The organism is Stenotrophomonas sp. IS26 (assembly GCF_054188265.1).
Window position 1 is genome coordinate 115,344 of the sequence record NZ_JBSZJV010000001.1, and the last position, 56,544, is coordinate 171,887.

Here is a 56,544-nt window from a genome sequence, read left to right on the forward strand (position 1 = left end):
GGCCAACAAGAGCGACGCCGAAGCCTGCCGCTGGGTGGCCCTGTCGGCGCTGCGCGCGCTGCAGGACGGCGCCAAGTCGCGCGGCGCCAACGCCGTGGTCGACATCGTCAGCTACTACAAGAAGAACGAGTTCAAGAGCACCACCAACTACGAATGCTATGCGGGCACGATCCTGGCCGGCGTGGCGCTGAAGGGCACCTACGCCAAGGTGAAGTAAGCCGAAAGACCACCGCCTTGTGGGCGGTGGTCTGCGGAATGGGACGACCGTGGGCACCGACAGACCCGCCGCGGCCACGCATTCATCACGGCGGTATGGGCAGACTGCAGCGGCGCCCAGCTGAACGACATCGCGACATTGATGAACCTGATGCTGTCGCGCGACGGAAAACCGACAGGGGACAGTGCACGCAGCTTTCACCTGTGCCAGCTTTCCTCCACAATCAATGTCATTCACTACCCTGGGCAAAGCCCTGCGGCATGCAAGCCTACGTCTATAAAAGCCAACGCAAGCAGGACAGCTTCGTCTATCTCGCCGTTCGTGATGACTTCTCGGTCATCCCTGACGCGGTGAAGGCCTCGCTGGCGCCGTTCCAGTTCGTTCTCGAAGTGGCCCTGACTCCCGACCGTCGCCTCGCCCAGGCCGATGCCGCACAAGTGCGCCAGAACCTGACCGAGCGTGGATTCCACCTGCAGTTGCCGCCGCCCCCGTTGGCGCCGGTCCGGTTCGCGCGACGCAATGACTGAATCCCAACGCCCCCGCGCTGTTGCCTCTGCGGCCGCGCTTGGTGTGCTGCTGGCCCTGGCCGCGGCCGTCGGTGGGGTGCCCGGTGCGGTGTGCGCCGCGCTGGCCCAGCCGGCGTTCGCGCTGGCGGTATCGTGGTGGCGCCGGACGCGCCCGCTGCAGCCATTGCCCCAGGTGGCCCGCCATGACGCGCCCGCGCTGCTGGCGCTGTGGTCGCTTGGCCCGCTGCTGCTGACCCTGCTGGTGGCCTGGCCGCTGAGCGCACTGCACGACAGCGGCAGCCTGGCCGCCGTGCTTGGCCTGAGCGTGGCGGTCAGTGCCGCGCTGCTCGGGGTCTGGCGGACCTGGCCGTTGTGGAATGACGTGGAACGCAGCGAAGGTAGCCTGGCCCGCCATTGGCAGACCCTGGCCGGGCGCGACCTGACCGCCTGGCGCGGGTTGGCCGTGGCCGCACTGGTGGTGCTGGTGTGCGCGCTGGTCGTGCTGCCGGCGTGGCCGGGCCTGGTGTCGGACGCGCTGCATTGGCCGATCGCCGCCGCGGTCGTGCTGCTGTCGCCCTTGGCGCACCTGCTGCTGCAGGCGATCGCACCGGCGACGACCCTGGGCGCGCCGATGCCGGCCGAGACGCGCGGTGACCGCGACGAGCCCTTTGCCGAGCCCTACGCCGAGCCCAAGCCGCTCGAATCGATCGGCCTGCATGAACAACAGCCGGCGCTGTATGACGCCGCGCGCAGCGGCCGGGTCGATCGCGCCCTGCAGCTGCTGCAGGCCGGCGCCGATCCGCACGGGCTGCCCGATCCGGCCTGGCGCGACCAGCGCAGCCTTGCCGTGCTCGCCGCGGTGCTGCCCGACCTGCGTCTGCTGCGTGAACTGATCGCCCGCGGCGTCGGCGTCAACGCCCCGCACCGCGGTATGACCCCGCTGCTGGCCGCCACCCGCGACAGCTGGCACGGCCGCCCCGAGGCGGTGATGACCCTGCTCGCCAACGGCGCCGACCCGCGTGCGGTGGACAGCGAAGGCAACACCCCCCTGCATCACGCCGCGCGCAGTTCCGATCCCGGCGTCGCCGCATTGCTGCGCGATGCCGCCGCCGAAGTGGATGCGCTGAACGACGATGGCTGGTCACCGTTGGCCGTGGCCTGCCAGGTCGGCAACTGGCGCCTGGCCAAGTTCCTGCTGGAACGCGGGGCCAAGACCGAGCCGGCCGAGGGCACGCCCGTGTTGCTTGCCGCTGCGGGCACCGAAGAAGACGATCCGGCCGGTGTGCAGCTGCTGCTCAAGCACAAGGCCCGCGCCGATGCGCGCGACCGCCAGCGCCGCAGCGCGCTGCACGAAGCCGCGCTGGCTGGCCATGTCGACATCATCGACGTGCTGCTTGCTGCCGGTGCCAACCTGGAAGCCCGCGACGCACTGGCGCGTACCCCGTGGCTGGAAGCCGCGCGGGGTGGCCGTGCCGGCGTGGTCGAACACCTGCTGCCGCACCACCCCGATCTCAATGCGGTCGATGGCGAAGGCCGCAACGCGGTGCTGCTGGCCTGCATGGCCGAGAACGTCTCGCCGCTGCTGATCCGTCGCCTGCGTGACCTGGGCATCGCCGTCGATGTGGCCGATCCGCAGGGCCGTCGTGCGGTGGATATCGCTGCTGGCGCCGGGCGCTGGGCGATCGTCTCGCTGCTGGATCCCGCCTATCCGCTGCCTTCCGCGGTCAGCGACGGGCTGGTGATGTCCGGCGACAGCGATGCGGCCTCGCCCTCGCTGCCGGATCGCCCACCGCTGGAGCTCCTGCGCGAAGCGCTGAGCTTCGGCAACCTGGAGGGCATGGCCGCGCTGGCCCGCCTGTGTGCGCCGGAGGAACTGGGTGCGCTGCTGCACGACGCCGAACTGGCGCTGGATCCGCAGGCGCTGGACTGGCTGCTCGCGCACGGCGCGGCGCCGGAAGTCCTGGATGCCTGCGGTGATACCCCGATGTTCGCGCTGCTGGCGCGGGGCATCGACGCGGTGCCGGCGCTGCAGGTGCTGCTGCGCCGTGGCCTGTCCCCGGCCGGTCGCGGTGGCCTGGCACGCCTGCTGAGCGCCTGCGCCCAGCACGACCACGCCTCGCGCGGGCTGGAACAGCTTGCGCTTGAACTGCTCGAGCGCGGCGCGGATCCGTTCGCGCCATCGCCGGCCGGCGATCCGCCGCTGTCGCTGGCCGTGCGGCTGGGCTGGCTGCGGCTGCAGCAGGCCCTGCTCACTCAAGGCGTGGACCGTGAAGCACGCGACAGCCATGGCATGACCGCCCTGCATCTGGCCACCGCGCTCGCGCGCGAAGGCTCGATCAAGCTGCTGGTGCAGCAGGGCGCCTCACCCGAAGCCCGCGCCGCCGACGGCCAGACCCCGCTGGGCGTGGCGCTGTCGATCGGCCGCCGCGATCTGGCCGACTGGCTGGACTGGCGGGTGTGGCCGCTGCCGCGCCGCGCGCTGCGCGACGGCGACCTGCCGGCGGCCGCGATGGCCGGTGACGCCGATGCCGTACGTCGCCTGATCGATCTCGGTTTCGCCGTTGATGTGGTCGACGCCCAAGGCTGCACCGCGCTGCTGCGTGCCGCCGGGGGCGGGCACCTGGCCGTGGTCGACCTGCTGCTCACCCGTGGCGCGAATCCGCAGCACGCCGCGGCCAGCGGTGCGACGCCCCTGTCGGCGGCGGTCAGCATGCGCCAGATCGATATCGTCTCGGCCCTGCTCGATGCCGGTGCCGAACTGGAATACCGCCTGCCGGGCGGCGTCACCGTGCTGATGCTTGCCTCGGCGCTGGGCCTGCCCGACATCGTCTCGCGCCTGCTCACCGCCGGTGCCAACGTGCACGCGGGCGATGCGCAGCAGCTTGGCCCGTTGCACTGCGCTGCGCTGTACGGTTTCAGTGCGCGCGACCGGGCGCGACTGCTGGCGCTGCTCGACACCCTGCTGCTGGCCGGTGCCGAACCGGACCTGGCCGCCGCCGGCTCGGTCACGCCGCTGCTGCTGCTGCTTGGCGCACGCGCCGAACCGGGTACCGCCTGCGATGAGCAGATCGTGCTCGCCGCGGTGGAACGCCTGCTCGACGAAGACGTTTCGCTGGAGGTGCGCGATCCGCGCGGTTTCGGTCCGCTGCATCTGGCGGCGCTGCACGGCCTGCCGCTGCTGGTACAGCGCCTGCTGCGTGCCGGCGCCGACCCGGACGTGCGCGATGCGCTCAACCGCAGCCCGCGCGAGATCGCGGTGATGCGCGGCTTCATCGACGTCGCCGGGGAGTTCGAACCGCTGGTACCGGGCGTGTCTTCGATGGCCCGGTTCCTGCGCGATAACGGCTGAGCCCCGCCTGGTAGTGCCGGCCGCTGGCCGGCAGCGCTCAATGAGGCACGGGCAGGTGCACCTGCAGGTTCATCAACGCGGTGGGTTGCCGTCCACACCCTTCCCCTCACTCTCCGCATCCGCCTCGAACAGATGCATCAGGTCCGCGCGCGCATCGCGCGAGGTCTGGATCACCGCCGCCTCGTCGTCGTAGACCAGGTACTGATCGCGCAGCAGCTTCTCGTCGTGCTCGCGGAAGCGCTGCACATGGCTGCGTGCGGTTTCCACCGACATGCCCAGCGCGATCAGCATCCGTTCGCTCAGTTCCAGGCTCGTCCCGAACACCTCGCGGAACGGCTCGGCGGACATGTCCATCAGGCGCCACGCATGCTGGCGGTTACGCGCGCGCACCAGCACCACCGCATCGGGATACATGCGCCGGATCAGCCGCGTGGCCCGCATGTTGGCGTCTGGATCATCCAGCGTGACCACGTAGACGCGGATGTGCTCGCCGCCGGCGGCGCGCAGCATTTCCGGCCGGGTCGGGTCGCCGTAATAGAGCTTGTTGCCGAAGCGGCGCAGGTCCGAGACCGTATCCGGATTGGATTCCAGCGCCACGAACGGGATCTTCTGCGCGGTCAGCAGGCGCGCGACCACCTGGCCGAAGCGGCCCATGCCGGCGATCATCACCTGTGGCTGCACATCGGTGATGTCGACCTTGTCGGCGGGCTGGGCAGGCGTCTTGGGGCCCTCGTCGCGGCCCAGCAGGCGGATCAGGCCGATCATCAGCAGCGGCGTGATCGCCATCGACAGGCCGACAATCGCCACCAGCCGATCATGGTTGGCGTTGCCAAGCAGGTGCGCGCGCTGGGCCTCGTTGAACACCACGAACGCGAACTCGCCGCCCAGCCACAGCACGCTGCCCAGCAGCACCGCGTGGCGGGTCCGCAGCTTGGCCAGCTTGCCGATGCCGAACAGCAGGCCGAACTTGACCACCAGCAGGATCGCCACGCCTGCCGCGATCATCATCGGCTCGGCGACGATGCGGTCCAGGTCGATGCCCATGCCCACGGCGATGAAGAACAGGCCGAGCAGCAGGCCCTTGAACGGCTCGATCTGCGATTCCAGCTCATGGCGGAATTCCGAATCGGACAACAGCACACCGGCCAGGAACGCACCCAGGCTCGGGCTCAGTCCGGCCTCCTGCATGAACCATGCGGTGCCCAGCACCACCAGCAGCGCAGTGGCGGTGAACACCTCCGGGCTGCGGGTGCGCGCAATGATGTTGAACAGCCGGCGCAGCACCGGGCGGCCGCACAGGATCACCACCGCCAGTGCGCCGATGGCGATGGCCACGTCGTTCCACTGCAGGGTGTCGTTGCGCGCACCGCCGAGCAGTGGAATCGCGGCCAGCAACGGGATCGCGATCAGGTCCTGGAACAACAGGATGGCAAAACCCAGGCGCCCGTAATCGCTGTTGATCGCTTTATGCTCGGACAGCAGCTGCAGCCCGACCGCGGTGGAGGACAGTGCCAGAGCGATGCCGACGATCAACGCGCTCTTCCACTGGAAGTGATCCAGCATCAACAGGCTGCCCAGCACCAGCGCGCTCAGCGCGACCTGCAGCGCGCCAGCGCCGAACACCGAGCGGCGCATCACCTTCAGGCGGGCGGGCGACAGCTCCAGGCCGATCACGAACAGCAGCATCACCACGCCGATCTCGGCGGCGCTGAGGATGCGGTCGGCATCCTGCACGAAACCCAGGCCATCCGGGCCGAGCACCACGCCGGCCGCCAGATACCCCAGCACGGCGCCCAGGCCGAGCTTCTTGAACACCGGTACCGCGATCACTGCAGCCAGCAGCAGCACCAGGGCCAGCTCGAGCGCGCCGCTATGCATGGGGGAACCTGCTCATGGGGGTGTGTGCCGTGCGGGTGGAAAGCCTCCCCGGGGCGGCCGGGGCCTGTGGCCAGGGCCACGCAGTATTATGCGGCCGCCATGGGCGCCCAAGGCGACTGCCACCGGAACGGCATCCCGGACAAGGGTTGACCTGCGTCACACCCGGGTCCAGACTGCCCGCCGCTGCTGGCGTCCGCCGTCGGCAGTAAACCCTTCCGGAGTCCCCAACCCATGTCCAGCGACAGTAGAAGTCGACCTTGCTCGACGCCAGCGATGGCCACCGCCTGACACGGGTCGGTTCGCCAGCGTTGGCGTCGCGCAATGCGATACCCACAGGCGAATACGATGAACCAGAAAGACCTGCTGCGCCCGGTGGCCGATGCCGCCTCGTTGAGCGCACCCCTCGACAATTTCAACACCGCCGACGCGGTGGAATTCCTCAACACGCTGAGCCTGTCGCGCGCCGCCGACACGCTGGCCGCGTTGCCGTTGCCGCGCGCGGTGAAGATGCTCGAGCAGCCCGAGCTCAACCGCGGCGGCGATCTGGTAGCGGCCATGCCGGTGGCCCGCGCCGCAGCCCTTCTCGGGCTGATGGCCGATGACCGCGCCACCGATATCGTCCACGAGCTGGACGAGGACGAGCGCGCACGCCTGATCCCGCTGCTCAGCCCGGAGGCGCGCAAGGCGATCCAGCAGCTGCTGAGCTACCCGGCGCACACCGCCGGCGCGCTGATGACCACCGAGTTCGTCAGCGTGCCCTCGGACTGGACGGTTGGCCGCACCCTGCAGCACATCCGCGAAGTGGAGCGCACCCGCGAGACCGTCTACGCAATCTATGTGCTGGACCCGCACACCCGCGCGCTGGTGCAGGTGGTCACCATGCGCCGGCTGATCACCGGGCTGCCCGAGGAGCCCATCCTCGACGTCGCCCAGGTCAACCCGCCGGTGACGGTGGATGTGCAGCTGGATCAGGAAGAGGTGGCGCAGCTGATCCGCCGCCACGACCTGCTCGCGATCCCGGTGGTGGACGCGCAGCACCATGTGCTGGGCATCGTCACGGTGGATGACATCCTGGATGCGCTGATCGAAGAATCCACCGAGGACGTGCACAAGTTCGGCGGCATGGAGGCGCTGGAAAAGCCGTACATGCAGATCGGCTTCTTCGAGATGCTGCGCAAGCGGGCCGGCTGGCTGAGCGTGCTGTTCCTCGGCGAAATGCTGACCGCCAGCGCGATGCAGCATTACGAAGACGAGCTGGCGCGCGCGGTGGTGCTGACGCTGTTCATCCCGCTGATCATGAGTTCGGGCGGCAACTCCGGCTCGCAGGCGACCTCGCTGCTGATCCGCAGCCTGGCCCTGCGTGAGCTGCGCCTGCGCGACTGGTGGAAGGTGGCGCTGCGCGAGGTGCCGACCGGCATCACCCTGGGGGCGATCCTGGGCGTGCTGGCGATCATCCGCATCGTGTCCTGGCAGCTGCTGGGCCTGCACGACTACGGCGAGCACTGGCAGCTGCTGGCACTGACCATCGGCGCGGCACTGGTCGGCATCGTCACGTTCGGCTCGCTGTCCGGCTCGATGCTGCCCTTCATCCTCAAGCGCCTGGGCTTCGACCCGGCCAGCGCCTCGGCCCCGTTCGTGGCCACGCTGGTGGACGTCACCGGTCTGGTCATCTACTTCAGCATCGCCGCGATGATCCTGCGCGGCACCCTCCTTTAACAGGGACGGAGGTCGTTAATAACAGGGACGGGGGTGATTATTAATCACCCCCGTCCCTGTTACTGTCTGGTCGCATGAGCACCTACCACCTGCAAGCCGTCTTCCGCCCGCAGTCGGTCGCCGTGATCGGCGGCAGCCCGCGTGAACGCTCCGCCGGCCGCGCGGTAATGCGCAATCTGCGCGACACCGGCTTCCCCGGCAACGTGGCCTGGATCAATCCGCGTTACAGCGAGATAGACGGCATCCGCACGGTGAAGCGGCTCAAGGATCTGGACTGGGTGCCGGAGCTGGTGGTCATCACCGCCCCGGCCAGCATCGTGCCGCAGGTGGTGGCCACCGCCGCCGAGCGCGGTGTCAGCGCGGCGATCATCCTCACTGCCAACCTGGGCGAAGGCCCGGGCTCGCTGGCCGCGCAGGTGGAGGCGGCAGCACGGCCCAAGGGCCTGCGCATTCTGGGCCCGCACTGCCTGGGCGTGATCGCCCCGCATGCGCGCTTGAACGCCAGCATCGCCGCGCACTTCCCGCAGGCCGGTGACCTGGCCTTGATCTCCGAATCCAGCGCGATTGCCGCGGCCCTGGTGGAGTGGGGCGTGGCGCGCTCGGTCGGTTTCTCCGCCGTGGTTTCGCTCGGCGACACCCTGGATGTCGACTTCGGCGACCTGCTGGATTACTTCGCCACCGATTACCGCACCCGCGCGATCCTGCTGTACGTCGAGCACATCCGCGATGCGCGCAAGTTCATGTCGGCCGCGCGTGCCGCTGCGCGCGCCAAGCCGGTGGTGGTGGTCAAATCCGGCCGCCACATCCGCATCAATCCCGATGCCGATACCCACGTGCAGGCGCTGGCCAGCGCCGATGCGGTCTACGGGGCGGCATTCAACCGCGCGGGCCTGCTGCGCGTCAGCGCGCTGGATGAGCTGTTCACCGCGGCCGAAACACTGGGCCGGCTCGGCACCTTCCCCGGGCGTCGCCTGGCGATCCTGAGCAACGGCGGCGGGGTGGGGCGGCTGGCGGTGGACCAGCTGCTGGCCCTGCGCGGCAGCCTGGCCGAGCTGTCGCCGGCCACCGTCGCACAACTCGATGCGGTGCTGCCGCAGGGCTGGTCGCGCAGCAATCCGGTCGACATCGTGGTCGATGCCGACGGCGACCGTTACGCCGCGGCGATCGAAGCGCTGATGTCCGATACCGAGAACGACGCGGTATTGGTGGTCAACGTGCCGACCGCGTTCACCTCCTCGGCCGATGCCGCGCAGGCGCTGACCCGCACGCTCGGCCTGCGCCCGCGCCACCATCGCGACAAGCCGGTGTTCGCGGTGTGGCTGGGCAACGACGATCGTGCCACGGCCACGCTCAATGCCGCGCGCGTGCCGACCTACCCGACCGAAGCCGAGGCGGTCCGCGGCTTCCAGCATCTGGTGCGCTACCGCGACGCGCAGGCCGCGTTGATGGAAACCCCGCCCAGCCTGCCCGAGGATTTCGTGGTCGATACCGCCGGCGCCCGCGCGCTGGTGGAGGCTGCGCTCGCCGCCGGCCAGCAATGGCTGGACCCGATCGCCACCCACCAGCTGCTCAGCGCCTACGGCATTCCGTCCGCGCCGGTGATGCAGGCCCGTGATGCCCACGAGGCGATGGACCTGGCCCAGCCGCTGCTGGAGCAGGGCGCCACCGTCGCGATCAAAGTGTTCTCGGCCGATATCCCGCACAAGTCCGATGTGGATGGCGTGCGCTTGAATCTCAGTACCCTGCAATCCGTGCATGCGGCGGCCACCTCGATCATCGCGCGCGCGCACGAAAAGCGACCCGATGCGCGCATCGATGGCGTGCTGGTGCAGCCGACCATCGTGCGGCCCAAGGCGCGCGAGTTGATCGCGGGTATCGCCGACGACCCGACCTTCGGCCCGGTGATCGTGTTCGGCCGTGGCGGCACCGCGGTCGAAGTCATCGACGACAAGGCGATCGCCCTGCCACCGCTGGACCTGCGCCTGTCGCACGAACTGATCGGGCGCACGCGCGTGTCGCGCATCCTGAAGGCCTACCGCGATGTCCCGGCCGCCGACGAACGCGCGGTCGCGCTGATCCTGGTCAAGCTGGCCCAGCTCGCCGCCGACATTCCCGAGATCCGCACGCTCGACATCAATCCGCTGCTCGCCGACCGCGACGGGGTGATCGCACTCGATGCGCGCGTGGCGATCGAACCCTCGCGCAAGCTGCACAAGGGCCGCGGCCATCCGCGCTTCGCGGTGTTCCCGTATCCCAAGGAATGGGAGCGCACCATTACCCTGTCCGACGGCGCCCCCGCCTTCGTGCGACCGGTCCGCCCCGAGGACGACGCGCTGTTCCGCGCCTTCTTTGCGCGCGTTACCGATGACGACCTGCGCCTGCGCTTCTTCCAGTCGGTGAAGCATTTCAGCCACGAGTTCATCGCGCGCCTGACCCAGCTCGACTACGCGCGCTCCATCGCGCTGGTGGCGATCGATCCGCGCAGCGGCGACATGCTCGGTGCGGTGCGGCTGCATGCCGATGCAGACTACGACCGTGGCGAGTACGGCATCCTGATCCGCTCCGACCTCAAGGGCCACGGCATCGGCTGGCGGTTGATGGCGATCATGATCGAGTACGCGCAGTGGCTCGGCCTGAACATCATCGAAGGCCAGGTGCTGCGCGAGAACAGCACCATGCTGGCGATGTGCCAGAGCCTGGGCTTCAAGACCCGGCTCGACCCGGACGATTCGACGGTGATGGTGGTGACCCTGCCGGTGCAGGATGTGCAGGTGCCGCAGGCGCCCGATCCTGCAACGCACTGAGCCGATCGCGGTACGGCGCGGGCACGTGGGCGGGGCGACAATACGGCATGACTGATCGTATCCCCCTGCTGCTGCTCCCCGGCCTGCTCAACGACGCTGAACTCTGGCGCGCGCAGATCGCCGACCTGTCCGATATCGCCGCGTGCATCGTCGGCGACCAGACCCGCGGCGAGACGATGCAGGCGGTGGTCGAGGACGTGCTGGCGCAGGCACCGGCGCGTTTCGCCCTGGCCGGTTTTTCACTGGGCGGCTTCGTGGCGCAGGCGATCCTGCGCACCGCGCCGGAGCGGGTGCTGCGGCTGGCCCTGGTCGATACCTCGATCCATGCCGACTCGCCCGAGCGCGCCAAGCAACGCCAGACCCAGCGGGCCAGCGTACGCCTGCCCGGGAAATTCCACGGCTTCGGTGACACGTTGATGCGCAGCTACATCGATGCCTCGCGGCTGGATGATGACGTGCTGGTACAGCGCGTACGCGACATGACCGCACGGCTGGGTGCGGACGTATTCCTGCGCCAGAGCGCATTGGACCGGGAGGATGGCCATGACGTGCTGACCGGGTACCGCGATCCCCTGTTGATCGTGTGCGGTGCGAACGACCGCATCACCCCGCTGGCGATCAGCGAGGCGATGCACGCGCTGGTGCCGGATTCAACCCTGGTGGTGCTGCCCGATTGCGGCCATCTGGCCCCGATGGAGAAGCCCGACGAAGTCAGCGCGGCAATGCGGGACTGGTTGCTCCGGTAGGTGCCGGCCGGCGGCCGGCACGCACCATCCCGCGCCCGACCAGCGGTCGGGCGCTGTCCATCAATCCCAGGCCGGCGCGATCCCCTCCGGATTGGCCAGGCGATGTCCGCGGTCCAGCGTGGCGATCTGCGCCATGTCCTCATCGCTCAAGCGCAGTTCCGCAGCCAGCAGATTGCCGGCGAGGTTGTCGCGCTTGGTCGAGGACGGAATCACCGCGAAGCCCTGCTGCAACGCCCACGCCAGCGCGACCTGGGCCGGGGTGGCCCGGTGGTGCGCGGCGATGGCCTGGATCACCGGGTCCTTGAGCACTTCGCCGTAGGCCAGGCTCATGTACGCGGTGACATGGATGCCCTGTTCCTTCAGGAACGCGATCAACGCGCGGTTCTGCAGGTAAGGGTGGACTTCGATCTGGTTGGTGGCGATCGCATCGGCACCGAGGATCGCGATGGCCTGGCGGGTCTGGGCGATGGTGAAGTTGGAGATGCCGATCTGGCGGGTCAGGCCCTGCGACTTGGCCTCGGCCAGTGCACCGAGATACTCGGCCATCGGCACCGCGTCCTTCGGCGACGGCCAGTGGATCAGGGTCAGCTCGACATGGTCGGTGCGCAGCTTGCGCAGGCTCTCGCGCAGGCTCTCCAGCAGCGCGTCGTGGTGGAAGTTGGCGATCCAGATCTTGGTGGTGAGAAACAGATCATCGCGCGCCACGCCGGACTCGGCGATGGCCTGACCGACCTCGGCTTCGTTCTCGTAGATCTGCGCGGTATCGATGGCGCGGTAGCCGACGTCCAGTGCGTTGCGCACCGAGTCGATCACGGTCTGGCCCTTCAGGCGGAAGGTGCCGAGGCCGAAGGCGGGAATGCTCATGGAAACTCCTTCATGGGGGTGAGGTGCAGGCTACGCCGTGCACCGTAAAGCGACGTAGAGCCGACCGTGGGTCGGCTGCGGTTGCGTGAAACGAATCGTGGGTCGGCTGTTGTCGCGTACTGCCGACCGTCGGTCCGCTGCCGGGAGCGATCAATGCGCACTCACGGCGATGCCTTCGGCGCGGTCGGCAACCCCATCGCGGCGGTCCAGGCGGCCACTCCATGCGGTCAGGCCGAAGGCGCCCATCACCACCAGAGCGCCCAGCCACGGGGTGTGCATCAGGCCGAAGTGATCGACCACCAGGCCACCCAGCGAAGCACCGAGCGCGATGCCGACGTTGAACGCGGCGATGTTCAGGCCCGAGGCCACATCGGCGGCCTGCGGGGCGAACCGCTGTGCCTGCTTGACCACGTATACCTGCAGCCCGGGCACGTTGCCGAACGCCACCGCGCCCAGCGCGAGCACGGTCAGCAGCACCAGCCAGGTGTTGTAAGCGGTGAAGGTGAGCGCGAACAGCACCGCGGCCAGCAACGCGAAGATCAGCTTCAGCGCCGGGATCGGGCCGCGGCGGTCGGCCAGGCGGCCGCCCCACAGGTTGCCGATCGCCACCGACACGCCATAGACCAGCAGCACGCCACTGACCGCATTGGCCGAGAAACCGGTCACGTCCTGCAGGATCGAGGCCAGGTAGGTGAAGGACAGGAAGGTGCCGCCGTAACCGAGCGCGGTGATCGCATACACCAGCAGCAGGCGCGGCTGCGCGAGCACGGCGAGCTGCTGGCCGAACGTGGCCGGTGCGCTGCGCTGCAGGTTGCGCGGGACGAAGAGCAGGCTGCCGATCAGCGCGATCACACCGAGCCCGGCCACGGCCAGGAAGGTGGCGCGCCAGCCCAGGTGCTGGCCGATGAAGGTACCCAGCGGCACGCCGGTGACCAGCGCCACGGTGAGGCCGGTGAACATGATCGCGATCGCGCTGGCGGCCTTTTCCTTGGGCACCACCGAGGTGGCGATGATCGAGCCGATCGAGAAGAACACACCATGCGCCAGGCCGGTCAGCACGCGCGCCACGATCAGCGAGCCATAGCCCGGGGCCATCCAGGCGATCACGTTGCCCAGGGTGAACAGCAGCATCAGCGCGACCAGCAGGGTCTTGCGCGGCACTCGCCCGGTCAGCGCGGTAAGCACCGGTGCACCGACCGCCACGCCCAGCGCATACAGCGAAACCAGCAGGCCGGCCGAGGGCAGGGTGACGCCGAGGTCGGCGGCGATGGTCGGGATCAGCCCGACGATGACGAATTCAGTCGTGCCGATGGCGTACGCACCCAGCGTCAACGCCAACAAGGCCAAGGGGATACCACGGGACATGGACGGATACCGGTGGGGAGCAAGGCTGCGCAGTCTGCGCGCCGTACTCTTGCGGAAAAAGCGGCCTTCACGCCAATCACTGTTGCCCCATGGTCAATAATGGGCCCCTTCCGCCCGGCCGCCGCCATGAAAACCACCCTCGATGAGATGCAGGCCTTCATCGCGGTGATCGACAGCGGGTCGATCACCGCCGCCGCCGAACAGCTTGGCCAGACCACGTCCGGTGTCAGCCGGGCACTGGGCCGGCTGGAGGAGAAACTCGGCACCACGCTGTTGACCCGCACCACCCGTCGCCTGCAGCTGACCGAGGAAGGCGACGCCTTCCTGGCCCAGGCCCGCGCGATCGTGGCCTCGGTGGAAGCGGCCGAGGAGCAGATCGCCGCCCGGCGTCAACGCCCGGCCGGGCGCCTGCGTGTGGATGCGGCGATGCCGTTCGTGCTGCACGTGATCGCCCCGCTGGTGGCGAGCTACCGCGCGCGCTATCCCGAGGTGGCGCTGGAACTCAACAGCAGCGAGCGCTACATCGATCTGCTGGAGCGGCGCACCGATGTGGCCATCCGGATCGGGCCACTGGCCGATTCCACCCTGCATGCACGGCCGCTGGCGCACAGCCGCCTGCGCGTGATGGCCAGCCCAGCCTACCTGCAGCAGCACGGCACCCCGCGCGATGTCGCGGCACTGGGCACGCACACCCTGCTGGGTTTCAACGAGCCCGATTCACTCAATCACTGGCCGCTGCCCGGCGCGACCGACGCGCTGCTGCACGTGCGCCCGGCGGTGGCGGTCTCCAGCGGCGAAACGCTGCGCCGGCTCGCGCTGGAAGGGGTGGGCATCGTCTGCCTGTCCGACTTCATGACCCACCGCGACCGCGAAGCCGGCACCCTGGTGCAGCTGTTGCCGGACCTCACCGTGGAGGTCCGCCAGCCGATCCACGCCGTGTACTACCGCAACACGGCAGTCTCGGCGCGGATCAGCTCGTTCCTGGATCACCTGGCGCAGGCCATGGTGGGCACCCCCTACGCCCGGTAGTGCCGGCCGCTGGCCGGCACTACGGCTGCATCACGCCGCGCGCGCCAATCCGCTCACCGCCCCGCGCCCGGCATCCAGCACGAACACATCCACCGCGGCATTCAAGGCCACGGCCTGCTCTTCCATGCTGCGCGCCGCCGCGGAGGCTTCCTCCACCAGGGCCGCGTTTTGTTGCGTGGTTTCGTCCATCTGCACCACGGTCTGGTTGACCTGTTCGATGCCGGCCGACTGCTCCTGCGACGCGGCGGCGATGTCGGCCATGATGTCGGTGACGCGCTGCACGCTGCCGACGATCTCGCCCATGGTCTGCCCGGCCTGCCGCACCAGTGCTGCGCCACTGTCGACATCGGCGACGGACTGATCGATCAGCGCCTTGATCTCCTTGGCCGCACCGGCCGAACGCTGCGCCAGCGTGCGCACTTCGCTGGCGACCACCGCAAAGCCGCGGCCCTGTTCACCGGCACGTGCCGCTTCGACGGCTGCGTTCAACGCGAGGATGTTGGTCTGGAAGGCGATGCCGTCGATGACGCTGATGATCTCGGCGATCTGCCGCGACGAGGACTGGATCGCGCCCATCGTGGTGACCACCCGGCCGACCACCTCGCCGCCCTGCGAGGCGACGGAGGCGGCACTGATCGAGAGCTGGTTGGCCTGGCGTGCGTGTTCGGCGTTCTGGCGCACCGTGGAGGTCAGCTCTTCCATCGAGGCGGCGGTCTCCTCCAGATTCGCTGCCTGCTGCTCGGTACGGCGCGACAGGTCGCTGTTGCCTGCAGCGATCTCGCCCGCGGCGGTCTGGATCGACTGCGCGGCCTGCTTGATGTCGCCGACGATGGTGGTCAGCTGACCGGTGGTACGCGCCATGTCATCGCGCATGCGGGCGAACACGCCGTGGAAATCGCCCCGCATGCGCGCGCTGAGATCACCGCCGGCGATCGCCTGCAGCACGCGTGAGACCTCGCCCAGATCCTGCTCGGTGGTCTGCATCAGGCGGTTGAGGCCGCCCACCATCTCGCCGAAGTCGTGCTGGTAGCGCGCTTCATCGCCGCGCTGGCTGAAATCGCCTACGGCAGCCGCTGCGGCCAACCGCTTGATCTCGGCATTGATCGCACCGAGGTTGGCCTTGGCCGTATCCAGCGCCTGGGTGATCACCGCCTTTTCGCCGGGCAGGCGCTCCATGTCCACCGACAGATCACCGACCGCGTAATGGCCCATGATCTCGATCGCGCGCAGCTTCACCTGGATATGGTTGGCGACCAGCGTGTTGGTGTCGCGCACCATCTGGCCGTAGCCGCCGGGGAACACGCTCGCGTCCATGCGGTAGCTGATCTCACCGGCATCGTGGCGCTGCGCCATCGTCGCCTGTGCGGCCAGCACGTCCTTCAGGGTCTGGGTGACCTCGCGCATCGCGGTGCCGAGGCGACCGATCTCGTCGCCGCTGCGCACCACCACGGCATGCTCCAGATCACCGCGTGCCACCGCGCGCGCGGCCGCTTCCACCGCAACCACGGGCGCGATCACCGCGCGGCGCAGCCACAGGGTGAGCACCGCCAACAGCATCAGCGCCGCCAGCGCCGTGACCATGGCCGAGGCGACCAGCGCGGCGCGTGCGCGTTCGGAGGTGGCGTTGGTTTCGTACTCGGCACGTTCGCTGGCACGCGCGGCCAGCGCATCCAGCGTAGTGCCCACGGCCCGGTCGGCGCCGAGCACCAGTGCATCGCCGGCCTGGGTGTCATAACCACTGGCCGCGAACGCCTCGAGCGCGCCGCGGTAGCGAGCGTCCAGTGCGCGGTGCTCGGCCAGGAACTGGTTGGCCAGCGTGCGGGTCTGTTCGTCGCGGCTGGTGGCGAGCGTACCGGCCAACGCTTCGATGCGGCGTCCTTCCGCATCAAAGGCTGCCAGGTGGCGTTCGCGTTGTGCGTCGTCCGCACCGCGGATCAACACGTTCTTCCACTCCTGCACCTGCAGGCGGAACTCGCGCTGCAACAGCTCGGCCTGTGCCTTGCGAGCCACCTCGACCGGCACCTCGGCCGAGAGGTTGCGCCAGGCCGAACCCAGGCCGGCCAAGGCGGCCAGCACGATGATGACCAAGCCGAGCGACAGCGCGCCCAGCAGTTTGAATTGAAGACTCAGGGCGCGTGGACGCGCCGGTGCGGAGGACGTCATGAGAGATCAAAAGTGAGGAAGGGCGATGCGGTATCGGTCTGTCAGGAACAGGCTGAAGTGCGACGCCAATCACGGTTACCGTTCCATTAAATGTTGTGATGATGGCGTGTAGATGAAATATGGTCATGCATGGAACAAAACAGGACTGGACAGGCAACTGATATGTAACTATCGTTGTTACATGAAAGCCAGCAACCAGTTCTCCGACGCGCTGCACGTGATGGCCCATCTGGTCGGCCAGCACGGCCCGCGCACCTCCGAGCAGCTCGCCACCTGCCTGCCCACCCATCCGGTGGTGATCCGGCGCCTGCTGTCCGCCCTGCACAAGGGTGGGCTGGTCACCAGCGTGCGTGGCCATGGCGGCGGCAGCCAGCTGGCCCGGGAACCGGCGCAGATCACGCTGTATGACGTGTACGTGGCCATCGGTGCGCCTGCCCTGCTGCACACCGGCGCCCGCGAGACCGGCCGCGGCTGCCCGGTGCAGCGCGTGGTCAACGACGCGCTCGATGACAGTTACCGCCAGGCCCAGGCCCTGCTCGAGGCCCGCCTGCGCGACACCACCCTGGCCACCCTGGGCGAGGCCTTCGCCCGCCATCTGGCCCACCACGCTGCAGGAGTTCCCCATGACCTTTGATGCGATTGTCGTCGGCGGCAGTTTCGCCGGCCTGTCCGCCGCGCTGATCCTGGCGCGGGCCCGCCGTGAGGTGCTGGTGATCGACAGCGGCCTGCCGCGCAACCGCTTCGCCGCGCATTCGCACGGCGTGCTCGGCCAGGACGGCATCGCCGGCGCCGAGCTGCTGCGCAACGCCAAGACCCAGCTGCTGGACTACCCCACGGTGCGGTGGATCAGTGACACGGTCACCACCGCCCAACCGACCGTGGATGGCTTCGTGGTCGGCACCGCGAACGGTGACACCTGGGCCACGCGCAAGCTGCTGCTGGCGACCGGCATCCGCGACGAACTGCCCGAGCTGCCGGGACTGGCCGAGCGCTGGGGGCACAGCGTGGTGCACTGCCCGTACTGCCATGGCTACGAAATCGGCGGCGGCGCGATCGGGCTGCTGGGCGGGCATGAGAAATCCGCCACGATGGCCGCGCTTCTCGCCGACTGGGGCGACGTCACCCTGTTCGCACACGGCATGACGCTGGAGACCGACGACCTGGCCGCGCTGCAGCGCCGCGGGGTCAACATCGAGCATGCGGCGGTGGTTGGCCTGGAAGGCGAGGCGCCAGCCCTGAGTGCCGCCGTGCTCGCCGATGGCCGCCGGGTTGAACTGCGCGCGCTGTTCGTCACCGCGCGGCAGCACATGGCGGCACCGCTGGTCGAGCAGCTCGGCTGTGCGCTGGAGGACAGCCCGATCGGCGTGCTCATCCAGGTCGACGCGGGCAAGCAGACCAGCGTGCCCGGCATCTACGCGGCGGGCGATGCCACGCTGGTGGGCAATATCAGCCTGGCCAGCGCCGAAGGCTTGCGCGCCGGGGTGAGCCTGCACCATGCGCTCGTCGCCGAGGACAGCCGGGCCAGCCGATAAGACCCGGGGCCCGGCCGGTCCGGGAGCGGAATGCCCAGCCCAAACGGACACAGCCGCCCTGCGGCGGCTGTCCTCCGTCAGACCTGCCGGTGGGCTCAGGCCTGTTCGGCGCTCGCCGCATCAAGCTGCTGCACATCCTGCGCGGACAGCGCGACGTTCGCGGCCGCCAGCACATCCTTCAACTGCTCGACACTGGTGGCGCTGACGATCGGCGCGGTGATGCCCGGGCGCGCGATCAACCACGCAATCGCCACCTGCGAGGGGCTCACGCCATGCGCGCTGGCTACATCGTCCAGCGCGGTGAGGATGCGCAGCCCGCGCGGATTGACGTACTTGTCGACCACGCTCTGGCCGCGCGCGCTGCTCTTGCCCGCATCGGCCGCACTGCGGTACTTGCCGCTGAGGAAGCCACTGGCCAGCGAGTAGTAGCTGATCACGCCCAACTGCGCTTCGCGCACCACCGCTTCCAGCCCGGATTCGTAGCCGGCACGGTCGTACAGGTTGTACTCCGGCTGCAGCGTTTCATAGCGCGGCAGTTTGTAGTCGGCCGATACCCTCAAGGCATCGCGCAGACGCTCGGCGCTGTAATTGGAGGCACCGATCGCGCGCACCTTGCCCTGTTCGATCAGGCGACCGAAGGCGGCCAGCGTGGACTCCAGCGGCGTGGATTCATCATCTTCGTGCGCCTGGTACAGATCGATCACGTCGGTCTGCAGGCGGCGCAGCGAATCCTCCACCGCAGCGGTGATGTTGTCGGCCGACAGGCCGGGGTGTTCGGACCACTTGGCCACCTTGGTCGCCAGCACCACCTTGTCGCGCTTGCCGCTGTGCTTGAACCAGCGGCCCAGGATGGTTTCCGATTCGCCGCCCTGGTTGCCGGGCACCCAGGCGGAATAGACGTCGGCGGTATCGACCAGGTTGAAGCCGGCATCGACGAAGGCATCGAGCAGGGCGAAGGAGGTCTTCTCGTCCGCACTCCAGCCGAAGACATTGCCGCCGAAGGCGATGGGGGCGACATGGAGGCCGGAACGACCGAGTTCGCGCGTAGCAGTCATGGGTGATGTTCTCCCTGGGAATCGTTTCCACAGCATACGGCCGGGGTGGTGACAGCGTTGCGGCAGCAGGCACAAAACAGTGTTCCGGAATGCTGCGTCGCACTAACGTTTTGTGAACACCTGTACACGCTTCGCTGCTAGGCTCGCGGCATCCCGCTACCGGAAGCTCGCCGATGAAAGCCCGTTCGTTGACCTGTGCCTGCCTGTTCACTGTTTCCACCCTGATGCTTGCCGCCCCCGCGATGGCGATCAAGCCCGCCGGTCCGAACGCGCAGGTCGCGATCACCCCGGCCGTGCAGAAGGCCGTGCAGGACAGCCGCCGCGATCCGGCCAACGTCAAGCGCGATGCTTACCGCCATCCGGCGCAGACGTTGTCGTTCTTCGGTGTCGCGCCGGGCCAGACGGTCATCGAGATCACCCCGGGCAACGGCTGGTATTCGGAGATCCTCGCGCCGCTGCTGCACGACAAGGGCCAGTACGTCGCCGCCGTGGTCGATCCGATGGCCGTGGCGGAGGGACGTGGCCGCGACTACCAGCAGCGCAGCCGCGACGGGCTGGACAAGAAATTTGCCGGCGACGCCGCGGTGTTCGGCAAGAGCCGTGTGGTCGCCTATGACCCGAAGGCGCCAGTGTTCGGCCCGGCCAACTCGGCCGATGTGGTGCTGACCTTCCGCAACGTGCACAACTGGCGCAGCAGCGGCCAGGCCGAAGGCATGTTCAAGGGCTTCTTCTCGGTGCTCAAGCCGGGCGGCGTGCTCGGCGTGGTGGAGCATCGTGCCAAGGCCGATGTGCCGGCAGACGACAAAACCGGTTACGTGGGCCAGCAGCAGGTGATCGCGATGGCCAAAGCCGCCGGCTTCGAACTGGCCGGCAGCAGCGAGATCAACACCAATCCGCGCGACACCAAGGATTACCCGAACGGCGTGTGGACGCTGCCACCGACCAACCAGCATGACGCGGCCGATGAGGCCAAGTACCAGGCGATCGGCGAAAGCGACCGCATGACGCTGCGCTTCGTGAAGCCGGGCAAGTAAGCGACCCGCGCAGGCCATGGCCCGCGCGTCCTGCTCAAGATGAACGTCATCGGCTGACGTTCGCGCGGATCGCGGCAGCGGCACGGGGATGGGACAATGGGCCATCCCACCGCCGCTGTTGCCCCGATGCTGATCGCCTTCAACAAACCGTTCAACGTGCTGTGCCAGTTTACCGACCGCAGCCAGCCGCCGCGCGCGACCCTGGCCGGTTTCGGGCTGCCACCGGCGGTGTACGCGGCTGGCCGGCTGGATTACGACAGCGAAGGCCTGCTGCTGCTCACCGATGACGGCGGCCTGGCACACCAGTTGACCGATCCGCGGCACAAGGCCGACAAAACCTATTGGGTGCAGGTCGAAGGCACGGTGACCGATGAGCAGGTCCAGGCGCTGCGCCGTGGCGTGCTGCTCAACGACGGGCCAACGCTGCCGGCCGGTGTCGAACGGCTGGAACCGTCGCCTGAGCTGTGGCCGCGCACGCCGCCGGTGCGTTTCCGCAAGACGGTGCCCGATGCGTGGCTGGCGATCACGCTGCGCGAAGGCCGCAACCGCCAGGTGCGACGCATGACCGCGGCGGTCGGACTGCCCACGTTGCGCCTGGTGCGTGTCTCGATGGGCGCACATGCGATCGGCGATCTTCAACCCGGCCAATGGCGCGAGGTCGGATAATAAAAAACCGCCGGTAGCGACCGGCGGTTTCGATGCACATGCGGTAACGCGTCAGCGGATCAGGCGTCGCTGCCGATATCGCTGGTTTCGTCCACCACGGTCTCGTTGCGGCGGTTGCGTGCGCTGATGCGCTGCGCCTGGCCGTTCACCACGCCGCCGTTGGCAAGCTTCTTCTTCTGCTGCTTGCGGTACAGCGCGTAGCCCAGCAGCCCCACGCCGACAGCGGCAGCGGCGATGGTCACGGCCGGATTGCGGCGCACCACCTTGGCGGCGACCTTGCTGCCGGTCTTGACCGCACCGAGTGCGGCGCCAGTCTTGATCCAGTCGGTCGCCTGCGGCCCGAAGTGACGCAGGTTGCTGCCGGCATGCTTGAGGCCGTCACCGGCGGTGCTGGCGATGTCCAGGGCACGCTCGAGGGCGCGGTCGGTAATCACAGTCAATCTGCTCATGGGGGGGCCTTGCCTAAAGGTTCTGATCCAGTGTCGCGCGGTGGCCGTGTAGGGCGTGTTATCCATTTGCCACGGCCGGATCACGACTGTAGCCGGTTCCCCGCGCTGCGCGAGCCACGTGCCGGGCGATGGTCAGGTGACAGCCATGAATGCGCGCATCGGGTGAGGAAGGGGGCGGCGTGCTCACGTGCCGCGCGGCTTGGCGCGGTGTGTCGCGTTCGCCGTCCACGGATCGTCCGGCCACGGATGCCGGGGATACCGCCCCTTCATTTCCTTCTTCACCTCGGCGTAGGTGTTCGCCCAGAAGTTGCGCAGGTCCTGGGTGACCTGCAGCGGGCGGCCGCCGGGGGACAGCAGGTGCAGCGTCAATGGAATGCGGCCATCGGCGATGCGCGGGGTATCGCTCAGGCCGAACAGCTCCTGCAGTTTGACCGCCAGCACCGGCGCCTGCGGGGTGATGCCATCGGCATCCACTGCGTAGTGGATCGGGCGCTCCATGCCGGAGGGGACGATGATGCGGACCGGGGCATGACGATCGATCAGCTGGCGTTGCGCCCACGGCAGCGGTGACCTCAGCGCTTCGCCGAGGCTGGATTCGTCGAGGGCATCCAGGCGTGTCTTGCCATTGAACGCGGGCGTCAGCCAGGTCGGCAGCGTCGCCATCAGCGCTGCATCGGAGACGTCCGGCAACGCCAGTTCCGGCATCCACGCGCGCACCGCCAGCGCACGCGCCTGCCATTGGCGCAGGCCCTCCGTCCACGGCAAGGCATCCAGGCCGAGTTCGGCGACGGCCTCGGTCAGGGCTTTCGCGGCGTGGGCGGGGTCCACGCGGCCGGCCGAGCGGCTGTCCAGTACGATGCGATCGAAGCGGGTCTCACGGCGGGCGACCAGTGCGCGCTTTTCGCCGTCCCAACGCACCACGTCGTCCTGCGTGAAGCGCGCCGGGAAGTCACGGCGCAGGCGGTTCTCGTCCACCGGCGCGGCGCGCAGCAGCAATGCGTCGCGTGCCTCATAGCGCAGTTCAACGGCAACCAGCCACGGCTCACCACGCAGGTCGCTGGGATCGAACAAGCGCGCGCTGCGGCCGTTGGCCAGCAGGTAGCGCAGCGGATCGGTGGGATGGCGGGCAGCGATCCGGTCCGGGAACGCATGTGCGAGCAGGTCGCCGAGCTGATGCGCTTCGACTGAGGAAGGGGGCGCGGCATCACAGCGCAGGCGTCGCCGCCACTGTTTGCTGGCGGCATCGATCGTGGCCAGGCCGCCGCGGTTGGCGTCGTGGGGTGCCCGCCCTTGGCGGAACGCCGCCAGCGCCCGCCACCGCGCGGCGAGCGCATCACCGCCCTGGCGCAGCGGATCGCGCGCTTCCACCAGCGCGGCCAGATCGCAGGCCAGGGCCTGCTCGACACCACTGCCTGCCGCCATCAGCATCGCCGCCAGGCGCGGATGCGTGCCGAGGGTCAGCATGCGCCGGCCCAGCGGGGTCAGTGTGCCGCTGTCGCTGAGCGCGCCCAGGCGCTGCAGCAGTTCACGCGCGGCGGCCAGTGCACCGGCCGGCGGTGTATCGACGAAGCGCAGGTCGTCACTGCCCCAGGCGGCCAGCTCCAGTGCCAGCGAGGCCAGTTCCACCTGCGCGATCTCGGGCCGACGCTGTGCCTCCAACCGCTGCGACTGCGGCCACAAGCGCCACGCCCAGCCCTCGGCGACACGGCCGGCACGGCCGGCACGCTGATCGGCCGAGGCCTGCGCGATGTTCACCACGTCCAGGCGCGCGAAACCGCTGTTGGGGTCGTAACGCGGCTCGCGTGCCAGACCCGCGTCGATCACCACCCGCACGCCGGGCAGGGTCACCGATGACTCCGCTACGTTGGTGGCCAGCACCACGCGGCGGCGACCGCCGGGATCGGGCTGCAGCACCTGCGACTGCTGGTCCACCGGCAGTTCGCCGTGCAGCGGCAGCACCTGTACGGCCGGGTCGAGCACGGACTGCAGCGCCGTCTGCACGCGCGCGATCTCGCGCTGGCCGGGCAGGAACACCAGCACGTCGCCGGGATGCTCGGCCAGCGCCTGCTCCACCGCACGCCGCGCCTGCGGTTCCAGTGCCTCGTCGCGGCGGGCGGGGAAGTGCGCGATCGTGACCGGGAAGCTACGGCCCTCACTGCTCAGGCGCGGCGCATCGAGAAACTGCGCCAGTCGCTCGCCGTCCAGCGTGGCCGACATCACCACGATGCGCAGGTCCTCGCGCAGCTGGGACTGCACGTCCAGCGCCAGGGCCAAGCCCAGGTCAGCGGCCAGATGCCGTTCGTGGAATTCGTCGAACAGCAGCGCGCCCACGCCTTCCAGCAGCGGGTCGTCCTGCAGCATCCGGGTCAGGATGCCCTCGGTCACCACCTCGATGCGGGTTCGGGCCGAGATCCTGTTCTCGAAGCGGATGCGGTAACCGACGGTGTCACCGATGTTCTCGCCCAGCTGCCGCGCCATGAACTGCGCGGCGCTGCGGGCGGCCACGCGGCGTGGCTCCAGCATGATGATCCTGCGGCCTTCCAGCCACGGCGCATCCAGCAAAGCCAGCGGCACCTGGGTGGTCTTGCCGGCGCCCGGTGACGCTTCCAGCACCAGGCGCGTGTGGCCAACCAGGTGGTCGAGAATCTGTGGCAGCAGCGGGGAGATCGGAAAAATCGGCGCATTCATGGCGCAAGGATACGGTGTCTGCAGGGCGCGCTGATTGCCAGCCACGGGCAGGCATGCTTCCCTGTGCCGCCCCGCTGTACCCGGACGTGTAGATGTCGCGCTTGGCTCCCCTGTTGTTGTCGCTCCTTCTCATCTTTCCGTTGGCGACGGTCGGCGCTGCCAGCCCCACCGCGGTACCTGCCGAAGACCTGGGCGAGGGATTGCACATGCCCTACGACGGCCACCCGCTGGCGATGCTGCTGCGCCCTACGCTGGATGCCCGCTACCTGCCTGCCGGGTTGGACAGCGAGGCGGCGATCCGGCGCGCAGTGGCCGATGGCACGTTGCGCGAGCCGCTCTACCCCAGCCTGCAGCTGGCCAACGATCGCGCCTTTGTCTGGCTCTCGCAGTTCGGCCGCAGCACATTGGGCATGCACAGCAACACGCTGGTGCGCTGCGCCGGCACCACGGGCTTTCGCCTGCTGCTCGGCAGCGAAGACTGCGCCGACGCCCAAGCGCCCAGCCTGCACTTCGAGGGCCCGACCGACACCGAGCTGGTATGCCGCGAATGCGCGGGGGTGGGGATTCCCGAGCGCTGGCAGCGCCAGGCACCTGGCGCGCAATGCGCGCTGCCACACTGGAACCTAGACGCGGCGCGCCTGCAGTACCGCGCGTGGCTGAAGCGTTTCGACCACGACCTGCAGCCGTTCCTGCACGGCGCCAGCGAGGCGCTCTGGAAGGGGCAAGGCCTGTCGCTTCGGACAAGCGTGGTGCCGCGCTCGCGTGCCACCGCGACCTTGTTCGCCATGAGCACCGCCCCCGAGGCCGTCAGCGCATCGATCGGCATGGAGGACGCTGAGCTCCATGGCGACCTGCTGCCGCGTCTGCTGGCCCTGTTGAAGACCGCCGAGGTGGCGGGCCGGGGCGGTACCTACCCGGAACCGCTGCCGGCGTATTCTGCGTTGTGCGCGGAAGTCTGGTATCTGCGCAATCCCACAGGTGGCATGGTCGATGCCAGCCTGGTACCAGGCGACATCCTCGAACGCGATGGGTACCCGTTCATCACCGTGATGCGCGACGGCGACCGGATCGTGCTGACTGGTCTGTCGCGTGAACTGGTGCAACGGCTGCTCACCGGGCCTGATCCGGAGTGAGCTTGGACGGGGGCAGCTACAATGTGCGGGTTACCTGCCTCGTAGCTCCCCATGCAACTGATCGATATCGGCGCCAACCTCACCCACGATTCCTTTGATCGCGACCGCGACGCCGTGCTGGCGCGTGCGCGCGAGGCGGGGGTGGTGCAGATGGTGATCACCGGCGCCAGCCGCGAGCATTCGCCGATGGCGCTGGATCTGGCCCGCCAGCATCCGGGGTTCCTGTACGCGACCGCTGGCGTGCACCCGCACCATGCGGTGGAATACACCGACGAATGCGACGCGGAAATGCGCGCGCTGCACGCCCATGCCGAGGTGGTGGCGGTAGGTGAGTGCGGGCTGGATTACTTCCGAGATTTCTCGCCGCGCCCGGCGCAGCACCGTGCCTTCGAGCGCCAACTGCAGCTCGCCGCCGAGAACGGCAAGCCGCTGTTCCTGCACCAGCGCGACGCGCATGCCGATTTCATGGCGCAGATGAAGAATTTCGACGGCAAGCTCGGCCCGGCGGTGGTGCATTGCTTCACCGGCGAGCGCCAGGAACTGTTCGACTACCTGGACCAGGACTGGTACATCGGTATCACCGGCTGGTTGTGCGATGAGCGCCGCGGCGCCCATCTGCGTGAGCTGGTCAAGCACATCCCGGCCAACCGCCTGATGATCGAGACCGACGCACCGTACCTGCTGCCGCGCACGCTCAAGCCGCTGCCAAAGGACCGTCGCAACGAGCCGATGTTCCTGTCGCACATCGTTGAAGAGCTGGCCCGCGATCGTGGGGAAGACGTGGCGACCACGGCCGCCAATGCGACGGCGGCTACGCGCGCGTTCTTCCGCTTGCCTGGCGCGGCCTGAGAGGGTAGGTACCGACCGTGGGTCGGTACGCGTGTCGGGCTGCGCATTGGTGCACCGCACCCACGACCAACGGTTGTGGGCTACCGTAGCGCGGGGCGTCCGTCGCCGTGGGCCCACGCGTCGTCCAGCCCTTCGCGGTAGGTCGTGAAGCGTGGCTGCCACTGCAATGCGGCGCGCGTGACGCGGCCATCGATGCGCTTGTTGCTGGTGTAGAAGCGGCGCAGTGAGGCGGCCACCTCGGGTGCGTCCCACGCCTGCACGACGGGCAGCGGCAGCCCACTCAGCGCCGCCGCGTAGGCCACCACGTCCTGCGGCGGCGCCGGTTCGTCATCGCTGAGCAGATGGAGCGCATGGCCTTCGGCCTGCTGCATTGCCGCCAGCACCGCGCTGGCCAGATCCTCCACATGCAGCCGGTTGAATACCAGCCCCGGCCGCACGACATGCCTCGCCTTGCCCTGCGCCAGCTGGACCAGTGCATTGCGCCCGCGCCCGTACAGGCCCGGCAGCCGGAACACCGCCGAGGCGATGCCGCGGGCCTGCGCGACGGCCTGCCACTGCTGTTCCGCGTGCAGGCGTTTCAAGGCGGTCTCATCGGTCGCATCGGCGGTGGATGTCTCGTTGACCCAGCCGCCAGCGCGGTCGGCATACACCGCAGTCGAGGAGAGATAGCCGACCCAGCGCAGGGCAGGGCTGTCACTCAGCGCATCAGTGAGCAGGCGCAAGGCCGGGTCGCCCTCCGCATCGGGTGGCACGGCGCAGACGATGGCCTCGGCCGTGCGGATTGCCTCGCACAGGCCCGCGCTGATCGGTTCGCCTGCCACCAGACGGTGGCGGAGCAGCCCATCCTCCGGCGCACTCGCCGGATCACGCACCGTGCCACTGCAGGCCACGCCATGCGCGTGCAGCAGCGCGGCCAGATGCCGGCCGCTGTAGCCCAGGCCCAGCACCAGCACGCGGGCGGGCAGCGCGGTAGGCATCGTGCTCAGGCGCTGCGCAGCTGCTGGTAGGCCTGCAGGTGCGCATAGGCCACCGCCAGCAGCGGCGCGGCCTGCCCGGCTGCGCGTGCACGCACCAGCATGTCGCCGACGATGTGCTCAGCCTCCACCTGCTGGCCGGCCTCCAGATCGCGCAGCATCGAGGCCTTCAAGGCAGAGTCGGCCTGGGTGGTCGCGGTCAGCGCGATCCCGCGTGCCTTGGCCGGGATCGGCTCGCCAGCCGCCTCGGCAACGGCCACGCATTCGTCGTAAAGGCCGCGCACGATCGCCGCACCGTCATCGGTGGCGACGATCGTGCCGACATCGGCGCGCATCAGGCACGTCGCCGCCGCCAGCGTGGTCAGGAAGGTGTACTTGATCCACTGCTCCTGCCCGATGGCATCGCTGGCGACGTGGTCCACGCCCGCCTGTACGCAGGCCGCCGCCAGCGCCAGCACGCGCGCGCTGCTGCCGGTGCCGTCGCGCTCGCCAAAGGTCAGCTTGGCCGCCGGTGCCAGATGCACCACCGCGCCATCGGCGGCCTTGGTCGCGCTGATGAAGCACAGCCCACCGAGCACCGCATCGCGGCCGAAGCGGGCGTCGAGATCGGCGTAATGGCGCAGCCCGTTGAGGATCGGCAGCACCGTGGTGCGCGGCCCGACCGCCGGGGCGATCGCATCGATCGAACTGGCCAGGTCGTAGGCCTTGCAGCTCAGGATCACCAGGTCGAACGGTTCAGCGCTCGCCAACGCGGGCAGCGCCTCGGCGGTGACGTGCTGGACCGGGAACGCCGCATCGCCCAGCGGGCTGCGCAGCACCAGCCCTGCCGCGTCCAGCTGCGCCGCCCGGGCCGGGCGCACCAGGAAGGTCACGTCCACGCCGGCCTGGGCCAGGCGACCACCGAAGTAACCACCGGTCCCACCGGCGCCGAGAATCAGGATGCGCATCAGCTGCGCATCCCCACACCACGCTTCAGCAGCCACAGCGCCAGCGCGGTCAATGCGACCACGAAGCCGATCATCAGCGCGTAGGCCACCCACAGCGGCACGTCGCTGGTGCCCAGCAGGCCGTAGCGGAATGCGTTGACCATGTAGAAGATCGGGTTGGCATGCGTGGCCGCCTCGGCCCACGTCGGCAGCAGCTTGACCGAATAGAACACGCCGCCCAGGTAGGTCAGCGGGGTCAGGATGAAGGTCGGCACGATCGCCACGTCATCGAACTTCTTGGCGTACACCGCGTTGATGAACCCGGCCAGCGAGAAGATCGTCGCGCCCAGCAGCACCGTGGTCAGCGTCACCAGCGGATGCGGGATGCGCACCGGGGTGAAGAACATGGCGATGATCAGCACGATCACGCCGACCATCATGCCGCGCAGCACAGCACCGGACACATAACCCCACAGGATCACCCAGTTCGGCATCGGGCTGACCAGCAGCTCTTCCACGTGGCGGCCGAACTTGGCGCCGAAGAACGAGGAGCTGATGTTGCCGTAGCTGTTCTGGATCACGCTCATCATCACCAGGCCCGGCACGATGAACTGCATGTAGCTGTAGCCGCCCATCTCGCCCACGCGCGAGCCGATCAGCCCGCCGAAGATCAGGAAGTACAGGGTCATGGTGATCGCCGGCGGCACCAGGGTCTGGCCCCAGATGCGCAGGATGCGCGCCACTTCACGGCGCACGATGGTCATCAGGGCGATGCGGTTGCGCTGGCCGTCGGTCAGGACCGGGGTCGGGGTGCTGCTCATGCCACGTTCTCCTGGTTGCCGGTGAGGCGCACGAACAGCTCCTCCAGGCGGTTGCTCTTGGTCCGCATCGAACGCACCCGGATGCCGGCGGCGTTCAAGGCGTCAAACACCCGGTTGAGGTCCATCGCGCGCGGCATGTCCACATCCAGCGTGTGGCTGTCGGTGGCGATCAGGATCGCGCCGTCGATCTCCGGCAGCTGGGCTGGCAGGCTGCCGTCGATGTCGAACAGGAAGCCTTCCACGTCCAGCTTGGCCAGCAGTTCGCGCATCGGGCCCTGGGTGACGATCTGGCCATGGTTGATGATGGCCAGGTTCCGGCACAGGTGCTCGGCTTCTTCCAGGTAGTGCGTGGTGAGGATGATCGTGGTGCCGGCGGCATTGATCTCCTTGAGCACGCGCCACATGTCGCGGCGGATCTCGATGTCCACGCCGGCGGTCGGCTCATCCAGGATCAGCAGGCGTGGGCGGGTCATCATCGCGCGGGCGATCATCAGCCGGCGCTTCATGCCGCCGGACAGGGTGCGGCTCATCACCTGCGCCTTCTCCCACAGGTGGGCGCGCTTGAGCTCTTCCTCGGCCATCTTCTCGGCCTCGGCACGCGCCACGCCATAGAAGCCGGCGTAGTTGACCAGGATGTCGAAGGGCTTTTCAAACAGGTTGAAGTTGATCTCCTGGGGGACCAGGCCGATCAGGCGCATGGTGGCGCTGCGGTTGCGCACCAGGTCGCTGCCGAATACCTCGACCTGGCCTTCGCTGAGGTTCACCAGCGAGCTGATGATGCCGATCAGGGTCGACTTGCCGGCGCCGTTGGGGCCCAGCAGGGCGAAGAAGTCGCCCGGGGCCACGTCCAGGGAGACGCCCTTCAGCGCCTGGGTGCCGTTGTCATAGGTTTTGCGGAGGTCACGCACCCGCAGGGCGGGCGCGGCGGTGGGCGCGGGAGTGTTCTGGGAAGCCAAGCTCTTGCCTTCGCGCCTAAGGGCTGGCGCTGGATAGGGGCGGGGAGCGGCTATTATAGAAGACCCCGAGGGCTCGCCCCGGCTACACACTGTCCCGAAACGTCGTGCCTGCCCAATTCCCCCTCAAACTGGTCGACCGGCGCATGCTGGCGCCCACCATCGGCCATTACCAGTTCCTGCGTGATGACGGCCAGCCGCTGGATTTCCAGCCCGGCCAGTTCATCCAGGTCCATTTCGAGTACGCCGACGGCACTGCCACCAAGCGCAGTTACTCGCTGGCGACCATTCATGATCATGCGCTCGGCGCGGGCGATGCGGTCGATATCGCGGTCAGTTTCGTCCCCGGCGGCGCCGCCACGGCCCTGTTCGAGGGCCTGGACATCGGGGGTCACGTCAGCGCCAGCGGCCCGTTCGGCCGGTTCTGCCTGCAGCCGGGCGACCACAACGCCCGCTACCTGCTGATCGCCACCGGAACCGGGGTCACCCCGTACCGGTCGATGCTGCCGCTGCTGGCGACCGCCATGGCCGAGCGCGGGGTCGAGGTGGTCCTGCTACAGGGCGCCAGAACGCCGGCCGAACTGCTGTACAGCGAGGACTTCTATGCCTTCGCGGCTGCCCATCCGGGCTTCCGCTACGTGCCGTGCCTGTCCCGCGAGCTGCCGGAGAACCCCCATCCGGACGTGCGCCACGGCTACGTGCAGCAGCATCTGGCCGAATTCGCCCCGAACCCGGCCACCGATATCGCCTATCTGTGCGGCAACCCGGACATGGTCGATGCGACGTTCGAGGTTCTGAAGGCTGCCGGCCTGCCCACGCCGCAGGTGCGGCGCGAGAAGTACGTCAGCAGTAAGTAGTCCCCGGCAGCCGTGCCTCAGGGCAGGGCCGCCAGCGGCATCGGCGCGCGGCGGGCGGTAAGATGCGCCGCGCGCCGCTTCCGCCTGGCTGACCCGATGCCCCTGGATTTCCCCACCATCGCCGTGCTCGGCTTCCTGCTGTGCCTGGGCATCGCCATGGGCTTTTCACTGCTGCTGCTGGTACTGCGGCGGCAACCGGCACTGCGGCTGTGGACGGCCAGCCTGTGGATGCTCTCGGTCAGCCTGACGCTGGTGGCGCTGCGGCCCCATCTGCCGCAGGTTGCGGGCATCCTCGTCGGCAATGTCGCCGTCGCGCTGTCCGGTGTCCTCATGCTGTATGGCGTGGCGCGCCATCTGGGCCGCCGGCTGCCCGGGTGGCAGCCGCTGGCATTGGCCACCACGTATCTCGGCGCCATCGCCTTTTTCCTGGTGGTCCATCCCAGCCTGGTCATCCGGCTGAATGTGTTCAGTGTATTCGCGGTGCTGCTCAACGCCTGGATGGCGTGGTTGCTGCTGCGCCACGCGCCGCCTGCCCAGCGCACCAGCTGCCGGCTGGCAGCGGCGGTGTTCGCCGCGCAGGCCCTGTTGTACCTGGTACGCCTGTTCCTGCCGGTGGCGCCGGATGCGGGCGAGGACATCATGCGCGCCGGTTCGCCGGTATTCGCCACGTATCTGGCCGGCCTGATTCTGGAGCTGGCGCGTTGTTTCGCCCTGGTGCTGCTGCTGGTGGAACGGATGCTGGTCGATCTGCAGCGGCTGGCGCGCACCGACGTATTGACCGGCCTGCTCAACCGCGGTGCCGTGCTCGCTGATGGCGCGAACCTGTTGCAGGTGGTGCGCCGCACGCCGCGACCGCTGGCCCTGCTGCTGCTGGACGTGGACCACTTCAAGCAGATCAACGACCGCTGGGGGCATCTGGCCGGCGATGCGGTGCTACGGCATGTGGCCGACGTGCTGGCCGGCTGCGTGGCCGACCGCGAGCACCTGCTCGGGCGCTATGGCGGTGAGGAGTTTGTTGTGGTGTTGCCCGGAGCCGATGCCGCGCAGGCACTGCAGTGTGCGGATCGGATCCGGCGTTCGCTGCGCGAATCACCGGCCCGCGTGGAGAGCCTGCTGGTGCCGGTCACGGCCAGCATCGGCCTCGCCATCGATGCGGGCCGTGACGACATCGCACGCCTGCTCGGCGACGCCGATACCGCGTTGTACCGTGCCAAAGCCGAGGGCCGCGACCGCACCATCAGCGCAGCGGCGATCCTGGTGGACTGACGCCGCTCGGCGGGTCCACAGGAAGATCTTCGTGCACCGGGCGCAACGGCGGCCTCAACGCGTGTAGTCACATCCGCGCCGCCCGGTCGTCATGGCATGCTGAGACCCTTCACTCCAGGACGAGATCGACCATGCGACTTCCCTGCCGTCCCCTGGCCAGCGCAGCAGTCCTGCTGCTGGCTGCCTGCCAGGCTGCCCCGGAGGCGACGCCCAAGGCGGCGGAGCGCCTCTACGGGACGCTCGCATTCCAGCCCTGCACCCTGACCAGCGCACAGGCCAGCGCGAATGTCGAAGCCCAATGCACCACGCTGCAGGTGCCGGAGAACCCGGCGGCACCGGACGGTCGCAGGATCGGCTTGAACATCGCCTGGCTGGGCGCCGGCAACGATGGCGCGGGCAACGGCGACCCCGTCTTCTTCGTCGCCGGTGGCCCGGGCCAGGCCGCGACGGAGGTTGCCGCACCGGTCAACATGGCACTGCGCGACGTGCGCAAGCAGCGCGACATCTTCCTGATCGATCAGCGCGGTACCGGCAAGTCCAATCCGCTGAGCTGCCTGGACGCACAGGGCAAGGAACTGCCGCTGGACGAGAATGCGGCGCCGAGCAGCACGCTGATCGAGGACTACGCCCGCCAGTGCGCGCAGTCGCTGACCGGCCGCGCCGACACCCGCTTCTACACCACCACCGAGGCCGTTGGTGATCTGGATGCGGTGCGCAAGGCGCTGGGCGTGGACAAGGTCAACCTGGTCGGTGGCTCCTACGGCACCCGCGTGGCACAGCAGTACGCCGCGCGCTACCCGCAGCACACCCGCACGGTGGTGATCGACGGTGTGGTGCCGAACGATCTGGTGGTTGGCGGTGACTTCGCCAACACCTTCGAAGATGCGATCAGCCTGCAGTCGGCGCAGTGCCGCCAGGATCCGATCTGCGCCAAGCGCTTCCCGGTGGATACCCGCACGCAGCTGCGCAACGTCATGGCGACCCTGGCCAAGGCCCCGGTCGAGGTCGAGTACCGCAACCCGGGCACCGGTCAGGCAGAGCATGGCGTACTGACCGCCGACTCGGTCACCGCCCTGGCCTTCATGTTCTCGTACATGCCCGAGCTGTCCTCGCTGCTGCCGGTCATGCTGGATGAAGCTGCCCAAGGACGATATGCACCGCTGATGTCGCTGAGCAAGATGGCCAGCCGCACCCTCGGCGTGCAGATGAACCGAGGCATGCAGTGGTCGGTGCTGTGCGCCGAAGATGCCGATCGCTATCAGGAAGGCGCGCAGGGCGACCGCGTGCTGGGCCCGGAAGTGGCGCGCATGTTCTTCGCCGCGTGCCCGGCCTGGAACGCGGGCACGCGACCGAAGGATTTCACCGCGCCGTTCGCCTCGACGCTGCCGGTGCTGCTGCTGTCGGGCCAGTTCGATCCGGTCACACCGCCGCGCTACGCCGAGCAGGTGGTCAAGCAGCTGCCCAACGGGCGTCACCTGCTCGCCAAGGGGCAGGGCCACGGCACGATCAACGCCGGCTGCATGCCGCGCATCCTAGGGCAGTTCATCGACACGGCCGACGCCAAATCCCTCGACGCCACCTGCCTGGATACCCTCAGCCCGGTGCCGGCGTTCACCTCGTTCAACGGATGGGCCCCATGAACCGTTCCTCGTACCGCACCGGGGAGGTGCGCGCATGATCGTCGCCGAGAATCTGCATAAAGCGTTCAAGACCAAGACCGGCCTGATCCAGGCCGTCCAGAACGTGGGCTTCCAGGCCGATGATGGCCGCATCACCGGCCTGCTCGGCCCCAATGGTGCCGGCAAGACCACCACCATGCGCATGCTGTACACGTTGATGAAGCCCGATCAGGGACGCGTGCTGGTGGATGGCATCGACGCGGCGGTGGACCCGGTCGCGGTGCGTCGTCAGTTGGCGGTCCTGCCGGACGCGCGCGGGGTGTACAAGCGCCTGACCGCGCGCGAGAACATCGCCTACTTCGGCCAGCTGCACGGCCTGAGCGCGGCGCGGATCCGTGAGCGCACCAAGGTGTTGGCCATGGCGCTGGAGATGGACGACATCCTCGACCGCCAGACCGAAGGCTTCTCGCAGGGCCAGCGCACCAAGACCGCGATCGCCCGCGCGCTGGTGCACGACCCGCGCAACGTAATCCTGGATGAGCCCACCAACGGGCTCGACGTGATGACCACGCGCGCGCTGCGCGGGTTCCTGCGGGGACTGCGCGACGAAGGCCGCTGCGTGATCTTCTCCAGCCACATCATGCAGGAGGTGGCTGCGCTGTGCGACCACGTGGTGATCATCGCGCAGGGCACGGTGATGGCGGCCGGCAGCGCCGATGAGCTGCGCGCACAGACCGGGGAAAGCAACCTGGAAGATGCCTTCGTCAAGGCGATCGGTACCGAAGAAGGATTGCACGCATGAGTTCGTTCGCCACGCTGTTGACCGTGATGCGCAAGGAACTGCGCGATCTCTCCCGTGACCGCCGCACGCTCGCGCTGACGCTGCTGCTGGGGCCGTTGCTGTACCCGGTATTGATCCTGGGCATGAGCAAGCTGGCCGAAAGCCGGGTGAAGACGCAGATCGAGCAGCCGCTGGAAATTCCGATGATCGGCGGCGAGCATGCCCCCAATCTGGTGCGTTTCCTGGCGTCGCAGGGTCTGAATGCGACCGAGGCACCGAAAGACCTCACCGAGGCGATCCGCAGCCAGCGGATCGATGTGGCGCTGCGCATCAGCCCGGACTTCGGCAAGGACTGGGCCGACGGCCGCCCGGCGCTGGTGGAGATCATCAAGGACAGTACGCGCCGCGCCGCCGATATTCCCAGCAGTCGCCTGGAGGCGGCACTGGGCGGCTACAGCCAGCAGGTCGGTGCGCTGCGCCTGCTGGCCCGCGGTATCGATGCACAGGTGGCGCGACCGCTGGACGTCGCCGCACAGGATCTGGCCACCGCCGAAGCCAAGCGCGGCATGATGCTGTCAGTGCTGTTGCCGATCCTGCTGACCATCACCTCGTTCCTGGGCGGCGCCTACCTGGTGATGGACACCACGGCCGGCGAACGTGAGCGGCAATCGCTGGAGCCGCTGCTCGCCACCCCCGCACCGCGCAGTGCGATCGTCAGCGGCAAGATCGCTGCGGCCTGCGCTGTCGGTGTGGCATCGCTGTTGCTGACCCTGGCGGCCTTCAAGATCAGCGCGCAGCTTTCCTCGGGCGGGGTAGGCCGGCAGCTCAACATGGGCTTCCTGCCGATGCTGCAGATGCTGCTGATCATGTTGCCGATGCTGTTCATCGGCACCTCGCTGCTGACCTTCCTCTCGGCGGCCGCCAAGAGCATGAAAGAAGCCCAGAGCCACATGACCTGGCTGATGCTGCTGCCGATGCTGCCGGGGTATGCGCTGATGGTGTACCCGATCAAGAGTGAGCTGTGGCAGTTCGCGGTGCCGTTCCTGGCGCAGAACCAGATGCTGCTCAAGATCATCCGCCACGAAGCGATCAGCCCGCAGATGTGGGCGGTCTACCTCGGCGCGGGCTTCGGGCTGGCGGCCCTGTTCTGGTATGCCGCGGTGCGCCGCTACCACCAGGAACGGTTGGCGATTTCGGGTTGATCCACGAAGGGCTCCGAAAGGGGCCCTTCTTCTCAACGGGGACGGAGGTAATTAATAACAGGGACGGAGGTAGTTAATTCGGGGGCGTCAGGTGGTACCAGGACGCTGACCGATAGTCTGCTAGTCGCCCGTCTCCTTGACCGGTCTTCCCGCAAGCCTGCAGACCACGGACCTCTGCAATGCCCGTCCCACCATGTCTTGGAAGCGCGGGCTGCCCAACGCGCGCTCCTGCGCGACGTAGATCACGATCCGCTCTCGTTCGTCTGGTTGAATGCTGGCCCGCAGCCATTCGCTGTATGCATTCGCACGCGCTTCCGGCGTCGGGCCCAGGAGGGTGTAACAGGGATGTGGTGTCAGCATCGGGTTGTGCTCAAGGCCGAGGTACACCCGAACGCTGGACCATCGATATTCCTCTGGAAACGCCACCATCGCGGCCCGTACCGGATTCAGCTCGATGTATCGATGCACCATCAACAGGTAACCATCGGAATCCACCAGGCAGGATTTGAACCGGCCCTCCAGCAACGTACCGCTCCGCACATGTCGCTTGTTGAAGTACTGCACATAGTTCTGCCCACACTGCCGCATGGCGGGGGCCAGCCCCTCCACTGTAGACGGTGTGATCAGAAGATGGACGTGATTGCCCATCAGCACGAACGCGTGAATGGCAACCGCCTGCTTGCGGCAGGCATTGCGCAACAGGCGCAGGTAGTGACGCCGGTCTTCATCGTCGATGAACAGTGCAGCGCGATTGACCCCACGTTGTATGACGTGAAGCGGAATGCCGGGGAGAACCAAGCGAGCGGAACGGGGCATGGTCGGCAACGTTGATGGCGAACCGTTACCTTGCAGACCCACGCAGGAAAAAGAGCTAGGCCTGTGGTGCACGCAGCCGTAAGAGAAGCGCGCTTAACTACCTCCGCTTAACTACCTCCGTCCCTGTTATTAACTACCCCCGTCCCCGTTAAAAAAAAGGCCCGGATCGCTCCGGGCCTTTCGTCATCCAACGTGACGCCGCGATCAGCCGCCTTCCGGCGCGAAGGCAAGCGTACGGCGCGTCGTGACTGGTGCACCGACCGGTTCGAACTTCCAGCGCTTGACCGCATTGAGCGCTTCGCGATCGAACACGCGGGCCGGGGTGGCGCGCAGCACGCGAGCGGCGGTCACCGAGCCGTCGGTGCCGACCGTGAGTTCGACCAGTACTTCGCCGGAGGTGCCCGAGCGCAGGGCGTCGGCCGGGTAGCGCGGGGCGGGCGTGCTGACTGGGCGCAGGCTGGGTGCGGCGGCGGCCTGGCGGGTCGCCGCCGCCTGCTGGGCGGCCGCCTGCTGCTGGCGCTGTTCGGCCTCGCGACGGGCGGTGGCCTGGCGCTCGGCATCCTGCGTATCACGGCGCGCGGCTTCCTGCTGCGCGGCGATCTGCCGTGCGGCCTCGGCTTCGGTGGTCTGCTGCTGGGCCAGCTTCTGCTGTTCCACCAGCTGCTTGGCGCGGGTCTCGGCGTCCTTCTTGACCTTGTCGGTCTCTTCCTGGGTGCGCTTGAGGGCGGTCTGCATGCTGCCGCTGATGCCCTGCTTCAGGCGCGGCAACGCCGGGGCGGTCGGGTCCACTTTTTCGATCAGCGCGACCAGCCGCTGGGTCTCGGCGAAGTCCTCGCGGCCCAGGTTCTGCTCGGCGGCGATCAGGGTGTAGGGCAGCAGATCGGTCAGCGCGCTCTTGACCGAGGCGTCATCCGGCGTCTTGTCGCGCAGCGCCAGGTAATACTCGATGGCATTGTCGCCGGCCGGGGCGTACATGCGGTTCTCGCGCAGCGCCTTGCTGGCCAGCTCGCGCAGTTCCTCGGTGCCCATCGACTGGACCTTGGCCGACACCGCCGGTGCGGCCGGGGCAGCAGTGGGGGCCACAGGGGCCGCCGGCGTCGCCGGTACGGTCTCGTCCTTGCCCGAGCAGGCGGACAGGGCCACCAGCAGGATCATCGGCGCGAACAGCCGCGCCGGGCCATGAGTCTTGACGTGCGACATCCAACTCCCCTTTGAAGACGACGATACGTAGAGCCTGATGCGGTCAGGCCGACCGAAGGCCATGGACGTTTCCCGACGTCCACGGCGGACCCGCAGGTGTGCAATCTAGCATCACCCCGCCCGGCCCGGGGGCCAGGCGTCCAGGGCAGGGGGCATCCTCACCGATGCCGCCGCTGCCGTGCAAGCCTCAGTGAGACAGTGCCTTGCTTGGCGTGCCGCTCATCAGCTTGTCGGTGTAGGCGATGCCGATCGCCGAGAGGATGAAGGCGCCATGGATGATGGTCTGCCACATCACACCGTCGGAGGTCATCGTGGAGCACTTGATGACATCGCCCACGGCGGCGACGGCCTTCAGGTACGCCTCGCTGTTGCAGGCGGGCAGGGCGCCCAGGTTGCCGGCACCAATGAAGGTCTTGAGCAGGTGGATCGAGGAGATGCCGATGATCGACAGCGCCAGCTTTACCTTCAACACGCTGGCGTTGACGTGGCTCAGCCACTCCGGCTGGTCCGGATGACCTTCCAGGCGCAGACGCGACACGAAGGTTTCATAACCCCCGACGATCACCATCACCAGCAGGTTGGAGATCATCACCACGTCGATCAGGCCCAGCACCAGCAGCATGATTTCCTGCTCGCCCATCTGGTTTGCCTGGTGCAGCAGGTGCCACAGTTCCTTGCCGAACAGGAACACATAGACGCCCTGGGCCAGGATCAGGCCGAGGTACAGGGGCACCTGCAGCCAGCGCGAGGCGAAGATGAGGGTGGACAGGGCGTTCGGGGATTTCGAGGTCGAGCTCATGCTGGAATGCTGCGTTGCGGGGACGGCGCAGCGTAACGGTCCGGCTTGACCCTGCCAAGCCGAGTGACGGACTAGACTCGGGATTCTCTCTTCGCGAGCCCTCGCCATGATCGATCTGTACTACTGGCCTACCCCCAATGGCCACAAAGTCACGCTGATGCTGGAGGAAACCGGGCTGCCGTACCGGATCCAGCCGGTGAACATCGGCGCCGGGGACCAGTTCACGCCTGCCTTCCTGGCGATCTCACCCAACAACAAGATGCCGGCGCTGGTCGACCACCCGCCCACCGACGGCGACGCCCCGCAAAGCGTGTTCGAGTCCGGCGCGATCCTGCTGTACCTGGCCGAGAAGACCGGCCGCTTCCTGCCGGCCGACACCCGCGGCCGCGTGGCGGTACTGGAATGGCTGTTCTGGCAGATGGCCGGGCTCGGCCCGATGAGCGGGCAGATGGGCCATTTCAACGTCTACGCGCCCGAAAAGATTCCCTATGCGATCGAGCGCTACAACAACGAAGTGCGTCGCCTGCACGGGGTGATGGACAAGCGCCTGGCGCAGAGTGCCTACCTCGGCGGCGATGACTACAGCATCGCCGATATGGCCAGCTATCCGTGGATCGGGGCCTACGACACGCTTCCGGTGGACTTTGACGCCTTCCCGAACCTCAAGCGCTGGCATGACGCGATCGCCGCCCGACCGGCCACCCAGCGCGCGTATGCCCTGCGCGAGCAGGTGAACCCGCAGGCCGGCAAGCCGCTCAGCGAGGAAGAGCGCAAGCACCTGTTCGGCCAACGCTGACGCATTGGTCGCCTGCCCGGTCATGCCGGCCGCTGGCCGGCTTTCCGGCACGCTTGGCGCGGCAGGATACCCGCCATCCCCGGCACGATCGGAGCGGTTTTGGTTAGGATGAAGCGTTCCCCGTGCCGTTTTCCTGGCCGGGGACTGCCCAGACGCTCCCGGAACCCTCCATGCGCCACCTGTTTGCTTCGCTCGCCCTGATGCTCGCCTCGACCTCGATCGCCCACGCTGAAAAACTGACCCTGGATGCCATCACCGGCCCGCTGCCGTTGTCCGGCCCGACCCTGATGAAACCCAAGGTGGCCCCGGATGGCTCGCAGGTCAGCTTCCTGCGCGGCAAGGATGCGGACCGCAACCAGCTGGACCTGTGGGCGTACGACATCGCCAGCGGCCAGACCCATCTGCTGGTCGATTCCAAGGTGGTGCTGCCCGGCACGGAAACCCTGAGCGACGCTGAAAAGGCGCGCCGCGAGCGCCAGCGCATCGCCGCGATGACCGGCATCGTCGATTACCAGTGGTCGCCGGACGCCCGCACCCTGCTGTTCCCGCTCGGCGGCGAGCTGTACCTGTACGACCTGAGCAAGCAGGGCAAGGCCGCGGTGCGCCAGCTCACCCACGGCGAAGGCTTCGCTACCGATGCCAAGCTCTCGCCCAAGGGCGGCTTCGTCAGCTTCGTGCGCGCCCGCAACCTGTGGGTGATCGACCTGGCGAGCGGCCAGCAGCTCCAGCTCACCCGCGATGGCAGCGACACCATCGGCAATGGCGTGGCCGAGTTCGTCGCCGATGAGGAAATGGATCGCCACACCGGCTACTGGTGGGCGCCGGATGACTCGGCCATCGCCTTCGCCCGCATCGATGAGTCCCCGGTGCCGGTGCAGAAGCGCTACGAGATGTATGCCGACCGCACCGAGATGATCGAGCAGCGCTACCCGGCCGCCGGCGACCACAACGTCACCGTCAAACTGGCGGTGATCGCCCCGCGCCGCAACGCCCCGCCGCGCTGGATCGACCTCGGCCGCAACCCCGACATCTATCTGGCCCGCGTCGATTGGCGCGACCCGAAGCACCTGACCTTCCAGCGCCAGTCGCGCGATCAGAAGACGCTCGAACTGGTGCAGACCGAACTGGCCAGCGGCCAGCAGCGCACCCTGGTGACCGAAACGTCGCCGACCTGGGTACCGCTGCACAACAGCCTGCGCTTCCTCAAGCAGGGCGGTTTTGTGTGGTCGTCCGAGCGCAGTGGTTTCGAGCACCTGTACCGCATCTCCGATGACGGCAAGACCGTCACCGCGCTGACCGCCGGCAACTGGCCGGTGGACGAACTGCTGGCCGTGGACGAAGACGCCGGCAAGGTCTACTTCCGCGCCGGCGTGGACAGCCCGCGCGACAGCCAGCTGTACGCCGTGTCGCTGCAGGGTGGCGCGCCGCAGCGCCTGTCGCAGACCCCGGGCATGCATACCGCCAGCTTCGCGCGCAACGCCAGCGTCTACGTGGACAGCTGGTCCAACACCACCACGCCGCCGCAGATCGCGCTGCACCGTGCCAACGGCGAGAAGATCGCCACCCTGGTCGAGAACAATCTTGAAGACCCGGCACATCCCTACGCGCACTATCTCGATGCGCAGCGCCCGGTCGAGTTCGGCACCCTGACCGCCGCCGACGGCAAGACCGAGCTGCACTACAGCCTGATCAAGCCGACCGGTTTCGATCCGGCCAAGCGCTACCCGGTGGTGGTGTATGTCTACGGCGGCCCGGCCTCGCAGACGGTCACCAACAGCTGGCCCGGCCGTGGCGATCACCTGTTCAACCAGTACCTGGCCCAGCAGGGCTACGTGGTGTTCTCGCTGGACAACCGCGGCACCCCGCGTCGCGGCCGTGATTTCGGCGGTGCGCTGTACGGCGTGCAGGGCACGGTGGAAGTGGCCGACCAGCTGCGCGGCGTGGCCTGGCTGAAGCAGCAGGCTTGGGTCGATCCGGCGCGCATCGGCGTGCAGGGCTGGTCCAACGGCGGTTACATGACCCTGATGCTCCTGGCCAAGGCCTCCGACAGCTACGCCTGCGGCGTGGCCGGTGCACCGGTGACCGATTGGGGCCTGTACGACACCCACTACACCGAGCGCTACATGAACCTGCCGGGCAACAATCCCAAGGGCTATGAAGAAGCGCGCGTGCTGGCGCATATCGACGGCCTGCGCTCGCGCCTGCTGCTGATCCACGGCATGGCCGATGACAACGTGCTGTTCACCAACTCCACCGTGTTGATGAGCGCGTTGCAGAAGCGCGGCCAGCCGTTTGAACTGATGACCTATCCCGGTGCCAAGCACGGCCTGTCGGGCAGCAATGCGCTGCACCGCTACCGCCTGGCCGAGGATTTCCTGGGGCGCTGCTTGGCGCCCTGATCCGCCGTTCCTGCCACCGGCCTGACAAGGAGTTTGCCGATGACATTGCCGCCCGCACTTCCTGGTACCACCGTGTCCACCGGCTGGTGGCGACGCCACTGGCGCTGGGCCATGCCAGTGGCGGTGGTGGTCGGCATGGCGGCGGCAGCGGGCGCGGTGTGGTTCGCGCTGTCCCAGTGGGCGTACTGGAGCAAATCCAGCACGCCCTACCAGGAGGCCATGCGCCGCGCGCGCTGCAACGTCGAGCTGGTCGAAGCGCTGGGTGAGCCCCTGCGCGATGGCTACCTGCCGGCCGGCTCGATGCATTCCAATGGCCAGAGCCAGTTCGTGATCGGGGTGAGCGGTCCACAAGGGAAGGGCCGCCTGTTCCTCAATGCCAAGCGCAGTGGCGTGCACTGGGACTACCCGATGCTGTATGTGGTCACCGATGCCAACGACGCCATCGATCTGACCGCGCTGGATGATGCCGAGGCCGCCGAGCGCTGCGCGCTGGCCGAGTGCCGGGCCAAGGGCGAGTGCCCACCGTCGCTCCGTCTTTGAGGGGTGGCTTGGAAGCGTCAGCCTTTCGAATCCGAGATGACGGATGGTTTCGTTGATACCGTGATGCCGCGCGGCGTTCCGCGCACCTGCTGCCGTTAGCCTCGATGCACCTGCCCGGTCGGGCAACGCTGCAGGCGAGGTGGAGACGTGAAACGCATCCTGTGTGGTTGGTTGATCGCGGTGTGTGGCGTGTTGCTGGCGCCGACGACCTGGGCGGCGGTACCGTTCATCGAGGTGCCCGCCGACGGATGGGACCCTGGACCGGAGGCGCGCAAGCGCTACTCCAAGGGCATTTTCGACTGGGCCCGGCGGGTAGAGGTGCACCGTGCTGCGCTGGCGGCTGACCAGCTTCAGGTCGATCTGTTTGACGGCATTCTCGTCGTCAACCGTATGCGCGCTGCCAATAGTGAGACGGACATTACACCGCTCTATCAGGCCATCGGAACGGGACGGGAAGTCCATCGTGAAGCCACGTCGTCGCGGCACCTGTGGGTGGGTGAAGTGGTCGGTGGGCGTGGTGCAGGGGGCATGCCCCAGATTGTCCACGTCATCGAAATGGAAAATGGCGAGTTGATGACGAGCTTCACCCGAGGTCATCTTCGTTACCAACTGTTCGGGAACCTGTTGGTGCGCAGTGATCTGCGGAGGCTGCCGAACGAGGCACCCACGGTGCGCGACCCATATCCAGTGGATCCGCTCATTCTCGACCAAGTCACTCAGTCCGATGAGCGATCCACTATCCGGGTCGCCTTCGGCTATGGGAACAAATCACTGGCGGATGGGAGAGAGCAGATCTTTAGCATGATGCAAAGAGCTGTCGCACATGCAAATGAAGGATTTCGAGAGAGCGGAGTTCTCGTTGACCTGCAGCGGGCGGGAAATGCGCTCCCCGGATATGCCGAATCGACCGTGTTGCAGGCGCTGGACGATCTAGCGTTAGGCATCGAAGGGCCGCTCTGGCTCGTCCATAGAATGCGGCAGATGGAGAAAGCGGATCTCATCTTGATGATCGTCGATACAGACGACGCACCTACTGTTTGCGGCCAGGCACAGCGCTTGCTGGCAACGAAGGAGACGGCGTTTGCGGTGGTGGAGCGGAACTGCCTTGCAGACGAGAAGAACAGCCTTGCTCATGAAATTGGCCACTTGCTTGGCGCCGATCATGACCTGGCGCATGCCTCCGTCCATCCTCCGAAATTCGAATATGGCCACGGCTATCAGGCGCCGCTGAACACGCCTGATCGTTGGCGGACAGTGATGGCTTACGATTGCAGCGACCGCGAATGCGGTCGCATCAATCGATGGTCTTCGCCAAGCGGAAGTCACAATGGACTACCCGCCGGAACGGCGCGGCAACATCACAACGTTCGCGTGCTGAACGAGACGCGTGCCACGATTGCGGCCTTCTATCCAGACCCTTGATCATTGCCTACAGGCGAGAGAACTACGCAATGTGCCTAGCGTTAGCTAGTGAAATTCCATTCATCATGCCAGCGTTGAAACGTGGAAAGCCGGGTCGGGCAATGTCCGGCAATGCTCCAAGCGAGGTGGAGACGTGAAACGCATCCTGTGTGGTTGGTTGATCGCGCTTTGTGGTGTGTTGCTGGCGTCGACGACGTGGGCGGCGGTACCGTTCATCGAGGTGCCCGCCGATGGATGGGGCCCCGGGCCGGAGGCGCGCAAGCGCTACTCCACCGGAATGTACGACTGGGCACGGAGGGTCAAGGTGGACCGGACCGCACTGGCCTCCGATCGGATCCAGGTCGATCTGTTCGACGAGGTGCTCGTTATCGAACGTACGTCCCTCATCGCCACCGAGCCGGAGGATGTTCGTCTGTATGTGGCGGAAGGCAGCACACATGTTGTCCAGCGCTCGTCCACATCGCGGCGACTTTGGACAGGAACGATCATCGGGGTGCGCGGGCCTGGGGGAATACCGAGCACCGTGGACATCACCGAACTGGGCAACGGCGACTTCATGTCCAGTTTTTCACGGGGCCACGTGCTGTATCAGCTATTTGGGGATCTACTGTTGCGCATCGATCTGCGTCGGGTTCCCAATGAGGCACCCACGGTGCGCGACCCATATCCTGTCGACCCGTTCATTCTCGACACCGCCGGCCAGCCTCCCGGCGGGGCATGACCTCCGGCCAATTGCCCCCGGCCCGCCAAGTGCGTAGGGTCGCAGGCATCCTGCCCTGGAGTTCCTGCATGAAGCCGCTTGTCTTCGCTGTCGCGTTGGCCCTGACCGTTCCCGCCGCGTTGTCGGCCCCGCCGGCCTTGGCCGCCCCGGCTGCCGCCAAGCCCGCCGCCTCGCCGGCCTGGGTCACCCGCAGCAACACGCTGGCGCAGATCCTGCTCGATGCGCAGGGCCCGTTCCAGCCGGAAGAGACCGGCTTCTTCGGCGTACCCGGCTATGACGACAAGGTGGCCGATTTCGGCCCCGACAACGGTGCTCGCTACCGCGCGGCGATGACCAAGGCCCGCGGTGAACTGCAGGCCAAGCTCGCCACCGAACGCGATCCCAACGTCCGCCAGGACCTGGCGATCATGATCGCCGCTGCCAACCAGAACATCGAAGGCAGCGAACTCAACGAGAAGTACCTGCTGCCGTGGAGCGACACCCCGCAGACGGTGTTCAGCGGCCTCAACCTGCTGCTGTCCGACCAGGTGCCCACCGAGCGCCGGGCCAAGGCGCTGGATCGCCTGAAGGCCTACGCCGGGCTTGCCCCGGGCACGCAGCCGGTGACCACGCTGTCGCGCCAGCGCTATGAAGAGCGCCTGGGCGACAAGACCCTGCTGCAGCCGACTAAGATCGAAGTGGAGCAGTCGCTGGCCAATGTGGACACCTACATCACCGGCATCGAGCAGCTGTTCGGCAAGTACAAGGTGGCCGGCGCCGAGCAGGCGCTGCAGACCATCGCCAGCCAGCTGCGCGAGTACCGCGATTGGACCCGCCGCGAGGTGCTGCCCAAGGCCCGCACCGATGCGCGTCTGCCCGAGCCGCTGTATGCGTACCAGCTCAAGCGCGTGGGCATCGACATCGCCCCGGCGCTGCTGATGCAGCGGGCCCAGCTGGAATTCATGGAAACCCGCTCGGCGATGCGCCAGCTGGCACCGCTGGTAGTGCAGGCCAAGGGCCTGAAGGTCACCGACAGCACCGACCCGGTGGCCGTGGTACGTGCGCTCAAGGGCGACAAGATTCCCGACGATCAGCTCGAGCACCACTACCGCGGCGTGATCGATGCGATCGACCCGATCATCCGCAAGGAAAAGATCGTCGATGTGCCGCAGCGCCCGATGCAGATGCGCCTGGGCTCGGCTGCCGAAAGCGCCGCCTCGCCGGCACCGCATTTCCTGCCGGCGCCGCTGGTCGGCAATACCGGGCAGCAGGGCACCTTCGTGTTGCCGCTGGGCAACCCGGCCGCTGGCGACAAGGCCGCGCAGTACGACGATTTCAACTTCGGCTCGGCCGCCTGGACGCTGAGCGCGCATGAAGGCCGCCCGGGCCACGAACTGCAGTTCACCGCGATGGTCGAGCGCGGCATCTCGCTGGCCCGCACGATGTTCGCCTTCAATTCGGTCAACGTGGAAGGCTGGGCGCTGTATGCCGAAGCGGAGATGGTGCCGTACGAGCCGCTGGACGGTCAGCTGATCGCGCTGCAGTTCCGCCTGCTGCGGGCCGCACGCGCGATGCTGGACCCGATGCTCAACCTGGGTCAGATCGACCGGGCCAACGCCGAGCGCGTGCTGATCGATGAGGTCGGCCTGTCCAAGGCGATGGCCACGCAGGAGCTGGACCGCTACATGGTGCGCATGCCCGGCCAGGCCGGCAGCTACTTCTACGGCTACACCCGGATTCTTGAGCTGCGCATGCAGACCGAGCTGGCGCTGGGCGATCGCTTCGACCGGCTGGCGTTCAACAACTTCCTGCTCGACCAGGGCCTGCTGCCGCCGGACCAGCTGGCCAAGGCCGTCAATGACGTCTTCGTGCCGAAGTACAAAAGCGCGGCCAAGCGCTGACGCGTTTGCGGTAGGCACCGACCGTTGGTCGGTGCGCTATCCCAGCAGCCACGACCAACGGTCGTGGTCTACCGCGGCCTTCGTTACCGCTGCGGCGTGATCGTCTGCGTCGGCAGGCGCGGCGCCGGCGGCGGATTCGGGACCCAGATGGCCACACCGGCCGCGCGCTTCTGCGTGGTCGGGATGCCGATGCCCACACCACCGCCCACGTGCGAGCCGTAGCTGCCCGCACCGACGGACATGCCGACTGGCGAGCCGCTGGAGCCCACGCCCATCAGGATCACGCCGTTGGCACCGAGGGCGGCGGCCTCACGCTTGAGCCGCATGACCGCGGCATCGGTCTGGCCCTGTGTGCCGAAACCGACCGCACTGGCCGATTCGAGCTGGGCGATTTCCTGTGACCCTGCCGGCGGCGTGGAATAAATCTGCACCGTGGCCGGATCGACCGGGGCACGCGCCTGGCCGAGCATGACCTTGGAGGTGCTGGCGCAGCCGGCGCTGAGCAGCGCCAGGCCCAGCAATGCAGCGCATCGGATGTTCATGGCGTTACCCCTGTGTGTCATGGCTGGGATGATCGGTGCTGGCGACTGAATCGGTCCCAACCCCTGCCAATGCACCCTAGCACCGCCCCGGTGAGGCCCCCGCCAACGGCGTCTCGCTGCCGCTTGCGCCTGCGCCGGGAACCGCTATGGTGGGCCACGCATTCACCTCAAGGAGCCGGGCATGGGATTGATCAGTCTGTTGTGGGGCATCGTCGCGCTGCTCTGGATGATTGTGGCCCTGATCCCGCTATTGGGCTGGGGCAACTGGTTCCTGATCCCGTTTGCCGCGGTGGGTGCGGTGATCGCCGCCATCGGCATCCTGTTCACCCACGCCAGCAAGCGCGGCCGGGCCTGGACCGGGCTGGTGCTCAACGGCATCGTGGTGGTGGTGGGGATCGTCCGGCTCGGGCTGGGTGGCGGCATCATCTGAGCCGTGCGGGTGCGACCGACCGTCGCAGCTCACGGCCGCCCGGTACCATCGGCGTAGAATGACCGGCTGCCGCATCCGGCTCTGCCGGCGGTCCACGCCCGTCCGGGCGCTCTCCCTGCACCGATGATCATTCGTCCTCGTCCCCACGGCTGGCAACTGCTCTACATCCTGCGCGGCTCCATCGTTCCGGCGGTGGCTCCGAAGGTCGTGGCGATCCTATTGCTGTCGGTCGCGGTCGCGGCCTTGGCCGAGCTGTGGCACCCGCCGGGCATCGAGCGCGTGTCGGTGGCACCGTTCACCCTGCTGGGCCTGGTGCTGTCGATCTTCCTCAGCTTCCGCAACAACGCCTGCTTCGAGCGCTGGTGGGAAGGCCGCAAGCTATGGGGCCAGCTGATTTATGAATCACGCAGCCTGGCCCGCCTGTGCCAGGCGCTGCTGGTCGACGATACGGCGCTGCGTGATCGCGTGTGCCGGCTGTGCATCGGTTTCGCGCATGCGCTGGCGGCCCGCCTGCGTGGCCGCGACATGGCGCTGGCGGCGCTGCCGTGGGTACCCGAGGCCGATCGCGCGCGGTTCGGCCAGCGCCTCAATGCACCGGATCAACTGTTGGCGATGATCGCTGCCGATCTCGCCCAGGCGCTGCGCGCCGGTCAGCTGGATTCGTACCTCTACACGCAGTTCGAAACACGCCTGCATGCGCTGTCCAGCATCCAGGCCGGTTGCGAGCGCATCCTGACCACGCCGCTGCCGTTCGCCTACACGCTGCTGCTGCACCGGTGCGCGTGGCTGTTCTGCGTGCTGCTGCCCTTCGGCCTGGCCAGTTCGCTGGGTTGGGCAACGCCGGTGGTCTCGGCCGTGCTGGCGTATGCGTTCTTCGGCCTGGACCAGCTCGGCGAGGAGATGGAAGAGCCGTTCGGGCTGGAATCCAACGACCTGCCGCTGGACGCGATGGTGCGCACCATCGAAATCGATCTGCTCGACAGCCTGGGCGTCCAGCCGCTGCCCGAGCCCCTGCAACCGCGGCAGTACCTGCTGCAGTAATTCCTGCCTTCCGTTCCGGAGCTTCTCATGGCACATCCTGACTATCGCCCCCGCCGCATGCGTCACGACGAGTTCTCGCGTCGTTTGATGCGCGAGAACACGCTGACCACCGACGACCTGATCTATCCGGTGTTCGTGCACGAGCTGGCCGGCCGCGCGCCGGTGGCTTCGATGCCCGGCGTGGAGCGGCTGTCGATCGACGAGCTGTTGAACGTGGCGGAAGAAGCGCTGGAACTGGGCATCCCGGTGATCGACCTGTTCCCGGTGATCGATCCGGCCGGCAAGTCGCTCGATGCCGCCGCGGCGTGGGATGAGAACGGTCTGGCACAGCGCGCCATCCGCGCGTTGAAGTCGCGCTTCCCCGAGCTGGGGGTAATGACCGATGTCGCGCTGGATCCGTACACCACGCATGGCCAGGACGGCATCATCGATGACAAGGGTTACGTGCTCAACGACATCACGGTGGAGGCGCTGGTCAAGCAGTCGCTGTCGCACGCCCAAGCCGGCGTGGACATCATTTCCCCGTCGGACATGATGGATGGCCGCATCGGTGCGATCCGCCGTGCGCTGGATGCCGCCGGCCACGTCAACGTGCGGATCATGGCCTACTCGGCCAAGTACGCCTCGGCGTTTTACGGTCCGTTCCGCGACGCGGTCGGCAGCTCCACCGGCCTCGGCAAGGCGGACAAGAAGACCTACCAGATGGACCCGGCCAACGGCGACGAGGCCATGCGTGAGATCGCGCTGGACCTGGAAGAGGGCGCGGACATGGTGATGGTCAAGCCGGGCATGCCCTACCTGGACCTGGTGCGCCGGGTGAAGCAGCAGTTCGGCGTGCCGACCTTCGCCTATCAGGTCAGTGGCGAGTACGCGATGATGAAGGCCGCCTTCGCCAATGGCTGGCTGGACGAGCGGGCCTGCGTGATGGAATCGCTGATCGGCTTCAAGCGCGCCGGCGCCGATGGCGTGTTGACCTATTTCGCCCCGCAGGTGGCGCGTTGGCTGCGCGAACGCTGACAATACGCGCCCACCCCGATACAGGACGAGGATGATGCAGACGATGGGATGGCTACAGTGGGTGACCTGGACGGCCGGCGTGCTGGCCTTTGCCGTGGTCATCGGGCTGGTGATCCGTGGTGTGCGCCGCGCCGCGCGGCAGGCGCCGGAGCAACCCTCCGCCGCCGCGCGCATTGCCCGTGAGGCGCAGCTGTCGCCCGCCTTGCAGGCACAGCTGGCGGCATTGAACCAGCGCAAGGATCACGGCGAGATCAGCGAAGCGCAGTACGAACAGCAACGCGCGGCGCTGCTGCAGGCGCACTAGCGCTCGGCCAGCACGATCACGGGTAGCGCCACGCCATGCGTGGCTTCCTTTCAGCCCCGGCGGCGTCAACCGCAGCCGGCACCTCGCGGTGCTGACGGCGCCTTGATCCGGTACAGGTCCAGCCCGCCGGCACGCGGTGCGCGTGCCATGCCAGCCAGGACCATCTCCGAAGGCTTGGACGCGTCCACCACCGGCGCGCCGGTCTGGCCGTCGGCGGTATTGAACGACAGCGTCAGCGGCACCGCCGCCTGGCGGTGATCGCAGCTCGCCAGCAGGACCTGCGAATGCCCCTCGCTTGCGCGGGTGAATGCCAGTGCGCCGTCATTGTCCAGCCAGGCGGCCCCGAGTTCGTCGGCGGCCGTATTGAGCGGGGCCGGCAGGGCCTGCACCGTGCCAAATCCCTCACCCTGCACGGGCGCCAGATACAGATCGAAGCCGCCCTGGGTGGCTGTGCCATTGCGCGAGAACAGCAACGTGCGTCCATCCGGACGCAGCGCGGGGACACGTTCATCGGTGCGGGTGTTGAGCGCCGGCAGGGCCTGCACGGTCCCGAAGGTGCCATCGGTGGCCACCGGGGCACGGTACAGATCGAACCCGCCCTGGCCGCCGCGGCGGTTGGAGGCGAAGTACAGCCACTGGCCATCGTGGCTGAAATACGGGTCGCGCTCATCGTCGGCGCTGTTGAGCGCGAGCGGGGCAGGGTCCTGCCAGCGCCCTTCGCGCAGCACCGCCTGCCACAGGTCCCAGCCGCCGCTGGCCCCGGCGCGGTCGCTGGCCCACACGATGCGCTGGCCGTCCGGCGCGATCGTGGCCTGGGCTTCGTTGGCCTTGGTCGAGACCACGCCCATGCCCTCGATGCCGAATTCGGAAAGCGCCATCGCGGCGGGTGTGCAGAGTAAACTGGCGCTCAGCGCGAGCAGAGACAATGGAATGCGCATCATCGCGTCCGTTGGGGTTTGCGTTCCATTCTAGGCCCGGAGCAGGAAACCCATGACCGACCGTTACGCCGTATTCGGCCAGCCCATCGCGCATTCGCAGTCGCCGCACATCCATGCCACGTTCGGCCGGCAGGAAGGCCTGGCGCTGGATTACCGTGCGATCGAGGCATCGCCGGGCGAGTTCCTGGCAGCCCTGGAAGCTTTTGCCGCCGAAGGGGGCGTGGGCGCCAACATCACCGCGCCGCACAAGGAAGCCGCCTTCGCGCTGTGCACCACGCTGACCTCGCGCGCCCGCCGCGCCGGCGCGGTCAACACCCTGCTGCGCAAGGGCGACCGCTGGCACGGCGATACCACCGATGGCATCGGCCTGGTCCGTGACCTCACCGACCGCCACGGCCTGGACCTGCGTGGCCGCCGTACCCTGCTGATCGGCGCCGGTGGTTCGGCCCGCAGCGTGGCCCCGGCCTTGCTGGATGCCGGCATCCTGGAGCTGGTGGTGGTCAACCGCACCCCGGAGCGCGCCGACGCGCTGATCGATGCGATGGGCGAGCCGGGCCGAGCGATCACCCGCTACTGGGAAGACATCCGCGAGCTGGGCGATTTCGAGCTGATCATCAACGCCACCTCGGCCGGCCGCGACCGCGCCGCGGAGTTCAAGCTGCCGCTGTCGCTGGTCAACAGCATGACCACCGCGGTCGATCTCAACTACGGCGAGGCTGCGATTGCCTTCACTGCGTGGGCGCGCTCGGCCAGCTGCCGCAACATCGTTGATGGCCTGGGCATGCTGGTCGAACAGGCGGCGGAGAGCTTCCTGCAGTGGCACGCCGTGCGCCCGCAGACCGATGCCGTCTACACCGAGCTGCGCACCCAGCTGGCGCCGCTGGCCGGGGAGGACTGAGCCGGTGGACATGGATCTGCTGATCTCGATGCTGACCATGGTGGGCGTGCGCCTGCCGGTGCTGATTGCGCTGGCAATCGCCGTGGTCTGGGTGGTGGATACCCCGCGCGGCGCGATCCGCAGCGTGGCCCTGGGCGCACTGGGCGTGATGGCGCTGACCACCCTGGCCGGCCTGGTGCTGAACCTGGTGCCGATGTGGATGGTGCAGCAGGGCAACTACGAGAACCTGCAGCTGATGTCCAAGCTGCTCGGTGCCGGCCACTTCGCACTCAATCTGTTCGAGGCGCTTGCGCTGGTGCTGCTGGTCTGGGCGATGACCCGCGCGCTGCGCGGCCGCGCCGTTCCGCCCGTTGCGCCGCTGCCGCCGCGCTGAGCAGGTGCAGCAGGCTGTCGCGGCCCACAGCGTTGGCGTGGGCCGCGTCACGGATATGAACCGTCGCGGAAAATGGCGCCGGTCACGGCCCCCGGGTCGTGAGAAAATGGGGACTGTGATCCAGTCAGGCAGTCCCCCGGCGTGACCGAAAAAGTTGAAGCCCCCCGCGCCCTGAACGACGAGCTCAAGGCCGGCATCCGCGATGCCTACGCCAAGCTGCAGGCCAATACGCCCGGCTTCAGCACACGGCGTTCGCAGAGCCAGATGATCGGCGTGGTGTCGCGTGCGCTCTCGCACAGCGGCGGCGTCGGCGTGGTCGAAGCGCCGACCGGCGTCGGCAAGTCGCTGGGCTACCTGACCGCCGGCGTGCCGATCGCGCTGGCGACCAAGAAGAAGCTGGTGATCAGCACCGGCACCGTGGCGCTGCAGTCGCAGCTGGTCGAGCGCGACATCCCCAATTTCCTCAAGGCCACCGGCATCGAAGCCACCGTGGCGCTGGCCAAGGGCCGCACCCGCTACCTGTGCACCCGCAACGCGGCAGAAGCACATGGCGACGGCGCGCAGGAAGGCATGTTCGACGACGAACAGCCGTTGTTCGACCGCCCGTTGGCGCCGATCGAGATGGACCTGGCGCAATCGCTGAGCAAGGCTTTCCTCGAAGGCCGCTGGAACGGTGACCTGGACAACGCGCCGGAGACGATCAGCAACACCCTGCGCTCGCGCATCACCACGCCCGCCTCGGGCTGCGCCGGGCGCAAGTGCGCCTACTCGGCGCAGTGCGCGGTACTGCGCTCGCGCAACACCGTGCGCGAGGCGCAGATCGTGGTGACCAATCACGCGCTGCTGTTGTCGGCGCTGTCGATCGGCGAGAGCGACAACGGCCAGCCGCTGATCGCGCCGCCCTCGGACATGCTGCTGGTGCTTGATGAAGGGCATCACATCGGCAACGTCGCCATCGACCAGGGCGCGGCCAGCCTCGCGCTGGACGAAATGGCCAAGCGCACCGGCCGCCTGCAGGTGCTGATCGCTGCGTCCTACCGCGCGGTGGACAAGGACAAGCTGGGCAACCTGCTGCCCAACGAGGCCATCGAAGCCGCCGCCAAGGTCAGCAAGCAGCTCAAGGCGTTCCGCGATGTGATCGACCGCAGCTGGCGGCCGGACCCGGCCGCCCAGGAGCCGATGTGGCGCGCCCCGAACGGCCGCCTGCCGGAAATCTGGATGCCCGATATCGAGGCCATCGCCGACGACACCCGCGCGCTGTTCAACTGGGCGCATGCCGCGCTGACACAGGTCGCCAAGGGCAAGCCCGAGGATGCCGCGCGCGAACGCCTGCAGCGCAACCTTGGCATGGCGCTGGAGATGATCGAGCAGCAGCACAATCTGTGGACCGGCTGGCGCCGCGAAGACAAGGAGGGCCAGCCGCCGACCGCGCGCTGGATCACCCTCTCGCGCGATGGCGACCTGGTCCTGCATGGCTCGCCGGTCTCGGCCGCGAACGTGCTGCGCAAGCTGCTCTGGGATGAAGTGGATTCGGTGGTGATGACCTCGGCCACGCTCACCGGCGGTGGCGATTTCCAGGCGCTGGCGATCGACAACGGCATTCCGGCCGAAGCCGAGATGGTCTCGCTGGCCTCGCCGTTCGATCTGCCCAACCAGGCCCAGCTGATCGTGCCAGCGTTCCCGGTGACCCCGGATGACAAGGAAGGTCACCCCAAGGAAATCGCGAAGTACCTGGTCAAGGAGCTGGACTGGGGCAAGGGCAGCATCGTGCTGTTCACCTCGCGCTGGAAGATGGAGAAGGTGGCCGAGCTGATGCCGGCCGCGCAGCGCAAGCACGTGCTGGTGCAGGGCGAGACCGCCAAGCAGAAAATGATCGACGAGCACCTGCGGCGCACCTCGGCCGGGGAGGGCTCGGTGCTGTTCGGGCTCAATTCCTTCGGCGAGGGCCTCGATCTGCCCGGCGAGGCCTGCACCACGGTGGTGATCACCCAGGTGCCCTTCGCGGTGCCGACCGACCCGCAGACCTCCACGCTGAGCGAGTGGTTCGAAAGCCGTGGCCTGAACGCCTTCAACCTGATCGCGATCCCGCACGCCCTGCGTACGCTGACCCAGTTCTCCGGCCGCTTGATCCGCACCTCCACCGATACCGGCCGCGTGATCATCCTCGACTCGCGGCTGCTGACCCGCCGCTACGGCAAGCGCATCATCGATTCACTGCCGCCGTTCAAGCGGGTGATCGGGTAGCGGTACACGACACTTGCAACGGGGCGTTGCGTTGCGAAACGGTAGAGCCACGCCATGCGTGGCTGCTCTCCGATCAGAACGCGCCGCAGCCTGAAACTGCACCCATCCACGCGTGGCGTGGAGCTAGTCCTCCAGTTTCGCCAGGTCGCGCACCGCGCCCTTGTCAGCACTCGTGGCCAGCAGCGCATAGGCCTTCAGTGCACCGGTGACCTTGCGCGGACGCGCCTCGCGCGGCTTCCAGCCGAGCGCGTCCTGTTCGGCGCGGCGTGCGGCCAGCGTGGCGTCATCGAGCAGCAGATCGATGCGCCGTGCGGGAATGTCGATACGGATGCGGTCGCCGTTGCGGACCAGGCCAATGGTGCCGCCCGAGGCCGCTTCCGGCGAGGCATGCCCGATCGACAGGCCCGAGGTGCCACCGGAGAAACGGCCGTCGGTGAGCAGGGCGCATTGCTTGCCCAGGCCCTTGGATTTCAGATAGCTGGTCGGGTACAGCATTTCCTGCATGCCCGGGCCACCGCGCGGTCCTTCGTAGCGGATCACCACCACATCGCCGGCGACCACTTCATCGGCGAGGATGCCCTGTACAGCGGCGTCCTGGCTCTCGAACACACGCGCGTTGCCTTCGAACACGTGGATGGATTCATCGACGCCGGCGGTCTTCACCACGCAGCCATCAACGGCCAGATTGCCGCGCAGCACCGCCAGCCCGCCTTCGGCCGAATAGGCATGCGCGACGGCGCGGATACAGCCTTCGGCACGGTCCACGTCCAGCGTCGGCCAGCGCGTGGCCTGGCTGAACGCGACCTGGGTCGGGATGCCGGCGGGCCCTGCGCGGAAGAAATCGTGGACCTTCTCATCGGTGCTCACCGCGACATCCCAGCGCGCGATCGCCTCGGCCAGGGTGCGGCTGTGCACGGTCGGCACGTCGGTATGCAGCAGGCCACCGCGTGCGAGCTCGCCGAGGATGCCGAACACACCGCCCGCGCGATGCACATCCTCCATGTGGTACTTCGGTGTGTTCGGCGCAACCTTGCACAGCTGCGGCACACGGCGTGAGAGTTCGTCGATGGCATGCAGATCGAAGTCCACCTCCGCTTCCTGCGCCGCGGCCAGCAGATGCAGGATGGTGTTGGTGGAACCGCCCATGGCGATGTCCAGCGTCATCGCATTCTCGAACGCTTCGCGGGTGGCGATGCCGCGCGGCAATGCACCCGCTTCTTCGCCCCCATACCAGCGATGGCACAGCTCCACGATCAGGCGCCCGGCGCGGCGGAACAGCTGCTCGCGGTCGGCGTGGGTGGCCAGCGTGGAGCCGTTGCCGGGCAGCGACAAGCCCAGTGCTTCGGTCAGGCAGTTCATCGAGTTGGCGGTGAACATGCCCGAGCACGACCCGCACGTGGGACAGGCGCTGCGCTCGTACTCGGCGACCTTCTCGTCGCTGGCGCTTTCATCGGCGGCGATCACCATCGCATCGACCAGGTCCAGCTTGTGCTCGGACAGGCGCGTCTTGCCGGCTTCCATCGGGCCACCGGAGACGAATACCACCGGGATGTTCAGGCGCAGCGCGGCCATCAGCATGCCGGGGGTGATCTTGTCGCAGTTGGAGATGCACACCAGGGCGTCGGCACAGTGCGCGTTGACCATGTACTCCACCGAGTCGGCGATGATCTCGCGGCTGGGCAGCGAATACAGCATGCCGTCGTGGCCCATGGCGATCCCGTCATCCACCGCGATGGTGTTGAACTCCTTCGCCACGCCGCCGACCTGCTCGATCTCGCGCGCCACGAGCTGGCCCAGGTCCTTGAGGTGCACGTGGCCGGGCACGAACTGGGTGAACGAGTTGGCGACGGCGATGATCGGCTTGTGGAAGTCGCCATCGGTCATCCCGGTGGCGCGCCACAGGGCGCGTGCGCCGGCCATGTTGCGGCCGGCGGTGGAGGTGCGGGAGCGGTATTCAGGCATGGTGGCTGGCAGGATCTGGCGGGCCGTGGGGGCGCGTTTCACCTCGATTCTGCCGAAAAATTCCGGTTGCGTTTGCAACCACCTTCGCCGCTGCCGCGGCCCCGCCCAGAGCGAATGCTGAAACGCTGTTCATGTTTTGGACTTTGCCGGTTTTGGTTGTTCGCCCCGATCAGGCATGATTGGGGAGATAACCGTACTAGGGGGCATGACGCCATGAAACGTTCCAGGACCACTGCGCTGCTGCTGATGAGCGCTGCGCCGCTGCTGTTCACCGCCTGCCAGAAGAACGAGGCCGTGCAGGTGCAGGAAGGGCTCTACACCTCGGTGCAGGCCTGTACCGAAGCCACCGGCGATCCGTCCAGCTGCCGCAACGCGTTTGCCGAGGCGCAGAAGCAGTCGGCCGATGCCGCCCCCAAGTACGCCACGCGCGAAGCCTGCGAGGCCGAATACAACGCCGAGCAGTGCGTGGAACAGAAGACCTCCACCGGCCATTCGTTCATCGGCCCGATGATGATGGGCTTCTTCATGTCGCAGATGCTCAGCAACCGTGGCGGCGCAGGCCTGGCCCAGCAGCCGGCGGCGAGCCCGGCCTATCAGGACAAGGCCAAGGGCTGGGCACGCCCCGGTCCGTCGACCGGCGGCATGAACACCGCCAGCGGCATCGGCGCCGGCAAGGCCGGCCTGGCCCCGGTCAATGCCACCCCGAACCGGGCGGTCACCGCCAGCCGCGGTGGCTTCGGCAACACCAGCAGCAACCGCAGCAGCGTCGGCGGCTGATCG

General features: G+C 67.8%; 49 protein-coding genes (1 of these 49 cut by a window edge). 32 read left to right on the plus strand and 17 right to left on the minus strand.

The genetic code is table 11. The features are described from left to right. The 3 genes from ACW6W5_RS00465 to ACW6W5_RS00475 form a co-directional block, all read left to right on the plus strand. On the plus strand, positions 1-217 hold the 3' end of the coding sequence (locus ACW6W5_RS00465) for an excinuclease ATPase subunit (protein WP_121040861.1). It extends 221 nt beyond the left edge of the window; the window shows 217 of its 438 coding nt (coding positions 222-438); its start codon lies off the left edge, out of view; its stop codon occupies positions 215-217. A gap of 260 nt (positions 218-477) precedes the next feature. Continuing rightward, positions 478-744: a YcgL domain-containing protein gene (locus tag ACW6W5_RS00470; RefSeq protein ID WP_121040858.1), complete on the plus strand. Its 267-nt coding sequence runs from the start codon at positions 478-480 to the stop codon at positions 742-744. Further along, on the plus strand, positions 737-4,072 hold the full coding sequence (locus tag ACW6W5_RS00475; protein ID WP_152152119.1) for an ankyrin repeat domain-containing protein: 3,336 nt from the start codon (positions 737-739) through the stop codon (positions 4,070-4,072). The genes ACW6W5_RS00470 and ACW6W5_RS00475 overlap by 8 nt, the downstream gene beginning before the upstream one ends. A gap of 72 nt (positions 4,073-4,144) precedes the next feature. On the opposite strand, the gene ACW6W5_RS00480 is transcribed toward ACW6W5_RS00475, so the two are convergent. Continuing rightward, positions 4,145-5,950 (minus strand): monovalent cation:proton antiporter-2 (CPA2) family protein, encoded by a 1,806-nt coding sequence (locus ACW6W5_RS00480; RefSeq protein ID WP_121040854.1) that lies wholly within the window; start codon positions 5,948-5,950, stop codon positions 4,145-4,147. A 345-nt stretch (positions 5,951-6,295) separates the two neighbouring features. Here ACW6W5_RS00480 and mgtE point away from each other — a divergent pair, with 345 nt between their 5' ends. The 3 genes from mgtE to ACW6W5_RS00495 all read left to right on the plus strand — a co-directional run bounded on the left by mgtE (position 6,296) and on the right by ACW6W5_RS00495 (position 11,216). Beyond that, positions 6,296-7,666 (plus strand): magnesium transporter, encoded by a 1,371-nt coding sequence (gene mgtE / locus ACW6W5_RS00485; protein ID WP_121040852.1) that lies wholly within the window; start codon positions 6,296-6,298, stop codon positions 7,664-7,666. Positions 7,667-7,740: 74 nt separating this feature from the next. Continuing rightward, positions 7,741-10,470, plus strand: a complete 2,730-nt coding sequence (locus tag ACW6W5_RS00490; protein WP_152152122.1) for a bifunctional acetate--CoA ligase family protein/GNAT family N-acetyltransferase — start codon at positions 7,741-7,743, stop codon at positions 10,468-10,470. A gap of 47 nt (positions 10,471-10,517) precedes the next feature. Continuing rightward, positions 10,518-11,216, plus strand: a complete 699-nt coding sequence (locus ACW6W5_RS00495; RefSeq protein WP_121040848.1) for an alpha/beta fold hydrolase — start codon at positions 10,518-10,520, stop codon at positions 11,214-11,216. A gap of 60 nt (positions 11,217-11,276) precedes the next feature. On the opposite strand, the gene dkgB is transcribed toward ACW6W5_RS00495, so the two are convergent. Both dkgB and ACW6W5_RS00505 read right to left on the minus strand, forming a co-directional pair. After that, positions 11,277-12,080, minus strand: coding sequence for a 2,5-didehydrogluconate reductase DkgB (dkgB, locus tag ACW6W5_RS00500; RefSeq protein ID WP_152152124.1), 804 nt, complete (start codon positions 12,078-12,080; stop codon positions 11,277-11,279). Between the two features lie 150 nt (positions 12,081-12,230). Beyond that, positions 12,231-13,445, minus strand: coding sequence for an MFS transporter (locus ACW6W5_RS00505; RefSeq protein WP_121040844.1), 1,215 nt, complete (start codon positions 13,443-13,445; stop codon positions 12,231-12,233). A gap of 126 nt (positions 13,446-13,571) precedes the next feature. On the opposite strand from ACW6W5_RS00505, the gene ACW6W5_RS00510 reads away from it, so the two are divergent. Beyond that, positions 13,572-14,474 carry a LysR family transcriptional regulator gene (locus ACW6W5_RS00510; protein WP_121041334.1) on the plus strand — a complete coding sequence of 301 codons (903 nt, stop codon included), beginning with the start codon at positions 13,572-13,574 and terminating at the stop codon, positions 14,472-14,474. 30 nt (positions 14,475-14,504) lie between these two features. Here the strand turns inward: ACW6W5_RS00510 and ACW6W5_RS00515 are convergent, their stop codons facing one another. Beyond that, positions 14,505-16,637 carry a methyl-accepting chemotaxis protein gene (locus ACW6W5_RS00515; protein ID WP_121040842.1) on the minus strand — a complete coding sequence of 711 codons (2,133 nt, stop codon included), beginning with the start codon at positions 16,635-16,637 and terminating at the stop codon, positions 14,505-14,507. Positions 16,638-16,818: 181 nt separating this feature from the next. On the opposite strand from ACW6W5_RS00515, the gene ACW6W5_RS00520 reads away from it, so the two are divergent. Both ACW6W5_RS00520 and ACW6W5_RS00525 read left to right on the plus strand, forming a co-directional pair. Further along, positions 16,819-17,271, plus strand: a complete 453-nt coding sequence (locus tag ACW6W5_RS00520) for an Rrf2 family transcriptional regulator (protein WP_152152127.1) — start codon at positions 16,819-16,821, stop codon at positions 17,269-17,271. Further along, the gene (locus tag ACW6W5_RS00525) at positions 17,261-18,169 is read left to right on the plus strand and encodes an NAD(P)/FAD-dependent oxidoreductase (RefSeq protein WP_152152128.1); all 909 of its coding nucleotides are present in this window, start codon (positions 17,261-17,263) and stop codon (positions 18,167-18,169) included. The genes ACW6W5_RS00520 and ACW6W5_RS00525 overlap by 11 nt, the downstream gene beginning before the upstream one ends. Before the next feature lie 95 nt (positions 18,170-18,264). On the opposite strand, the gene ACW6W5_RS00530 is transcribed toward ACW6W5_RS00525, so the two are convergent. Beyond that, positions 18,265-19,224 (minus strand): aldo/keto reductase, encoded by a 960-nt coding sequence (locus ACW6W5_RS00530; protein WP_152152130.1) that lies wholly within the window; start codon positions 19,222-19,224, stop codon positions 18,265-18,267. Between the two features lie 173 nt (positions 19,225-19,397). On the opposite strand from ACW6W5_RS00530, the gene ACW6W5_RS00535 reads away from it, so the two are divergent. Continuing rightward, on the plus strand, positions 19,398-20,258 hold the full coding sequence (locus ACW6W5_RS00535; RefSeq protein ID WP_152152132.1) for a class I SAM-dependent methyltransferase: 861 nt from the start codon (positions 19,398-19,400) through the stop codon (positions 20,256-20,258). A 126-nt stretch (positions 20,259-20,384) separates the two neighbouring features. Further along, a complete protein-coding gene (locus ACW6W5_RS00540) occupies positions 20,385-20,924 on the plus strand; it encodes a pseudouridine synthase (protein WP_152152188.1) in 540 nt (179 codons plus the stop codon). Positions 20,925-20,983: 59 nt separating this feature from the next. Here the strand turns inward: ACW6W5_RS00540 and ACW6W5_RS00545 are convergent, their stop codons facing one another. Beyond that, positions 20,984-21,373: a hypothetical protein gene (locus tag ACW6W5_RS00545; RefSeq protein ID WP_121040832.1), complete on the minus strand. Its 390-nt coding sequence runs from the start codon at positions 21,371-21,373 to the stop codon at positions 20,984-20,986. 183 nt (positions 21,374-21,556) lie between these two features. Then, positions 21,557-24,061 carry an ATP-dependent helicase HrpB gene (gene hrpB, locus ACW6W5_RS00550; protein WP_152152134.1) on the minus strand — a complete coding sequence of 835 codons (2,505 nt, stop codon included), beginning with the start codon at positions 24,059-24,061 and terminating at the stop codon, positions 21,557-21,559. 116 nt (positions 24,062-24,177) lie between these two features. On the opposite strand from hrpB, the gene ACW6W5_RS00555 reads away from it, so the two are divergent. Together ACW6W5_RS00555 and ACW6W5_RS00560 are read left to right on the plus strand one after the other, a co-directional pair. Continuing rightward, the gene (locus ACW6W5_RS00555; RefSeq protein ID WP_152152136.1) at positions 24,178-25,194 is read left to right on the plus strand and encodes a hypothetical protein; all 1,017 of its coding nucleotides are present in this window, start codon (positions 24,178-24,180) and stop codon (positions 25,192-25,194) included. A 51-nt stretch (positions 25,195-25,245) separates the two neighbouring features. Continuing rightward, positions 25,246-26,043, plus strand: coding sequence for a TatD family hydrolase (locus tag ACW6W5_RS00560; RefSeq protein ID WP_121040826.1), 798 nt, complete (start codon positions 25,246-25,248; stop codon positions 26,041-26,043). 80 nt (positions 26,044-26,123) lie between these two features. Here ACW6W5_RS00560 and ACW6W5_RS00565 read toward each other — a convergent pair whose 3' ends face one another. From ACW6W5_RS00565 to ACW6W5_RS00580, 4 genes are read right to left on the minus strand one after another with little or no spacing between them, the layout of a single operon-like run. Next, positions 26,124-27,020, minus strand: coding sequence for an NAD-dependent epimerase/dehydratase family protein (locus ACW6W5_RS00565; RefSeq protein ID WP_152152138.1), 897 nt, complete (start codon positions 27,018-27,020; stop codon positions 26,124-26,126). Between the two features lie 5 nt (positions 27,021-27,025). Further along, positions 27,026-27,964 (minus strand): 2-dehydropantoate 2-reductase, encoded by a 939-nt coding sequence (gene panE, locus ACW6W5_RS00570; RefSeq protein ID WP_152152140.1) that lies wholly within the window; start codon positions 27,962-27,964, stop codon positions 27,026-27,028. Further along, positions 27,964-28,764 (minus strand): ABC transporter permease, encoded by an 801-nt coding sequence (locus tag ACW6W5_RS00575; RefSeq protein WP_123729863.1) that lies wholly within the window; start codon positions 28,762-28,764, stop codon positions 27,964-27,966. Before ACW6W5_RS00575 ends, panE begins: the two co-directional genes overlap by 1 nt. Then, positions 28,761-29,720: an ABC transporter ATP-binding protein gene (locus tag ACW6W5_RS00580; RefSeq protein WP_121040818.1), complete on the minus strand. Its 960-nt coding sequence runs from the start codon at positions 29,718-29,720 to the stop codon at positions 28,761-28,763. Before ACW6W5_RS00580 ends, ACW6W5_RS00575 begins: the two co-directional genes overlap by 4 nt. A gap of 104 nt (positions 29,721-29,824) precedes the next feature. On the opposite strand from ACW6W5_RS00580, the gene ACW6W5_RS00585 reads away from it, so the two are divergent. The 5 genes from ACW6W5_RS00585 to ACW6W5_RS00605 all read left to right on the plus strand — a co-directional run bounded on the left by ACW6W5_RS00585 (position 29,825) and on the right by ACW6W5_RS00605 (position 35,442). Further along, a complete protein-coding gene (locus ACW6W5_RS00585; RefSeq protein ID WP_121040816.1) occupies positions 29,825-30,574 on the plus strand; it encodes a ferredoxin--NADP reductase in 750 nt (249 codons plus the stop codon). 96 nt (positions 30,575-30,670) lie between these two features. Beyond that, positions 30,671-31,840, plus strand: coding sequence for a GGDEF domain-containing protein (locus ACW6W5_RS00590; protein ID WP_152152142.1), 1,170 nt, complete (start codon positions 30,671-30,673; stop codon positions 31,838-31,840). Between the two features lie 131 nt (positions 31,841-31,971). Beyond that, entirely contained in the window at positions 31,972-33,480 is a 1,509-nt protein-coding gene (locus ACW6W5_RS00595) for an alpha/beta hydrolase (RefSeq protein WP_152152144.1), read from the plus strand. Between the two features lie 34 nt (positions 33,481-33,514). Beyond that, complete coding sequence (locus ACW6W5_RS00600) at positions 33,515-34,261, plus strand: ABC transporter ATP-binding protein (protein WP_152152146.1); 747 nt, start codon at positions 33,515-33,517, stop codon at positions 34,259-34,261. Further along, positions 34,258-35,442: an ABC transporter permease gene (locus tag ACW6W5_RS00605; RefSeq protein ID WP_121040808.1), complete on the plus strand. Its 1,185-nt coding sequence runs from the start codon at positions 34,258-34,260 to the stop codon at positions 35,440-35,442. The genes ACW6W5_RS00600 and ACW6W5_RS00605 overlap by 4 nt, the downstream gene beginning before the upstream one ends. Positions 35,443-35,562: 120 nt before the next feature. Here the strand turns inward: ACW6W5_RS00605 and ACW6W5_RS00610 are convergent, their stop codons facing one another. From ACW6W5_RS00610 to ACW6W5_RS00620, 3 genes are all read right to left on the minus strand, one after another. Further along, positions 35,563-36,258 carry a transposase gene (locus ACW6W5_RS00610; RefSeq protein ID WP_121040806.1) on the minus strand — a complete coding sequence of 232 codons (696 nt, stop codon included), beginning with the start codon at positions 36,256-36,258 and terminating at the stop codon, positions 35,563-35,565. A 204-nt stretch (positions 36,259-36,462) separates the two neighbouring features. Next, positions 36,463-37,458, minus strand: coding sequence for an energy transducer TonB (locus ACW6W5_RS00615; RefSeq protein ID WP_152152148.1), 996 nt, complete (start codon positions 37,456-37,458; stop codon positions 36,463-36,465). 187 nt (positions 37,459-37,645) lie between these two features. Beyond that, positions 37,646-38,257: a TIGR00645 family protein gene (locus ACW6W5_RS00620; RefSeq protein ID WP_121040802.1), complete on the minus strand. Its 612-nt coding sequence runs from the start codon at positions 38,255-38,257 to the stop codon at positions 37,646-37,648. 106 nt (positions 38,258-38,363) lie between these two features. On the opposite strand from ACW6W5_RS00620, the gene ACW6W5_RS00625 reads away from it, so the two are divergent. The 6 genes from ACW6W5_RS00625 (at position 38,364) to ACW6W5_RS00650 (ending at position 46,015) form a co-directional block, all read left to right on the plus strand. Then, positions 38,364-39,053 (plus strand): glutathione binding-like protein, encoded by a 690-nt coding sequence (locus tag ACW6W5_RS00625; protein WP_121040800.1) that lies wholly within the window; start codon positions 38,364-38,366, stop codon positions 39,051-39,053. Positions 39,054-39,223: 170 nt separating this feature from the next. Continuing rightward, positions 39,224-41,452 (plus strand): S9 family peptidase, encoded by a 2,229-nt coding sequence (locus ACW6W5_RS00630; protein WP_152152150.1) that lies wholly within the window; start codon positions 39,224-39,226, stop codon positions 41,450-41,452. 39 nt (positions 41,453-41,491) lie between these two features. After that, positions 41,492-41,992, plus strand: coding sequence for a cytochrome c oxidase assembly factor Coa1 family protein (locus ACW6W5_RS00635; RefSeq protein WP_121040796.1), 501 nt, complete (start codon positions 41,492-41,494; stop codon positions 41,990-41,992). A 147-nt stretch (positions 41,993-42,139) separates the two neighbouring features. After that, on the plus strand, positions 42,140-43,414 hold the full coding sequence (locus tag ACW6W5_RS00640; protein ID WP_152152152.1) for a M12 family metallo-peptidase: 1,275 nt from the start codon (positions 42,140-42,142) through the stop codon (positions 43,412-43,414). A 133-nt stretch (positions 43,415-43,547) separates the two neighbouring features. Then, complete coding sequence (locus ACW6W5_RS00645) at positions 43,548-44,135, plus strand: hypothetical protein (protein WP_147433887.1); 588 nt, start codon at positions 43,548-43,550, stop codon at positions 44,133-44,135. A 68-nt stretch (positions 44,136-44,203) separates the two neighbouring features. Further along, positions 44,204-46,015, plus strand: a complete 1,812-nt coding sequence (locus ACW6W5_RS00650; protein WP_193222774.1) for a DUF885 domain-containing protein — start codon at positions 44,204-44,206, stop codon at positions 46,013-46,015. Between the two features lie 83 nt (positions 46,016-46,098). On the opposite strand, the gene ACW6W5_RS00655 is transcribed toward ACW6W5_RS00650, so the two are convergent. Beyond that, positions 46,099-46,557, minus strand: a complete 459-nt coding sequence (locus tag ACW6W5_RS00655) for a hypothetical protein (RefSeq protein ID WP_019185443.1) — start codon at positions 46,555-46,557, stop codon at positions 46,099-46,101. A gap of 181 nt (positions 46,558-46,738) precedes the next feature. On the opposite strand from ACW6W5_RS00655, the gene ACW6W5_RS00660 reads away from it, so the two are divergent. From ACW6W5_RS00660 to ACW6W5_RS00675, 4 genes are all read left to right on the plus strand, one after another. Then, positions 46,739-46,987, plus strand: a complete 249-nt coding sequence (locus ACW6W5_RS00660) for a hypothetical protein (RefSeq protein WP_019185442.1) — start codon at positions 46,739-46,741, stop codon at positions 46,985-46,987. Between the two features lie 123 nt (positions 46,988-47,110). Further along, the gene (locus ACW6W5_RS00665; RefSeq protein ID WP_152152156.1) at positions 47,111-48,028 is read left to right on the plus strand and encodes a bestrophin family protein; all 918 of its coding nucleotides are present in this window, start codon (positions 47,111-47,113) and stop codon (positions 48,026-48,028) included. Positions 48,029-48,055: 27 nt separating this feature from the next. Further along, positions 48,056-49,045, plus strand: a complete 990-nt coding sequence (gene hemB, locus ACW6W5_RS00670) for a porphobilinogen synthase (protein WP_152152157.1) — start codon at positions 48,056-48,058, stop codon at positions 49,043-49,045. Positions 49,046-49,076: 31 nt separating this feature from the next. Next, positions 49,077-49,349 carry an SHOCT domain-containing protein gene (locus tag ACW6W5_RS00675; RefSeq protein WP_121040784.1) on the plus strand — a complete coding sequence of 91 codons (273 nt, stop codon included), beginning with the start codon at positions 49,077-49,079 and terminating at the stop codon, positions 49,347-49,349. Positions 49,350-49,414: 65 nt separating this feature from the next. Here the strand turns inward: ACW6W5_RS00675 and ACW6W5_RS00680 are convergent, their stop codons facing one another. Further along, complete coding sequence (locus ACW6W5_RS00680; protein ID WP_152152160.1) at positions 49,415-50,287, minus strand: TolB family protein; 873 nt, start codon at positions 50,285-50,287, stop codon at positions 49,415-49,417. Positions 50,288-50,339: 52 nt separating this feature from the next. Here ACW6W5_RS00680 and aroE point away from each other — a divergent pair, with 52 nt between their 5' ends. From aroE to dinG, 3 genes are all read left to right on the plus strand, one after another. After that, positions 50,340-51,185 carry a shikimate dehydrogenase gene (aroE, locus tag ACW6W5_RS00685; RefSeq protein ID WP_152152162.1) on the plus strand — a complete coding sequence of 282 codons (846 nt, stop codon included), beginning with the start codon at positions 50,340-50,342 and terminating at the stop codon, positions 51,183-51,185. A gap of 10 nt (positions 51,186-51,195) precedes the next feature. After that, complete coding sequence (locus tag ACW6W5_RS00690) at positions 51,196-51,558, plus strand: hypothetical protein (RefSeq protein WP_152152164.1); 363 nt, start codon at positions 51,196-51,198, stop codon at positions 51,556-51,558. Between the two features lie 141 nt (positions 51,559-51,699). Then, positions 51,700-53,802 (plus strand): ATP-dependent DNA helicase DinG, encoded by a 2,103-nt coding sequence (gene dinG / locus ACW6W5_RS00695; protein WP_152152166.1) that lies wholly within the window; start codon positions 51,700-51,702, stop codon positions 53,800-53,802. Between the two features lie 123 nt (positions 53,803-53,925). Here the strand turns inward: dinG and ilvD are convergent, their stop codons facing one another. Continuing rightward, a complete protein-coding gene (gene ilvD, locus ACW6W5_RS00700; RefSeq protein WP_121041328.1) occupies positions 53,926-55,764 on the minus strand; it encodes a dihydroxy-acid dehydratase in 1,839 nt (612 codons plus the stop codon). A gap of 213 nt (positions 55,765-55,977) precedes the next feature. Here ilvD and ACW6W5_RS00705 point away from each other — a divergent pair, with 213 nt between their 5' ends. Next, a complete protein-coding gene (locus tag ACW6W5_RS00705; protein WP_121040776.1) occupies positions 55,978-56,541 on the plus strand; it encodes a DUF1190 domain-containing protein in 564 nt (187 codons plus the stop codon). The last annotated feature ends 3 nt before the right edge of the window (positions 56,542-56,544 follow it).

Excerpts from the sequence above, each read along its gene's own strand:
- ACW6W5_RS00470 (WP_121040858.1), top strand. The coding sequence starts at position 478 with ATGCAAGCCTACGTCTATAAAAGCCAACGCAAGCAGGACAGCTTCGTC.
- ACW6W5_RS00475 (WP_152152119.1), top strand. The coding sequence starts at position 737 with ATGACTGAATCCCAACGCCCCCGCGCTGTTGCCTCTGCGGCCGCGCTT.
- ACW6W5_RS00480 (WP_121040854.1), bottom strand. The coding sequence starts at position 5,950 with ATGCATAGCGGCGCGCTCGAGCTGGCCCTGGTGCTGCTGCTGGCTGCA.
- mgtE (WP_121040852.1), top strand. The coding sequence starts at position 6,296 with ATGAACCAGAAAGACCTGCTGCGCCCGGTGGCCGATGCCGCCTCGTTG.
- ACW6W5_RS00490 (WP_152152122.1), top strand. The coding sequence starts at position 7,741 with ATGAGCACCTACCACCTGCAAGCCGTCTTCCGCCCGCAGTCGGTCGCC.
- ACW6W5_RS00495 (WP_121040848.1), top strand. The coding sequence starts at position 10,518 with ATGACTGATCGTATCCCCCTGCTGCTGCTCCCCGGCCTGCTCAACGAC.
- dkgB (WP_152152124.1), bottom strand. The coding sequence starts at position 12,080 with ATGAGCATTCCCGCCTTCGGCCTCGGCACCTTCCGCCTGAAGGGCCAG.
- ACW6W5_RS00505 (WP_121040844.1), bottom strand. The coding sequence starts at position 13,445 with ATGTCCCGTGGTATCCCCTTGGCCTTGTTGGCGTTGACGCTGGGTGCG.
- ACW6W5_RS00510 (WP_121041334.1), top strand. The coding sequence starts at position 13,572 with ATGAAAACCACCCTCGATGAGATGCAGGCCTTCATCGCGGTGATCGAC.
- ACW6W5_RS00515 (WP_121040842.1), bottom strand. The coding sequence starts at position 16,637 with ATGACGTCCTCCGCACCGGCGCGTCCACGCGCCCTGAGTCTTCAATTC.
- ACW6W5_RS00520 (WP_152152127.1), top strand. The coding sequence starts at position 16,819 with ATGAAAGCCAGCAACCAGTTCTCCGACGCGCTGCACGTGATGGCCCAT.
- ACW6W5_RS00525 (WP_152152128.1), top strand. The coding sequence starts at position 17,261 with ATGACCTTTGATGCGATTGTCGTCGGCGGCAGTTTCGCCGGCCTGTCC.
- ACW6W5_RS00530 (WP_152152130.1), bottom strand. The coding sequence starts at position 19,224 with ATGACTGCTACGCGCGAACTCGGTCGTTCCGGCCTCCATGTCGCCCCC.
- ACW6W5_RS00535 (WP_152152132.1), top strand. The coding sequence starts at position 19,398 with ATGAAAGCCCGTTCGTTGACCTGTGCCTGCCTGTTCACTGTTTCCACC.
- ACW6W5_RS00540 (WP_152152188.1), top strand. The coding sequence starts at position 20,385 with ATGCTGATCGCCTTCAACAAACCGTTCAACGTGCTGTGCCAGTTTACC.
- ACW6W5_RS00545 (WP_121040832.1), bottom strand. The coding sequence starts at position 21,373 with ATGAGCAGATTGACTGTGATTACCGACCGCGCCCTCGAGCGTGCCCTG.
- hrpB (WP_152152134.1), bottom strand. The coding sequence starts at position 24,061 with ATGAATGCGCCGATTTTTCCGATCTCCCCGCTGCTGCCACAGATTCTC.
- ACW6W5_RS00560 (WP_121040826.1), top strand. The coding sequence starts at position 25,246 with ATGCAACTGATCGATATCGGCGCCAACCTCACCCACGATTCCTTTGAT.
- ACW6W5_RS00565 (WP_152152138.1), bottom strand. The coding sequence starts at position 27,020 with ATGCCTACCGCGCTGCCCGCCCGCGTGCTGGTGCTGGGCCTGGGCTAC.
- panE (WP_152152140.1), bottom strand. The coding sequence starts at position 27,964 with ATGCGCATCCTGATTCTCGGCGCCGGTGGGACCGGTGGTTACTTCGGT.
- ACW6W5_RS00575 (WP_123729863.1), bottom strand. The coding sequence starts at position 28,764 with ATGAGCAGCACCCCGACCCCGGTCCTGACCGACGGCCAGCGCAACCGC.
- ACW6W5_RS00590 (WP_152152142.1), top strand. The coding sequence starts at position 30,671 with ATGCCCCTGGATTTCCCCACCATCGCCGTGCTCGGCTTCCTGCTGTGC.
- ACW6W5_RS00595 (WP_152152144.1), top strand. The coding sequence starts at position 31,972 with ATGCGACTTCCCTGCCGTCCCCTGGCCAGCGCAGCAGTCCTGCTGCTG.
- ACW6W5_RS00600 (WP_152152146.1), top strand. The coding sequence starts at position 33,515 with ATGATCGTCGCCGAGAATCTGCATAAAGCGTTCAAGACCAAGACCGGC.
- ACW6W5_RS00605 (WP_121040808.1), top strand. The coding sequence starts at position 34,258 with ATGAGTTCGTTCGCCACGCTGTTGACCGTGATGCGCAAGGAACTGCGC.
- ACW6W5_RS00610 (WP_121040806.1), bottom strand. The coding sequence starts at position 36,258 with ATGCCCCGTTCCGCTCGCTTGGTTCTCCCCGGCATTCCGCTTCACGTC.
- ACW6W5_RS00615 (WP_152152148.1), bottom strand. The coding sequence starts at position 37,458 with ATGTCGCACGTCAAGACTCATGGCCCGGCGCGGCTGTTCGCGCCGATG.
- ACW6W5_RS00620 (WP_121040802.1), bottom strand. The coding sequence starts at position 38,257 with ATGAGCTCGACCTCGAAATCCCCGAACGCCCTGTCCACCCTCATCTTC.
- ACW6W5_RS00625 (WP_121040800.1), top strand. The coding sequence starts at position 38,364 with ATGATCGATCTGTACTACTGGCCTACCCCCAATGGCCACAAAGTCACG.
- ACW6W5_RS00630 (WP_152152150.1), top strand. The coding sequence starts at position 39,224 with ATGCGCCACCTGTTTGCTTCGCTCGCCCTGATGCTCGCCTCGACCTCG.
- ACW6W5_RS00635 (WP_121040796.1), top strand. The coding sequence starts at position 41,492 with ATGACATTGCCGCCCGCACTTCCTGGTACCACCGTGTCCACCGGCTGG.
- ACW6W5_RS00650 (WP_193222774.1), top strand. The coding sequence starts at position 44,204 with ATGAAGCCGCTTGTCTTCGCTGTCGCGTTGGCCCTGACCGTTCCCGCC.
- ACW6W5_RS00655 (WP_019185443.1), bottom strand. The coding sequence starts at position 46,557 with ATGAACATCCGATGCGCTGCATTGCTGGGCCTGGCGCTGCTCAGCGCC.
- ACW6W5_RS00660 (WP_019185442.1), top strand. The coding sequence starts at position 46,739 with ATGGGATTGATCAGTCTGTTGTGGGGCATCGTCGCGCTGCTCTGGATG.
- ACW6W5_RS00665 (WP_152152156.1), top strand. The coding sequence starts at position 47,111 with ATGATCATTCGTCCTCGTCCCCACGGCTGGCAACTGCTCTACATCCTG.
- hemB (WP_152152157.1), top strand. The coding sequence starts at position 48,056 with ATGGCACATCCTGACTATCGCCCCCGCCGCATGCGTCACGACGAGTTC.
- ACW6W5_RS00675 (WP_121040784.1), top strand. The coding sequence starts at position 49,077 with ATGATGCAGACGATGGGATGGCTACAGTGGGTGACCTGGACGGCCGGC.
- ACW6W5_RS00680 (WP_152152160.1), bottom strand. The coding sequence starts at position 50,287 with ATGCGCATTCCATTGTCTCTGCTCGCGCTGAGCGCCAGTTTACTCTGC.
- aroE (WP_152152162.1), top strand. The coding sequence starts at position 50,340 with ATGACCGACCGTTACGCCGTATTCGGCCAGCCCATCGCGCATTCGCAG.
- ACW6W5_RS00690 (WP_152152164.1), top strand. The coding sequence starts at position 51,196 with ATGGATCTGCTGATCTCGATGCTGACCATGGTGGGCGTGCGCCTGCCG.
- ilvD (WP_121041328.1), bottom strand. The coding sequence starts at position 55,764 with ATGCCTGAATACCGCTCCCGCACCTCCACCGCCGGCCGCAACATGGCC.
- ACW6W5_RS00705 (WP_121040776.1), top strand. The coding sequence starts at position 55,978 with ATGAAACGTTCCAGGACCACTGCGCTGCTGCTGATGAGCGCTGCGCCG.